The organism is Draconibacterium orientale (assembly GCF_900111425.1).
GTDB classification, from domain to species: Bacteria; Bacteroidota; Bacteroidia; order Bacteroidales; family Prolixibacteraceae; genus Draconibacterium; species Draconibacterium orientale.
In genome coordinates this window covers 1-57,671 of record NZ_FOHT01000003.1, presented here as the reverse complement: position 1 = coordinate 57,671, position 57,671 = coordinate 1, and the positions used below count along the sequence as shown (strand labels likewise).

Annotated in this window: 39 protein-coding genes and 1 tRNA gene (1 of these 40 running past the window's edge); 26 read left to right on the top strand and 14 right to left on the bottom strand. The window is 42.7% G+C overall.

The window, feature by feature from the left end; all coding sequences use genetic code 11:
* On the bottom strand, nt 1–1,204 hold the 5' portion of the coding sequence (locus BMW53_RS03000) for a tetratricopeptide repeat-containing sensor histidine kinase (RefSeq protein ID WP_038557156.1). Its footprint begins 881 nt before the window's first position; the window shows 1,204 of its 2,085 coding nt (coding positions 1–1,204); the start codon lies at nt 1,202–1,204; its stop codon lies off the left edge, out of view.
* Nucleotides 1,205–1,426: 222 nt separating this feature from the next.
* Here BMW53_RS03000 and BMW53_RS02995 point away from each other — a divergent pair, with 222 nt between their 5' ends.
* The gene (locus BMW53_RS02995) at nt 1,427–2,863 is read left to right on the top strand and encodes an MltF family protein (RefSeq protein WP_038557154.1); all 1,437 of its coding nucleotides are present in this window, start codon (nt 1,427–1,429) and stop codon (nt 2,861–2,863) included.
* 471 nt (nt 2,864–3,334) lie between these two features.
* Here the strand turns inward: BMW53_RS02995 and fbaA are convergent, their stop codons facing one another.
* On the bottom strand, nt 3,335–4,411 hold the full coding sequence (fbaA, locus tag BMW53_RS02990) for a class II fructose-bisphosphate aldolase (protein WP_038557151.1): 1,077 nt from the start codon (nt 4,409–4,411) through the stop codon (nt 3,335–3,337).
* 250 nt (nt 4,412–4,661) lie between these two features.
* Here fbaA and BMW53_RS02985 point away from each other — a divergent pair, with 250 nt between their 5' ends.
* Nucleotides 4,662–5,657, top strand: coding sequence for a class II fructose-bisphosphate aldolase (locus BMW53_RS02985; protein ID WP_038557148.1), 996 nt, complete (start codon nt 4,662–4,664; stop codon nt 5,655–5,657).
* 421 nt (nt 5,658–6,078) lie between these two features.
* Entirely contained in the window at nt 6,079–9,330 is a 3,252-nt protein-coding gene (locus tag BMW53_RS02980; protein ID WP_139178010.1) for a ligand-binding sensor domain-containing protein, read from the top strand.
* Between the two features lie 92 nt (nt 9,331–9,422).
* Here BMW53_RS02980 and hcp read toward each other — a convergent pair whose 3' ends face one another.
* Both hcp and BMW53_RS02970 read right to left on the bottom strand, forming a co-directional pair.
* A complete protein-coding gene (gene hcp, locus BMW53_RS02975) occupies nt 9,423–11,075 on the bottom strand; it encodes a hydroxylamine reductase (RefSeq protein WP_038557144.1) in 1,653 nt (550 codons plus the stop codon).
* 88 nt (nt 11,076–11,163) lie between these two features.
* Complete coding sequence (locus tag BMW53_RS02970) at nt 11,164–12,045, bottom strand: ATP-binding protein (RefSeq protein WP_038557136.1); 882 nt, start codon at nt 12,043–12,045, stop codon at nt 11,164–11,166.
* 78 nt (nt 12,046–12,123) lie between these two features.
* Here BMW53_RS02970 and BMW53_RS02965 point away from each other — a divergent pair, with 78 nt between their 5' ends.
* The 10 genes from BMW53_RS02965 (at nt 12,124) to efp (ending at nt 24,422) form a co-directional block, all read left to right on the top strand.
* Complete coding sequence (locus BMW53_RS02965; RefSeq protein ID WP_038557134.1) at nt 12,124–12,801, top strand: Crp/Fnr family transcriptional regulator; 678 nt, start codon at nt 12,124–12,126, stop codon at nt 12,799–12,801.
* Nucleotides 12,794–13,531: a peptidoglycan editing factor PgeF gene (pgeF, locus tag BMW53_RS02960; RefSeq protein ID WP_038557133.1), complete on the top strand. Its 738-nt coding sequence runs from the start codon at nt 12,794–12,796 to the stop codon at nt 13,529–13,531. Before BMW53_RS02965 ends, pgeF begins: the two co-directional genes overlap by 8 nt.
* 66 nt (nt 13,532–13,597) lie before the next feature.
* The gene (locus BMW53_RS02955; protein WP_038557131.1) at nt 13,598–14,503 is read left to right on the top strand and encodes a PorP/SprF family type IX secretion system membrane protein; all 906 of its coding nucleotides are present in this window, start codon (nt 13,598–13,600) and stop codon (nt 14,501–14,503) included.
* 466 nt (nt 14,504–14,969) lie between these two features.
* Entirely contained in the window at nt 14,970–18,047 is a 3,078-nt protein-coding gene (locus BMW53_RS02945; protein WP_038557127.1) for a glycosyltransferase family 117 protein, read from the top strand.
* Between the two features lie 28 nt (nt 18,048–18,075).
* Complete coding sequence (gene purD / locus BMW53_RS02940) at nt 18,076–19,344, top strand: phosphoribosylamine--glycine ligase (protein WP_038557126.1); 1,269 nt, start codon at nt 18,076–18,078, stop codon at nt 19,342–19,344.
* 98 nt (nt 19,345–19,442) lie between these two features.
* A complete protein-coding gene (locus BMW53_RS02935; protein ID WP_038557125.1) occupies nt 19,443–20,438 on the top strand; it encodes a DUF6427 family protein in 996 nt (331 codons plus the stop codon).
* On the top strand, nt 20,438–22,087 hold the full coding sequence (locus tag BMW53_RS02930) for a carbamoyltransferase C-terminal domain-containing protein (protein ID WP_038557123.1): 1,650 nt from the start codon (nt 20,438–20,440) through the stop codon (nt 22,085–22,087). The genes BMW53_RS02935 and BMW53_RS02930 overlap by 1 nt, the downstream gene beginning before the upstream one ends.
* A 227-nt stretch (nt 22,088–22,314) precedes the next feature.
* Entirely contained in the window at nt 22,315–23,028 is a 714-nt protein-coding gene (tsaB, locus tag BMW53_RS02925; RefSeq protein ID WP_038557121.1) for a tRNA (adenosine(37)-N6)-threonylcarbamoyltransferase complex dimerization subunit type 1 TsaB, read from the top strand.
* A complete protein-coding gene (locus BMW53_RS02920; RefSeq protein WP_038557119.1) occupies nt 23,025–23,759 on the top strand; it encodes a DUF3108 domain-containing protein in 735 nt (244 codons plus the stop codon). Before tsaB ends, BMW53_RS02920 begins: the two co-directional genes overlap by 4 nt.
* Nucleotides 23,760–23,852: 93 nt before the next feature.
* On the top strand, nt 23,853–24,422 hold the full coding sequence (gene efp, locus BMW53_RS02915; RefSeq protein ID WP_038557117.1) for an elongation factor P: 570 nt from the start codon (nt 23,853–23,855) through the stop codon (nt 24,420–24,422).
* Between the two features lie 651 nt (nt 24,423–25,073).
* On the opposite strand, the gene BMW53_RS02910 is transcribed toward efp, so the two are convergent.
* The 5 genes from BMW53_RS02910 to gldA all read right to left on the bottom strand — a co-directional run bounded on the left by BMW53_RS02910 (nt 25,074) and on the right by gldA (nt 29,634).
* On the bottom strand, nt 25,074–25,871 hold the full coding sequence (locus tag BMW53_RS02910; protein WP_038557115.1) for a cation efflux transmembrane domain-containing protein: 798 nt from the start codon (nt 25,869–25,871) through the stop codon (nt 25,074–25,076).
* 127 nt (nt 25,872–25,998) lie between these two features.
* Nucleotides 25,999–26,071 (bottom strand) — tRNA-Met (locus tag BMW53_RS02905).
* A 153-nt stretch (nt 26,072–26,224) separates the two neighbouring features.
* Entirely contained in the window at nt 26,225–27,478 is a 1,254-nt protein-coding gene (metK, locus tag BMW53_RS02900; protein ID WP_038564200.1) for a methionine adenosyltransferase, read from the bottom strand.
* A 222-nt stretch (nt 27,479–27,700) separates the two neighbouring features.
* Nucleotides 27,701–28,708, bottom strand: a complete 1,008-nt coding sequence (locus BMW53_RS02895) for a glycosyltransferase family 2 protein (RefSeq protein WP_051567695.1) — start codon at nt 28,706–28,708, stop codon at nt 27,701–27,703.
* An 11-nt stretch (nt 28,709–28,719) separates the two neighbouring features.
* Nucleotides 28,720–29,634 carry a gliding motility-associated ABC transporter ATP-binding subunit GldA gene (gldA, locus tag BMW53_RS02890; RefSeq protein WP_038557113.1) on the bottom strand — a complete coding sequence of 305 codons (915 nt, stop codon included), beginning with the start codon at nt 29,632–29,634 and terminating at the stop codon, nt 28,720–28,722.
* A gap of 87 nt (nt 29,635–29,721) precedes the next feature.
* Here gldA and ispG point away from each other — a divergent pair, with 87 nt between their 5' ends.
* The 4 genes from ispG to BMW53_RS02870 all read left to right on the top strand — a co-directional run bounded on the left by ispG (nt 29,722) and on the right by BMW53_RS02870 (nt 36,614).
* Nucleotides 29,722–31,581, top strand: coding sequence for a (E)-4-hydroxy-3-methylbut-2-enyl-diphosphate synthase (gene ispG, locus BMW53_RS02885; protein WP_051567694.1), 1,860 nt, complete (start codon nt 29,722–29,724; stop codon nt 31,579–31,581).
* Nucleotides 31,582–32,905: 1,324 nt separating this feature from the next.
* Entirely contained in the window at nt 32,906–33,493 is a 588-nt protein-coding gene (locus BMW53_RS02880) for a flavin reductase family protein (protein ID WP_038557111.1), read from the top strand.
* A gap of 331 nt (nt 33,494–33,824) precedes the next feature.
* The gene (locus tag BMW53_RS02875) at nt 33,825–35,915 is read left to right on the top strand and encodes a M3 family metallopeptidase (protein WP_139178009.1); all 2,091 of its coding nucleotides are present in this window, start codon (nt 33,825–33,827) and stop codon (nt 35,913–35,915) included.
* A gap of 192 nt (nt 35,916–36,107) precedes the next feature.
* On the top strand, nt 36,108–36,614 hold the full coding sequence (locus tag BMW53_RS02870) for a hypothetical protein (RefSeq protein WP_038557109.1): 507 nt from the start codon (nt 36,108–36,110) through the stop codon (nt 36,612–36,614).
* A gap of 71 nt (nt 36,615–36,685) precedes the next feature.
* On the opposite strand, the gene BMW53_RS02865 is transcribed toward BMW53_RS02870, so the two are convergent.
* Nucleotides 36,686–39,064, bottom strand: coding sequence for a transglycosylase domain-containing protein (locus BMW53_RS02865; protein ID WP_038557107.1), 2,379 nt, complete (start codon nt 39,062–39,064; stop codon nt 36,686–36,688).
* 214 nt (nt 39,065–39,278) lie between these two features.
* Between BMW53_RS02865 and topA the strand changes: the two genes are divergently transcribed.
* From topA to porK (BMW53_RS02825), 8 genes are all read left to right on the top strand, one after another.
* A complete protein-coding gene (gene topA, locus BMW53_RS02860; protein ID WP_038557105.1) occupies nt 39,279–41,612 on the top strand; it encodes a type I DNA topoisomerase in 2,334 nt (777 codons plus the stop codon).
* 51 nt (nt 41,613–41,663) lie between these two features.
* Nucleotides 41,664–42,815 (top strand): arginase family protein, encoded by a 1,152-nt coding sequence (locus BMW53_RS02855; RefSeq protein WP_038557103.1) that lies wholly within the window; start codon nt 41,664–41,666, stop codon nt 42,813–42,815.
* 117 nt (nt 42,816–42,932) lie between these two features.
* On the top strand, nt 42,933–43,877 hold the full coding sequence (locus BMW53_RS02850; RefSeq protein ID WP_074780195.1) for a PorP/SprF family type IX secretion system membrane protein: 945 nt from the start codon (nt 42,933–42,935) through the stop codon (nt 43,875–43,877).
* Nucleotides 43,878–43,988: 111 nt separating this feature from the next.
* Nucleotides 43,989–45,335 carry a T9SS ring complex lipoprotein PorK/GldK gene (gene porK, locus BMW53_RS02845; RefSeq protein ID WP_038557101.1) on the top strand — a complete coding sequence of 449 codons (1,347 nt, stop codon included), beginning with the start codon at nt 43,989–43,991 and terminating at the stop codon, nt 45,333–45,335.
* 29 nt (nt 45,336–45,364) lie between these two features.
* On the top strand, nt 45,365–46,273 hold the full coding sequence (gene porL, locus BMW53_RS02840) for a type IX secretion system motor protein PorL/GldL (RefSeq protein WP_051567692.1): 909 nt from the start codon (nt 45,365–45,367) through the stop codon (nt 46,271–46,273).
* A gap of 11 nt (nt 46,274–46,284) precedes the next feature.
* A complete protein-coding gene (gene porM, locus BMW53_RS02835; RefSeq protein ID WP_081804792.1) occupies nt 46,285–47,892 on the top strand; it encodes a type IX secretion system motor protein PorM/GldM in 1,608 nt (535 codons plus the stop codon).
* A 6-nt stretch (nt 47,893–47,898) separates the two neighbouring features.
* Nucleotides 47,899–48,750: a type IX secretion system ring subunit PorN/GldN gene (gene porN / locus BMW53_RS02830; protein WP_038557097.1), complete on the top strand. Its 852-nt coding sequence runs from the start codon at nt 47,899–47,901 to the stop codon at nt 48,748–48,750.
* A 105-nt stretch (nt 48,751–48,855) separates the two neighbouring features.
* The gene (porK, locus tag BMW53_RS02825) at nt 48,856–50,217 is read left to right on the top strand and encodes a T9SS ring complex lipoprotein PorK/GldK (RefSeq protein ID WP_051567690.1); all 1,362 of its coding nucleotides are present in this window, start codon (nt 48,856–48,858) and stop codon (nt 50,215–50,217) included.
* 34 nt (nt 50,218–50,251) lie between these two features.
* Here porK (BMW53_RS02825) and BMW53_RS02820 read toward each other — a convergent pair whose 3' ends face one another.
* Nucleotides 50,252–52,090: a TonB-dependent receptor gene (locus BMW53_RS02820; RefSeq protein WP_038557095.1), complete on the bottom strand. Its 1,839-nt coding sequence runs from the start codon at nt 52,088–52,090 to the stop codon at nt 50,252–50,254.
* Between the two features lie 59 nt (nt 52,091–52,149).
* Nucleotides 52,150–52,551 (bottom strand): nickel-responsive transcriptional regulator NikR, encoded by a 402-nt coding sequence (gene nikR, locus BMW53_RS02815; protein ID WP_038557093.1) that lies wholly within the window; start codon nt 52,549–52,551, stop codon nt 52,150–52,152.
* A gap of 116 nt (nt 52,552–52,667) precedes the next feature.
* Here nikR and BMW53_RS02810 point away from each other — a divergent pair, with 116 nt between their 5' ends.
* Entirely contained in the window at nt 52,668–53,072 is a 405-nt protein-coding gene (locus tag BMW53_RS02810; protein ID WP_038557091.1) for an OsmC family protein, read from the top strand.
* Between the two features lie 2 nt (nt 53,073–53,074).
* Here BMW53_RS02810 and BMW53_RS02805 read toward each other — a convergent pair whose 3' ends face one another.
* Nucleotides 53,075–55,003 carry a M1 family metallopeptidase gene (locus tag BMW53_RS02805; RefSeq protein ID WP_038557089.1) on the bottom strand — a complete coding sequence of 643 codons (1,929 nt, stop codon included), beginning with the start codon at nt 55,001–55,003 and terminating at the stop codon, nt 53,075–53,077.
* A gap of 88 nt (nt 55,004–55,091) precedes the next feature.
* On the bottom strand, nt 55,092–57,671 hold a 2,580-nt coding region (locus BMW53_RS02800), incomplete at its 5' end, for a T9SS type A sorting domain-containing protein (RefSeq protein WP_139178008.1).

Here is a 57,671-nt window from a genome sequence, read left to right as displayed (position 1 = left end):
TAAATTCTTCGCTTTCGTTTTTTGCTGAAGTCAACTGCTGTTCGAGCAGGATTTTATTTCTTTCGGCCTTGCTGGCTTCGTCGGCTTCAAAATTACTTAAAGCCTGTATTATTTCGTCGGGCTTTAGCATTTCATAAGCTTCCCGGGCTTTGGTCTGCATTTCATAAGCTTGCTGGTATTGCTGTAATCCCGCATGAGCTTCGCTCAATTCGTTGTAGTAATCTGAAAGGTAATCGTACTTTTCCTGCTCAATACTTAAGTTAATGGCTTTGTTGTAAAGGCGAATAGCATTTTTAAATTCTTGTTTCTTAAGATAATAACGGCCAAGAAAATTATAGATGTCAACAGTGAATTTATTCGGTCTGTTTTTTGAATTCAGCTCAATTACCCGGTCGATGTATTCTTTTGCTGTATGTAATTCTCCTACTTCAATGTAGTAAGCTATAAATCCAAGGGTTACCAGAATCTCGCCCTGGTTATTGTTAATTTGTGGTAACAGTTTTAGTGCTTCATTTAATTGTAAAAGTGCTTCTTCGTTTTGTTTTAGTTTTAGCAGGTTGTATGCCAGTGCGATGTGGTTGAAACACTGGTTGTCTATATTTCCTGTTAATGTGTCAACCTCAAATGCTTTTTCGTAATAACGAAAACTGCTCCGGTATTCTCTAAGGTATTCATAATACGAGGCGATGTTGGAATAGACTACGGAAAGGCCATAAGTTTTGTTTGCCTCTTCGCAAATATTTTTTGCTTTAATCATGTAATTGAGTGCCTGTACCTGATCTTTACCATAAGAATGTAGTACGCCAAGGTTGAGGTAGCACGCAATTAATGAAAGCGAATCTTTAGTCTCGGTAAATATCGTAATGGCTTGTTCGAGGTTGGAAATGGCAGGAAGCCAGTCGCCTGTTTGATCGTACACGTAGCTGATTAGAAAAAGTGCTGTTCCTTCGCCGTATTTGTAGTTTATTTTTTGCGAAAGCTCCAGTGCTTTTTCCGCATATGAAATAGAACTGTCGGGATTGATATTTTCGTATAAACTGGACAGATGAATGTAAATATCGACAATCTTCTCTGCGTCTGTTTCTGTATTAACAGCGGCTTTTAGCGAATCAATTTTAGGTGTTTCCTTCCCAAAAACAGTTGGTACCCCAATGATACAAGCAAAGAGTACGCTCAGTATTATATGGTTTGTTCGAATTTTCATAGGCATGCACAGCTGTACAAATATAATTAAATCAACTATATACCTTAAGCATTTAAAGGCTTGTGGACAAAATTTAATTTATTTCTTTATGTTATATAACTGCTTTTGAAACTTGTAGTAGTAAGGTAAATAACATCCGGCGAAAAAACTGATAAATTTCATATTTCTAATTCTTTTTATACCTTGCCGGCGTACGATCAGAGATTATAAACCGTAAAATGTATGGTAAAACATTATTTTGGTATTATTTGCATCGTCTTGCTTTTTATAGTGACTGCATGCTCCTCAAACAAAAAACCTAAAGACAAAAAGAAAGCGTTGCGCTCAGCTATTAATCGCGATTTGCCCGAAATTTTAGACGATGGGGTGTTGAATGTTGTAACCACTTACAGCAGTACCAGTTATTTTTTGTACCGGGGGCAACCCATGGGCTACGAGTATGAGCTGTTGAAGCGTTTCGCCGAACACATTGGGGTTGATTACAAACTGGAGGTGTCGAACGATTTTGATACCATGTACGAAATGCTGATGAGCGGAAAAATAGACCTTATTGCGCACGGATTAACCATTACCGGGAAACGTAAGGAATTAGTGCAGTTTTCCGACTATTTGTACCTTACGCACCAGGTGCTGGTGCAAAAAAAGCCCGATAACTGGCGAAAAATGAAATGGAGCGCTGTGCAAAATTCGTTGATACACGATGCCATTGAGCTGATAGGCGATACGGTTTCGGTGCGCGCCAACTCGTCGTATTTAAACCGGGTAGAAAACCTGATGGACGAGATGGGTGGTAAAATTTATGTTGATACGCTGCCCGGCGACTTATCGACCGATAAAATTATTGAAATGGTATCGAACGGCGAAATTAAGTACACTTTTGCCGATAATAATATTGCCAGTATTAATGCATCGTATTACCCCAATCTTGATATTCGTGTGCCCGTTAGTTTTTCGCAACGTATGGCCTGGGCGCTTCGGCCTAACTCGGAAGAGTTGCTGACAGAGCTGAACAGTTGGATCGATTCGATGAAAAACGGGGCAACCTACTACGTTATTTATAACAAGTACTTTAAAAACGAACGTTCGTTCAGGATGCGCGAAAACAGTGTTTTCTACAGTATAAATCATAACCGGATAAGTGAATACGACGATTTAATACAATCTTATGCCGACACAATAGGCTGGGACTGGCGGTTAATGGCATCGATGATATACCAGGAATCCAGGTTTAATCCCGTGTCTGAATCGTGGGCCGGAGCAAAGGGATTGATGCAAATGATGCCGCAAACTGCTGAACGTTATGGCGTAGAGGACAGAACCGATCCGGAAGATAACCTTGAAGGTGCCACCAAAGTGTTACAGGTTTTGTGGGACCGTTTTATTGATATTCCTGACTCGGTGCAGCGCATAAAATTTACGATGGCCGCCTATAACTGTGGTTACAGCCATGTGCTTGATGCCCGAACACTGGCCGAAGAGGAAGGAATTGACAGTTACCGCTGGGACGAATGTGTTGAGGAGTCGATGTTAAAACTAAGCTACCCCGAGAATTACAATAAACCGTTTATAAAATATGGTTATGTACGCGGAATAGAACCCGTGAGTTATGTGAAACAGATTTTTAGCCGCTACGAGCATTACACGCAGTTGCTGGAATAAAACATTCATGATTCCCGTGTATCACCAACAGGAATGAAAGTAAAGTCTGTTAACAGCATTTCATAAAAATGGCCAGATTACAAGGCGCACATAACGATTGTGCGTTGAACAGCTTACTGATTGCGCCTTTAAATTACCTCACATCAACCCCGGGTTTCACCCGAGGTTAGTCAGATTTTATCCCTTCGGGATGTTGAACTGAAATACAAAGTTAAGACGAGCTTATTGATCTGCAATGTCGTAATTGCAAGTTTTTATGACGCTGGAAGCGTCTAATGTGAGTAACCCGGTGCGTAGCGCCGGGAAGCAATGACCAAAGCGAAATCGTCCGGCGAAGAAAGCAGATCGAAGCCAGATGGTTCTCCCGGACGAAACTCAAACGGCAATACACATTTAATGATGGGGACTTTCAGAAAAAAAACCGTTCCCCAAACGAGAAACGGTTTTTACTATTTATATCGAAAATTGTTCTTACTGAACGTCGATAGCATTCAAATCTTCAAAAGCCTGTTTCAAACGGGCAATCATTGATTCTTCTGCTTTGCGTAACCAAACACGTGGATCGTAGAATTTTTTGTTTGGTTTTTCGTCACCTTCAGGGTTACCAATTTGTCCTTGCAGGTAATCGCGGTTTGCTGCTTCAAAAGCACGAACGCCATCCCAGTATGCCCACTGAGTATCAGTATCGATGTTCATTTTAACCACACCATACGAAATAGCTTCGCGAATTTCTTCGTGTGATGAACCTGATCCACCATGGAATACAAAGTTTACTGGTTTTTCCTCAGTTCCCAATTTCTCCTGGATGTATTTCTGTGAGTTATCCAGAATTTTCGGAGTAAGTTTAACGTTACCTGGTTTGTACACACCGTGCACGTTACCAAACGATGCCGCAATGGTGAAGTTCGGCGATACTTTGCTCAACTCTTCGTAAGCATAGCAAACTTCTTCCGGTTGTGTATATAATTTCGATGCATCAACATCGCTGTTGTCAACACCATCTTCTTCACCACCGGTAATACCCAGCTCAATTTCCAGAGTCATACCCATTTTCGACATGCGCTCCAGGTATTTTTTGCTGATTTCGATGTTCTCTTCAATTGGCTCTTCACTGAGGTCGAGCATGTGCGAGCTGAACAATGGCTTACCTGTTTCGGCGAAGTGTTTTTCGCTGGCATCCAACAAACCGTCAATCCAAGGCAACAATTTTTTTGCTGCGTGGTCGGTGTGAAGGATTACACGTACACCGTAAGCTTCAGCTAAAGTGTGAATGTGTTTTGCACCGGCAACAGCTCCTAAAACAGCTGCTTCCTGGCCTTCAAGTTTTAACCCTTTACCGGCGTTAAAAACAGCACCACCGTTCGAAAACTGAATCATAACAGGAGCGTTTACCTGTTTGGCAGCTTCCATAATTGCATTAACTGATGAAGAACCAACAACGTTTACTGCCGGCATGGCAAATTGTTTAGCTTTGGCTTCTTCGAAAATAAATTGTACGTCGGCACCGGTAACAACTCCCGGTTTAACGTTTTCGGCTATTTTTCCCATAATTAAATCGTTTTACTTTTATATCAAAATAGAATAAGAACACAAAATTACGATTTGAGTTTAGGTTAAACAATTTTTCCTTGTTAATGATCGTGAAAACCGGACAAAATTATCTGAAAATTAACGCTGTAACTTTATTTGATTTAACGTTAAATGTGGCTTCGGGTAGTTAGCGAAACCTCTTCAATCACTGTTTTTTAATTACTTTCACGGCGCAAAAAATTAAAAACCAAAGATTAATTCGAATAAAATGGCAGTAAGTTACAAAGACTTAGGCTTAACGAACACAAAAGAAATGTTCGCAAAAGCAGTTGAAGGCGGATATGCTATTCCGGCCTACAACTTTAATAACCTTGAGCAAATGCAGGCAATTCTTCAGGCTTGTGTTGAAACAAAATCGCCTGTAATTCTTCAGGTATCATCGGGTGCACGTAAATATGCCAACGCTACTTTGTTGCGTAACATGGCGCGTGGTGCTGTTGAGTATGTAAAAGAACTGGGTTGCGAAATTCCAATCGTTCTTCACCTCGATCATGGCGATACTTTTGAATTGTGTAAAGATTGTATCGATAACGGTTTCTCTTCAGTAATGATCGATGGTTCGCACCATTCGTACGAAGAAAACATTGCTTTAACTAAAAAAGTGGTTGAATACGCACACGCACACGGCGTAACTGTTGAAGGCGAACTGGGTGTTTTAGCAGGTGTTGAAGACGATGTAGTTGCTGAAGAGTCAACTTACACAAGACCAGAAGAGGTTGAGGATTTTGTAAAACGTACAGGTGTTGACTCGCTGGCGATTTCAATTGGTACTTCTCACGGAGCACACAAATTTACTCCTGAGCAGTGTACTAAAAACGAAGACGGCGTTTTGGTTCCTCCTCCATTGAAATTCGAAATTCTGGAAGAAATTGAAAAACGTATTCCTGGTTTCCCAATCGTGCTTCACGGTTCTTCTTCTGTTCCAATGGATCAGGTGGAAATTATTAATGCAAACGGTGGCGATTTAAAAGCTGCTGTTGGTATTCCTGAAGAGCAATTGCGTAAAGCGGCTGCATCTGCGGTATGTAAAATTAACATCGACTCTGACGGTCGTTTGGCAATGACTGCAGCTATCCGCAAAACAATGAATGAAAATCCGGCAGAATTCGATCCACGTAAATACTTAGGACCTGCCCGCGATTCATTAAAAGAATTGTACAAACACAAAAACGAGAACGTTTTGGGTTCGGCAGGAAAAGCTTAAGAAAGTAATTCAATTATATAGAAAAGGACGGTGCATTCACGGTCCTTTTTTTATACATCCCTGAATGGTAAATTGCAGTTACTATTTTCTTTTGGCGACCATCTTTGGTTAACTCCCTAAAAAAAAAATTGCCCAAAACCCCATACCTGGTTAAGCCAGAATTCCAAATTGAGGCAATAGCAAAAAGGCGTGTAAAGAATTTTACGCTTCTTGAAGGTCGCTATACAGGAGCTTTCTGTTGCTAAAAACTAACATTTTGCTGTTTTTTACGATAAATAAGTTGATAAAATACATTGTTGGTAGAAATATATTTCATAAGTTTGGTTTCTCGAAATCCCTGAGACATAATAGGTCGTGAATTCTTTCTCAAATATTATATACGTCCTTGTAAAAGTAAAAGTAGTGGCTCAAAATTGATTTTGTGAGTTATATAATGATTGTAAAACAAGGATATATAGGTGTTCTCGCTATTCTTCTGATCTTTTCGATTCAGACCAATCGGGTATTTGCACAACCCGAATTTCTTCCAGTAAATCATTTCGGAACCAATGAAGGCTTGTCGTCATCATCGGTTACAAGTATTGCCCAGGATCACAAAGGATTTATGTGGATAGGCACCCGAAAGGGCCTTAATCGTTTTGATGGTTACCATTTTAAAACTTACCGACAAGATGAAAAGGAAATGGAAGAAAATGCCATGCCTGATAATCTGATTCTATCTCTGAGCATCGACGATGATAACAATTTGTACGTGGGAGCAAATTCGGGCTTAAGTTTTTATGATCCGACACGGGATAAATTGCACAGTTTTAAATACGATTCAACTTCCTGTTTATACAATCTTCCCATTCAGGCACGAGCCATTCAAGTGGACGAAGGTGGCTCGGTTTACATTGCCAGTTCCAACGGGATCTTCTATTTCAATCCACAGAAAAATACCGTTGAGCATATAACTAATTTAGGTGTTTCTGTTATTGACGATGTGTTTCTTGCCTCCGACGGACGGCTTTGGTTTGGTTCGGGTAACGGACTTGCAGTATTAAACACTGAAACAAAAGAAATTGAGCGGGTAGTAAAAGGTATTGATGGCGAAGATTATTCGGCTGTAAGAATTGACGAAATTATCGAAGATCAGTTGGGGATAATTTGGGCTGCCACTTACACGAAGGGGCTTTTTGCGGTGGTGCAGAACAATAATGGAGAGAATAGGCTAAAAAACTTCAGGCACAATCCCAATAATCCGGGCTCAATTTCAGCAAACCGCCTGTTAAGCCTTGTTGTTGATAAGAACAATAATATCTGGATGGGAGCCGAGAACGATGGTATTTATTGTCTTAACAAAAACAGGCAACACTTTAAACATTATCTGTCGGCCAAATCCGACCCGCTGGTTGCCAAAACGTATTCGGGCGAAAGTCTTTTTATCGATAGCGGTAACAATTTGTGGATAGGAACTTATGCTAACGGAATACAGATAGCTCCTGAAAATGGGGAGGCTATTGTGTCGTACAGTAGGTTTAAAGGAGGAAACCAAAGCAATACCAACAATATGGTTAGTGCTTTTTTTGAGCTTAACGACAGTACAATTGCATTGACTACAGATGGGGGCGGAGTGAATCTGATGAATAAAAAGACCGGCTTTTTTACCAGCCTGAATACTGCAAATTCCGACCTGCCCAACGATTATCTGTTGTCGATATTAGACGATGAGGCTGGCCATTACTGGTTAGCATCCTGGGGATCGGGGCTGGTGCGTTACGATGTGCACCGAGAGGTGTTTTCTTCGATTAATACTTCCAATTCATCAATTCCCGACAATAACCTGTTTCACCTTTGCCGGGGCAACCATTCCGACTTGTTAATTGCCACATTTAGTTCGGGGCTTGCAAGGTATTTCCCTAAAGAAAATGAATGGGAGATTTTTAATATCGAAAACAGCGATTTGCCGTCGAATAATGTAAACGTAATTTGCCGGGCTGACGATGAATCCTTTTTTATTGGAACCAACTCGGGTTTGGTAAGGTACTTCCCCGAAAACAATACGTTTGCCGGTTTGCCGGTTAATCAACAAATGCAGGCGCTGAGTACTGCTCATGTTTATGATATTTTGGTTGAAAGCCCAACTTCGGTGTGGGTGGGAAGCTTGTCGGGTTTATATCATTTTAACCCGAAAACCGAAGATGCCCGCATTTTTACAGTAAATAATGGTTTGCCCAACAATACGATAAATGCTATTTTAAAAGATACCAGCGGAGTGCTGTGGCTGTCAACGTCGGAAGGCTTGTGTCGTTACAATAATAAGCAAGATGAATTTGATTGTTATTACAGCGAAGACGGTCTTCAGAGCAATGAATTCAGGCCACGAAGTAAGCTGATCGATTCGGCTGGCAATTTGTATTTTGGAGGAATAAATGGCTTTAGCGTAATCAATCCCGGAAAGATGAAAAAGAATGATCATGTGCCGGTTGTAAAATTGACAGAGCTGGAGATTTTTAATAAAGTGGTTCATCCGAACGAACCCGGATCGCCGCTTCAAAGAGTGATCTCAGAGGTTGAAGAGATTAAGATTCCTGAAAAACAATCGGTATTAACGTTTCATTTTAGTGTTTTGGATTATACCAGACCCGCAAAAAATCAACATGCCTACATGCTCGAGCGTTTCCATAGTGATTGGATTTATTGTGGAACGCGGAACCAGGCAACTTACACCAACCTCGATCCCGGAACCTATACTTTGCGGGTAAAAGGTGCCAACGGCGATGGCATCTGGAACGAAGAAGGAATTGCGCTAAAGATTACAATTGTGCCTCCGTGGTGGAAAAGTTGGTGGTTTATGTTAATTCTGCTTATAACTTTTGTTAGTATTTACTGGCTGGTTAACCACATGCGCATCAAATCGCTCGAGCAGCAAAAACACAAACTTGAAAGGGCTGTGGCGGAACGAACCAATGAACTTGCCGAAATAAATGCCACCAAGGATAAATTGTTTTCGGTTATTGCCCACGATCTTCGGAACCCGTTTAACGTCATTCTTGGCTACACCGATGTGTTAATCGAGGGGTACCAAAAATTCGACAAGCAAATGATGGAGCAGATTCTCGAAAACCTGAAAACAGCCGGAGACGGTGCCTTTACTTTGCTCGAGAACCTGTTGAACTGGTCGAGGTCGCAGCGGGGAGTCATCGAGTTTTCCCCAAAATCAATTCTACTCGCTGATTTTATTGCTGTGGTCCTTTTCGAAATTGAGGCAGTAGCCAAGAAAAAAGGAGTTGCAATTGAAAACCGGATTCAGAATAAATCAATAGAGGTGTATGCCGACTATAATATGCTTTTGCTCATCTTTAGAAACTTGCTTACCAATGCCGTAAAATTCAGCAATACCGGCAGTTCGGTTTATATTGTAAATGGTGAATCAGATGATCGTTTTATTACGATGGGAATTCGTGATGAAGGTGTAGGAATGGAGCCCGATAAAATGAAGTATTTATTTAAGGCAGAAAAACAGGAAACAAGGCCGGGAACCAAAGGCGAAAAAGGCAGCGGACTGGGTTTGATGCTTTGCAAAGAGTTTATTGAAAGGCATAACGGTAAGATTTGGGTGGAAAGTTCGTTGGACAAAGGTTCTGTTTTTTGGTTTACCATGCCGCTAAACGAAAAAGTTTTGGGTAAATAAAAATGGCACCCGCCGTAGCAGGTACCATTGTAAAACCTTCAACTAAATTGTCCCTCAATTTAAGGTTTTTCCCTCTCTCTCTTCAACTTCTACTATGCTGACATAAACATTTCAAGGTCTTTTTCCACTTCGGTAATACCCCCGATTCCAAAGTTTTCAACCAATACATTGGCTACGTTTGGCGAAAGGAATGCCGGAAGTGTTGGCCCTAAGTGAATATTTTTTACGCCTAAGCTTAGCAATGCTAGCAATACGATTACTGCTTTTTGCTCGTACCAGGCAATGTTGTAGGCAATTGGCAGTTCGTTAATATCGTTCAGCTCAAATACCTCTTTCAGTTTTAAAGCAATAACTGCCAGCGAATACGAGTCGTTACATTGTCCGGCATCAATTACGCGTGGAATACCACCGATGTCGCCCAAAGGCAGTTTGTTGTAGCGGTATTTTGCACAACCTGCGGTAAGAATTACGGTATCTTGTGGTAATTGCTCAGCAAATTCTGTGTAGTAGTCGCGGCTTTTCATTCGTCCGTCGCAACCGGCCATTACAAAGAATTTTTTAATGGCACCCGATTTTACGGCATCAACAATTTTGTCGGCCAAAGCAAAAACCTGTGCGTGTGCAAATCCACCAACGATTTCGCCGGTTTCAATTTCCTGCGGTGCTGCACATTTTTTCGCGTGCTCGATAATGGCGCTGAAATCTTTCATTTTACCATTTTCACGATCCGGAATGTGAATGGCTCCCTCAAGTCCTGATGCGCCGGTAGTATAAATACGGTCGGTGTAAGTTGCCGATTCTTTTGGCGGAACAATACAGTTGGTTGTAAACAGAATTGGGCCGTTAAAACTTTCGAATTCGGTATTTTGTTTCCACCACGCATTTCCGTAGTTACCCACCAGGTGGTCGTATTTTTTGAAAGCAGGATAGTAATGAGCCGGCAACATTTCGCTGTGGGTATACACATCAACGCCGGTTCCTTCGGTCTGTTTCAGTAATTCTTCCATGTCTTTCATATCGTGACCTGAAATCAGGATTGCCGGATTATTACGTACCCCAATATTTACTTTTGTAGCTTCCGGATTTCCGTAAGAACCAGTGTTGGCAGCATCCAGTAATGCCATTACGTCAACACCGAATTTTCCGGTTTCCAATGTTAGTGCCACCAACTCGTCAATACTTAAATCTTCGGTAGTGGCTACCAGTGCACGTTGCATAAACGCAAAAATCTCATCTTTTTGGCTTCCCAGGTTGTAGGCGTGTTCAGCATAAGCTGCCAATCCTTTTACGCCGTAAATAATCAACTCGCGCAACGAACGGATATCCTCGTTTTCGGTACTCAGTACACCAACTTCTTCGGCTTTGGCTTCAAATTCTTCGGTGGTATTTCCTGTCCATGTTGCAATGGCCGGAAGTTCTGCAGGTAAAGCTACGCCTGCTTCTTTGCTTAAAACGTGTAATTCGTTTCTTAACTGCAATGCTTTGATGATACGTTTGGTGAATACCGCCGCATCGAAATTGGCATTGGTAATGGTGCTGAACAAACCATCGAAAACGATTTTGTCCACTTTTTTAGGGTTGGCGCCCACAGCTCTTAATTTCTCGTTGTACCAGCAAATTCCTTTCAAAACATACAGTAAAGTGTCTTGTAAATTCGCTACATCGCTGGTTTTTCCGCAGACTCCTGCAATTGTACAGCCGGTTCCTTTGGCTGCTTCCTGACATTGAAAACAAAACATGCTCATTTTTTCTATTTTTTTAGTTTGTTATTACTTTTTCCTTAATGTTTAGGGCTTTGGGTTTATTACAACTTCATTGGATCTTTATAGTAGCTTATACCCACTCTTCACTTAATACATCGCCCTTAATTCCTATCACAACTTCTTTCACGGGTACCTTCCGCGATGCCATTTGAGTGGCCATTTTCACCATTTGCGACAATCCTCCGCAACATGGAACCTCCATAATTACAACGGTTATTGTGTTTACTCTCGATTCGTCAATAAGTTTCACCAGTTTCTGCACATAGATATCTGTTCCCTGGTCGAGTTTTGGACAGGCAATAACCATTTTCCGTCCTTTAATAAAGTCGTTATGGAAATTGCCGTACGCAAAACCGGCGCAATCGGCAGCTACCAAAAGATCGGCACCCTGGAAATAGCTGGCTGCCGGGTTAATCAAATGCATTTGCACCGGCCACTGGGTAAGCTCCGATGGTACTTCTGCAGCCGGAGCGGCCATTTTTAAACCACCTGCATCAAAAGCCATTGGTGCCGAGCCCGGACATCCGCCGGTAGCGCAACCACCACCCGAAGTCTGCTCTTCTCTGGCTCCGTGCAACAATTCGTGTACTTCGCTGATCTCGAAAGGCATGGCCTCGTGATTGGCTTTTATAAAACCCAATGCCTGCTGTAAATAGCCGGTTTCGTTATGATCCTGCAAATGTTTTAAATGCGCAAACATCGTGGCTTTTCCTTGTTTTACCATCTGAGAAATGGTTGCAATTTCATCGTAAGCATCGGCTTCGCGCTTTTCAATGGTAATCGCTCCTTCCGGGCAATGACCAATACAAGCTCCCAATCCGTCGCACATTAATTCGCTTATCAACCGCGCTTTACCGTCAATAATTTGCAAAGCACCTTCGTGGCAGTTCGGAACGCAGTTGCCGCATCCGTTGCATAAATCGTCGTCAATTTTAATTATCTCTCGTATCATTTTTCTTGTTCTTTTCTCTAAGTTTACGCAACAAAAGTAGGTCGCCGGTGTTAGGCAAAATGTATCAATTGTTACAAAATGATAGATTATTCAGTTCTTGTTAAAAGTCCGTTGTTTCATGGTATTCCGGATGAGGAGTGCAGGGCGTTATTCTCAAAAATCCATTACCAGGTTCGCAAATTCGAAAAAGATGCAATTGTGGTGCAGGGAGGCGAGGAAGTTACCAACCTGTTTGTTGTACTTTCCGGAAGTGTGCGTGGGGAGATGATCGACTACTCGGGAAAAACAGTGAAAATAGAAGACATTGAAGCGCCGCGCCCTCTGGCAGCTGCCTTTTTGTTTGGTAAAGAGAATAAATTTCCGGTTACGGTAACTGCCAATAAAAAGGCGGAGTTGCTGGCAATTCCCGTTGTTGAGTTCCTGAAACTATTACAAATGAATACACGTTTGTTGCGTAACTATTTGAACAGTATTTCAACACGGGCGCAGTTTCTATCGCAAAAACTTCATTTTCTGAGTTTTAAAACCATTAAAGAAAAGGTTGCACATTTTCTGCTTCAACAGGCGGGCGATTTATATCATTCGTTCGAGCTAAAAAATACACAACAACAACTGGCCGAAATGTTTGGAGTTACCCGGCCATCGTTGGCACGTGTACTTGGCGACATGCAAAACGAAGGGCTGATAAAAATTGAGAAGAAAACCGTTACCCTGCTTGATAAGGAGGAATTAAACAGCTTATTAAAAAATGGATAGAAACCGGAATTTGATCCGCTACGATATATTTCAACCGTTTACGAATATCTGTGCTTTTACCACCACCAAAAAAACTTTGCCGGTTGAACGGGTGCGCTACAGCAATGTGCCCGAAAATAAGGAAAAGCTGGCTGAGGCACTGGCTCTGGAAGTGGGGCAAATGGTTTACTCTGATCAAACGCACAGCAATTCCGTAGCTGATATTCGGGAGGTGCCGAATGCAGTTATTGCGGAAACCGATGCTTTGGTTACCAACCAGTCCGGGCTGTGTTTGTGTGTACAAACGGCCGATTGTGTTCCGGTGTTGCTGTTCGACCCGGAAGCGAAAGTTGTTGCAGCCGTTCATGCCGGGTGGCGCGGTACCGTTGGTGGAATAGTTGAAAAGGCGATTGTGAAAATGAAAGCGAATTATGGAGCTTCTGCTGATAATATAGTGGCTGCCATTGGCCCGTCGATAAGTCCCGAAATTTACGAAGTGGGTGATGAGGTGGTTGCTGCCGCCCGAAAATCGATTCCCAATGTTGAAACCACCCTGCACAAAAACGGTACAGGCAACTTTCATTTTAACCTTTGGGAAGCCAACCGGCAGTTGTTGTTAAAAAACGGGGTGCCGACACAAAATATCGAGGTGCTCGGAGCGTGTTCGTTTTCCGAAGCTGAAAAGTATTATTCGGCACGGCGCGAAGGGGTGGATACCGGGCGTATGGTGTCGGGTATAATGATTTTGTAACCTCACCGGAATAATTATTAACAAAAAAATATATATTTACTCCTCAAATAGTAATATTAATCCAAAATGAATACTCAAAACACTGGTTTATTCCCCAAAACAATTCTTATCCTTTTAATCGTTTTTCTTTCTCTTCATCAAAAAAGCAGCGCCCAGGAAGGGGCTTATTGGATGGGGTTATCATTCCAAAACCCGGCGGCAATTTCTACTCCATCAGATTGGATTTATGGATCTTTTTCTCATCTGGCTTATGATTTCGGAGACTTTGGGAAGGAATCCTATAATTTGTTTACTGCTTCGTTCGATTATAAAATCTCACAAAAAGCCGGAACCATAGGGCTCGATTTTTACCATACAAAGCTCGGTCTCGAAACAGCTGATCTGGTGAAAGTAAATTATGCCTATGACTTCAATGTTTTTGACGCTGCCATTTTAAGTTTCGGAATTTCGGGCGGTACCACATTTTACAAGAATGCCTTGTCTGAATATGTTTCTCTTGATCCCAATGATCCATTATTTGAAAACCCTTTGGATGAGCATTACAAAACATTTAATGGAAACATGGGGGTTTTTATTTATTCGGAAAGGTTAAGCGCAGGATTAAGCGTAACTGTTCAGGAACAAATTTCCGGTGAAGATAATTTGTCGATTGATATTCCTGCGGTTTTTACCGGAGTTTTTTCTTATAAAATTGTTGATGCGCAGAACTTTGCGTTCATTCCAAATCTTATGGTCGACTATTCCGATAAAGACTATGTGTTTATGCCTGGAATTTTTGCAGAATACAAAAAAACATTCTGGGCCGGTTATCAGAATTTTGATTTCGAGGATTTCCATTCACTCATGTTGGGGGTAGACTTTAAACAAAAATTCCGACTTGGGTATAGCTATAGTTTTAATGATTTCCTGAAAAGTAAAATACTGAATACTCACGAATTTGTACTCGGATACCGCCTTAACGCTAAAAGCTGAGTTCGAGAAATAAGTTTTATGCTTTTACAATTCTTGTCGGCCACATATATGTAAAATCGTATCAAGCTGTAGTTGGAAGGGCACATTTGGGCAAAAATGTGCATCCTTCCGCAAGGATAAGACCCTGTTTTTCAAAAAAAGTGCCCTCTTCCGCATGCAGAAGACCCCGAATCTCCAAAAATATGCCTGCTTCCAACTGCGGAAGCTCCCGAATTTTCAAGAAAATGACCTCTTCCGCATGCAGAAGACCATGTATTTTTGAAAAAATGCCCTCTTCTAATTGCAGAAGCATACAAATTGGCGCCAATATGCTCCCTTTTGCACTTGTTTCAACAGGGCTGTAATCGCCAATTTCTCGTTAATAAATTTTAATTATAATATACTGATCTCTGAGTTTTCAGCAAAAGCCTTATCTTCGCAACTATTAAAAATTTCGAACATTTACGCTTTCAGAAATCACTTGAAAATGAAGCAATACAGATTGTTTAATATCGTCTTTGGCTGGGTTAGTTTTTTAATTGCAGCCATTGTTTATTTAATGACCATTGAACCCACTGTAAGTTTTTGGGACTGTGGCGAATTTATTACAACAGCATTTAAATTTGAGGTGGGTCACCCGCCGGGAGCACCGATTTTTATGATCGTTGGCCGGTTCTTCACGCTGTTTGCCGGCCCTGAAGGAGCAGCCAGAATGGTGAACGTGCTTTCAGCTCTGGCCAGTGCCGGAACAATTATGTTCCTGTTTTGGACCATCACCCACCTGGCAAAAAAAATAATGGTAAAAACCGAAGAGGTTTCGTTGGGGCAAACCATTTCGATTTGCGCAGCTGGTTTGGTGGGAGCGCTGGCTTACACGTTTTCTGATACTTTCTGGTTTTCGGCTGTTGAAGGCGAAGTTTACGCCAGTTCGTCGTTGTTAACGGCGGTGGTATTCTGGGCCATTTTAAAATGGGAAAACGTTGCCGACGAAAAATATGCCAACCGCTGGCTGATATTTATTGCTTACATAATTGGCCTGTCAATTGGGGTTCACCTATTGAACCTGCTGGCAATTCCGGCTATTGTTTTTGTTTATTATTTCAGAAAATATGAAGTAACCCGCAACGGAATTATCTGGGCTTTGGTAGCCTCGGTAGTGTTGCTGGGCGCAATAATGTACGGTATTATTCCTGGTTTTGTGACCATTGCATCGTGGTTCGAACTGATGTTTGTTAACGGCTTTGGTTTGCCTTATCACTCGGGCGTTTTCTTTTATGTTGTGCTGGTAATTGCAGCTCTTGCGTTTGGTATTTACTACACGCATAAAAAACAAAAAGTAGTTTGGAACACCGTGTTGCTGGGTGTTGCCGTAATTTTAATTGGTTACTCATCGTTCGCCATAATTATTATTCGTTCATCGGCTCAACCGCCAATGGATCAGAACAGTCCGAACGATACTTTCTCGCTGTTGGGCTACCTCAACCGCGAACAATACGGATCGCGTCCGTTGTTTAGTGGGCAGTACTACAATTCGCCCTACAAAGTGGGCGATCGTTTTACCGAAGGCAGCCCCGTTTATTCGCAAATCGACGGAAAATATGAAATAACCTACCACCGTTTTAATCCGAATTACGACGAGAGATTTACCACTGTTTTCCCGCGAATGTGGAGCAATATGGATCCGCAACACGAACAGGATTACCAACAGTGGGCGCAAATAAAAGGTACACGTATTCAGTTCCGAAACGATCGTGGCGAGGTGGAAACCATAGTCAAACCAACCATGGGCGAGAACCTGCGCTTTTTCTTTCGTTACCAGATGAATCACATGTACTGGCGCTACTTTATGTGGAACTTTGTGGGGCGCCAAAACGATATTCAGGGACACGGAGATATACTTTACGGAAACTGGCTGAGCGGTATAAAATTTATTGACGAGGCACGTTTGGGCAACCAGGATAATTTACCGGCTGAACTGGCCAATAACAAAGCCCGAAACACCTATTTCTTCCTGCCCTTATTGCTCGGATTGCTTGGTATATTTTTCCAGTATAACCGCGGAAAAGAGGGAAAAAAAGGACTTTGGGTAGTATTCCTGTTGTTTGTATTAACCGGTTTGGCCATTGTAATTTATCTGAATCAGTATCCGCACCAGCCGCGCGAACGCGATTATGCTTATGCCGGTTCGTTCTATGCTTTTGCAATCTGGATTGGTTTGGGAGTGCTGGCCATTTCCGAAACATTGAAAAAATACATTCCGGAAACACTGGCCGGAGGAATTGCCGGACTGGTAACGCTGATTTTGGTTCCCGGAATTATGGGGGCGCAAAACTGGGACGACCACGATCGATCGGGACGATATACTGCCCGCGATTTTGGTGCCAATTACCTGAAAACGTGCGAGCCCAATGCGGTAATTTTTACCAACGGCGATAACGATACTTTCCCGCTGTGGTACAACCAGGAGGTGGAAGGTGTACGAACCGATGTTCGGGTGTGTAACCTAAGCTACTTGCAAACCGACTGGTATATCGATCAGATGCGCCGCCAGGCTTACGATTCGGAGCCGATTGATTTTACGCTGAAACCCGATCAGTACCTGTTGGGAACCCGCGATGCGGTTTATTTGCTCGACGATTCACGCATAAAACGCGATTACATTGGATTAAAAGAAGGGATTGATTTTATTGCCAACGATAGTCCGGCCACCAAATTGCAGCAGGCCGACAATGCTGCTTATCTTCCGAAAAAGAAACTACACTTTAAAGTAGATAAGGAAGCAGTAATCAGAAATAAAGTGGTTGAACCAGAGGATTATGACAAAATTGTTGACGAGATCGTTATCGATTTGTCGGGAAAAAGCATGCTATCGAAAGACGAAATGATGGTGCTTGATATGCTGGCAACCAATAACTGGGAACGCCCTATTTACTGGTCGATTACCGTTGGCCGCAGCAAATACCTGAATCTTAGCGATTATTTCCAGGTGGAAGGTTTTGCCTATCGTTTGGTGCCGATAAAAACGCAGAGTAATCCGCAGCAATTGCAGTTTGGCCGGGTGAATACATCTGTGATGTACGATAACCTGATGAACAACTTTAAGTGGGGTAACATGAACGATCCTGAGGTTTACCTCGACGAAACCAATACCCGCATGATGACCAACATCCGGAACAGTTTTAACCGTCTGGCATCGGCATTGGTTGAGGAAGGTAAAAAGGATTCGGCCATTGCAGTTATCGACCGGTGCAACGAGTTGTTGCCAAACAGCATTATTCCTTACGAATATTTCGCACTGGAACTGGCCAACAGTTATGTCCGGGCCGGTGCAAACGATAAAGGTCTTGAAATGGTTGAAACTGCGTATGGCGTATTCAACGACGAACTGACTTATTATTTCTCGTTACAGCCGAAGTTTATGGCCGGTATTGTTGAAGAGATTCAACGCAAACTGTTCTATATGCAGCAGTTGCAGCGTACGGCTGCAAATGCGGGTAACAGCGAATTGGCAGAGCAAATTGGCGGTAATCTGCAAAGCTATTTCGAACGATATGGCAACATGTAAATAGTAAAAAATTAAAAGCAACATACTGATGAACATTTTGATTGTAGGCTCGGGAGGAAGAGAGCACGCTTTGGGATGGAAAATTAAACAAAGCGAAAAAGTAGATAATTTGTTTTTTGCACCGGGAAATGCCGGAACAGCTGAATTGGGAACCAACCTGGATGCAGGTGTTTCCGATTTTCAAAAAATAAAAACACTAGTGCTCGAAAACAACATCGACTTGATGCTTGTTGGCCCCGAAGTGCCTTTGGTTGAAGGATTGCACGATTTCTTTGCTGCCGATCCTGAACTGGCATCGGTAAAAGTTGTTGGCCCGAAAAAAGCCGGTGCCGAACTGGAAGGAAGTAAGGATTTTGCCAAAGCTTTTATGGATCGCCATGCTATTCCTACAGCAAAATATTTTACGGTAACTGCCGATAACCTGGAAAAGGGAGTTGAATTCCTGGGCACCATGAAAGCCCCGTACGTGCTGAAAGCCGATGGTTTGGCTGCCGGGAAAGGGGTGTTGATCATCGACGCGCTGGAAGAGGCCCAAAGCGCGCTGAAAGAAATGCTCGACGGGCAGTTTGGCGAAGCCAGCAGCAAAGTGGTAATCGAAGAGTTTCTGAGCGGCGTGGAAGTTTCGGTTTTTGTAATTACCGATGGAAAAGACTATAAAATTCTTCCCGAAGCAAAAGATTATAAACGAATTGGTGAAGGCGATACCGGATTAAATACCGGCGGAATGGGAGCCATTACACCGGTGCCGTTTGCCGATGCGGTGTTCATGGAAAAAGTAGAAAAACAAATTATAGAGCCTACGGTTTCTGGCTTGGCGAAAGATGGAATCGACTACTGCGGTTTTATCTTCTTCGGACTGATAAATGTAAACAACGAGCCCTATGTAATCGAATACAACGTACGCATGGGCGACCCGGAAACCGAAGCGGTTATGTTGCGTGTAAAATCTGATTTTGTGGAGTTGCTCGATGGAGCTGCCACCGGTACTCTTGGCGAGAAAGAAATTGAATTCGACGATCGTGCTGCCGTTACTGTAATGTTGGTTTCGGGCGGATATCCGGGAGATTACGAAAAAGGAAAAGTGATTACCGGAACTGAAAAGGTAACTGACAGTCTTGTTTTTCATGCAGGAACAAAACAAGCCGGCGATGATGTGGTAACAGCCGGAGGCCGTGTGATCGCGGTAAGTTCGTACGGAACGGATAGGAACGATGCACTGGCTAAGTCGTTTAAAAACGCTGCACATATCGAATTCGAAGGAAAATATTACCGCAAAGACCTGGGATTCGATCTGTAATCCCATCGCTTAAAAAAGACTCCGTACTTTAGCTGTTTTTGCCTGAGGGCCAAAGTCCGGAGTTATCTATATTCTGAAGTGTTGAGAAGCAAAACGGCATGATATTAAAAAAGTTAAAGTCGAACAGTTCGGTAAGTTTGTTCCTGGTGCCTTTGGTAACAATGGCACTATGGGTGAAGAGTTTGCTGCATCCGTTTGCTTATAACTATTTCCCGGGCGAAGACCAAAACATACTATATGACTTTATTTATCATCTGGTTAACGACAAAGCGCTGGTGCAGGTTATCTCCGGGATTGTTATGGTCGTATTGCTGGCCTATTCCATACAATTGGTAAACGACCGGTACATGTTCATACGCATAAAAAGCAAATTGCCGGCTTTGCTGTTTGTGGTTATTGTAGGTGGCTTTGTGCCCATGCATACCTTGCATCCGGTATATTTTGGCGCTTTATTTACGCTGATTGCGATTTACCGGCTGTTTGGCATTTTCGATACGAAAAAGGCCTATTCTTCCACTTTCGATGTTGGGTTTTTGTTGGGAATAGGGGCCCTTTTCTACCTTGATGTTGCGGTGCTCATTCCTGCGTTTATCGTTGGTATAGCCTTGTTGGGCCGCGAAGTGGGGTGGCGCGAATTTACTACCTTGCTCCTTGGATTTTTTCTTCCATTTGTTTTTTCTGCAGCCTATGCCGTGTTAACCGACAGCTGGCTGGAGGTGATCAATATGATGAAAGAAAGTACTGTTACGCCCGTTAATCATTTTAAATCAAATACGCCCTTGCAGGTTTACCTGGTGGCCCTAATCTTGTTTACCATTGCCGGAAGTATTGGAATGTTTGGTCAATACGATACAAAAAAGATCAGCTCGCGAAAATACTTTACGGTGTTTTTCTGGATTTTTATCTTTTCGCTGGCCGGTTTTGCTTTAAACCCCGTAACCTCGCAGGAAATGCTGGTTATTACCGCAATTCCCGTAACCTACCTTATTGCTAACTATTTTGTGTTTATGAAAAGCCGCTTTTGGAGCGAGTTGCTTTTTATTCTTTTAGTGCTTATCGTTGTTTCTATGCAATTCTCTTTCGATTTATTTTGATGAATAAGAATAAACCCACTTTAGCGATTTATGGTATTCAGGATCGGTTTGATTATGAACACCCGTTTTATGTGCACGACCATAATATGGCTTTCATGCAAAACGGAAAAGTGGAGTGGTTTCTGCAGCAGGAAAGGATTTCGCGCCGCAAACGAGATAATTCGTTGCATATTCATCTGAAATCGATTTTAAAAGAAAAGAAACTGCTGGGCAAAGATTACGACCTTGTTTTTGTTGATAATGTGGTGGGGCGCACTTTTTTGCTGCAAAGTGGCGAAGTGCGTTTTGAAGCGCCGTTAAATACCGGATTAGCTACCGGTTTAGAAAAAGGAAAATGCTGGTGGTTTGGCGAAGAAAAAGAAGCATGGGTGTTAAACCACGAGTTGGCGCACATGTTTTCGAGCCTGCCTTTTTATGGAAACCTGCAAGATAACAGTCTGCTGGTACATTTTGATGGCGGTGCCAGTTTAAGCAATTTTTCGGCCGCTGCGTACAAAAACAATCAACTGGACTGGCTGGAATATCATTGGGATTTAAAACCCTACTCAACGCTGTTTAATGCCAATGCGCTGGTGTTTGCTATAATCGGGGCAAAGCTGCCCGAACAAAATGCCGTTCCCGGAAAATTTATGGGATTTTCGGGACTCGGAAATTACCGCCCTGAACTGGGCGACTGGCTGAAAAGCAACCATTTCTTTCAGGATATTTGGGGAAAAACATCGGTGTTTTTCGAGGCTGCCAAAAACAACTGGGGTGTTGAGCTAAAATCGTTTAATCAGAAAGATCCTTTTATTCAGGATGTGGCCGCAACACTGCAGGAACTTTTTGTTCAGGAAGTATTAAGGAAACTAAAAGATTTACAGGAAAAAACCGGAGCTGAAAACCTTTACTATACCGGCGGATCGGCATTAAATATTGTAGGCAATACACGCATTGTAAACAGCGGAATTTTCAGGCAGGTTTTTATTCCGCCATGCACCGAAGACTCGGGGCTGGCATTAGGCGCAGCAGCTTTTGCCGAGTGGAAAAAGCACGGAAAAGTGGAGGAAAACACCGCTTATTTAAACAACTGGGGAATTGAAGATTATAAAGCTGATTTTTCAGCGCAAATCATAAGCCAGGTGGCCGAACAACTCGCTGCTAAAAAGCTGATCGGCATTTGCAATAACTTTGGCGAAGCCGGGCCGCGTGCTTTGGGAAATCGCAGTATTTTGGCATTTGCCGGTTCGAAAGAATTGTCGAAAAAACTGAGCATGGAGAAGAAAGGCCGCGAATGGTATCGTCCGTTGGCACCGGTGGCTTTGGAGCAAAACGTAAAATACTTTACCGGCCAAAGCACAGTCCATCCGCTATCGAAATTTATGTTGCTCGATTTTGCTGTTCTGCCCGAAAAACAACAGGAAATAGCCGGAGCTATTCACGCCGACGGAACCGCACGCTTTCAGTCTGTTTCAAAACAATCGGACAACCCGTTCTTGTTTGCTTTACTCCAGCAACTGGATAAAAAACACGGCATAAAAGCACTTATAAATACCTCGTTTAACGCAGGTGGCGAGCCCATCGTTCATACCGAAGCGGATGCGCTGCAATCGGCCGGAAAAATGCAACTCGATGGTTTGGTTTTAAACGGAAAGTTTGTTCAGCTTTAATACCGATTTAACAACAAAATGTCGCATATTTTAGCTCAGTAACATAAAACCATAATGCCTTCGCTGATTTTCAATTCACTTTGTTCAATCTGCTCCTTTGTTGTATTATCGGCATTAACTCCCGAAAAAATTTCGGGACAGGCTATTGTAAACATTTTATTGCCATGCGGCATTTAAAAGTACAATTGGTATAACTATTTTTGCAGAAGTTTGTTAAAACGTTTCATATGGCACTAATTTTAAATATCGAAACATCAACCGAAGTTTGTTCGGTTTCATTGGCAGAAAACGGTAAAACTCTTTACCTAAAAGAGAGTACCGAGGGATTAAATCACTCGAGGTTACTTACCGTTTTTATTGAAGATCTTTTTCGCGAGAACAATTTCGATATTCATAAAATTGATGCGGTAGCAGTGAGTAAAGGGCCGGGGTCGTACACCGGTTTGCGTATTGGTGTGTCGGTGGCAAAAGGCTTGTGCTACGGATTGGGTAAGCCGCTTATTGGTATTGGTTCGATTGAAGCAATGGGGCATTACGTGGCCGAAAATGTAGGCGAATTTTACGCGGAAGGAGAAGGGGAGGAACTGCTGTTTTGCCCGATGATTGACGCCCGCCGTATGGAGGTTTATACTGCCCTGTTCGAAATCGGAGGAAAGGCAGTAAACGAAGTTACCGCTGAAATTATTGATGAAAACTCTTTTGCAAATCATCTTCAAACAAAAAAAATAATGTTTTTTGGTAATGGTGCCGATAAGTGCCGCGAAAAAATAACACACCCAAATGCCTTGTTCAACGGGCCCGATAAAACAACGGCACGATTTATGCAAAATCTGGCAGAAATGAAGTACAACAAAAAGGAATTTGAAGACGTTGCTTATTTCGAGCCTTTTTATTTAAAGGATTTTGTTGCAACCATTCCAAAAAACAAAGTATTAAAATGAACAAATTATTCTCCATACTGATCGTTTTCTTTCTGGCAACACAAACAACAAGTGCCGAGGATGTTTCGATAAAATTTAACCTGAAATTTAGTTTCGTAAAAGGTGGCGAAGCCGAAATGACAATCAGTGATACGGTTTTTAACGACCGGCCCGCCATTCATTACCACGTAATGGGAAAAACAACGGGGGTAGCCAATAAGCTATATGGCGTTTACGATATTTACGAAACCTACGTTGATGCCGAAACCCGCCTGCCGGTTAAAACAATCCGGAATGTAAAAGAAGGAAGCTATCGTCGTTATACGGAAACACTTTTTTACCACGATGTTGATTCGATAAACAGCAGCCGCAGCGGCTGGCGTGCCGTTCCCGATGATCTGCTCGACCTGGTTTCGGTGTTCTTTTATTTTGTGCACAAAAATCCGTTCGAGAATCTTCAGCCCGGCGATGCAGTTGTTTACCCAACTATTAATGCCGACAAAATATCAGACGTATCGATACAATATTTGCGAGACGAAAAGATTAAAACCGATGTTGGAGAAGTGGAATGCCACGTGTTAACACCCTCGGTACGGAAAGGAAAAGTACTTGAAAAGTCGGACGGAGTGCGGTTTTACCTGGCAAAAGATAAAAAGATACCGGTTTACATTGAGTTCGACATGCGGGTGGGTTCGCTTAAAGCCGTTATAAAACATTATAAAATTAATGGTGTAGAACAAAGTTTAAAGTAGATTTTCGGCTTTTGAGTAAAAGCGTTTTGAAATGCTTGATTTTTAACGGATTTAATTATTTTTGCAGCGCATATAAAAAGAAATTAATTTATCATGGCTTCTACAGCAGATTTTAAAAACGGAATGTGTTTTATGTTCAAAGGTGACATTTACACCATTGTATCATTCCTTCACGTAAAACCGGGTAAAGGTCCCGCTTTCGTTCGTACAAAACTTAAAAATGTAAAAACCGGAAGGGTAATTGAAAATACATTTAACTCAGGTGTAAAAGTTGATGATGTTCGTGTTGAACGTCGTCCTTACCAGTTCCTGTATCGCGATGATATGGGATTAAATGTAATGAATACTGAAACTTACGAGCAGATTTCCATTCCTGAATCGATGGTTGAAAACAACGATCTGATGAAAGAGGGACAGGTAATTGAAATTCAGTTTCATGCCGAAGAAGAATTGCCGTTAACAGCAGAAATGCCCGACAAAGTTGAGTTAACAGTAACCCAGACAATTGTGGGCGAAAAAGGTAACACTGCCAGCTCAACAGCCTTAAAACCGGCAACTGTTGAAACAGGTGCTGAAGTAATGGTTCCCATGTTTATTAACGAAGGCGACGTTATTCGCGTAAGCACTGCCGACCGCTCGTACAGCGAGCGTGTAAAACAGTAAACATATTTACGCTAAAATAGATAAGCGGGCGCTGGATTTCCAGGGCCCGCTTTTTCGTTGGGGTGCCCACAAAACGGCCAACTGTTTACCGCTATTGGATTTGATTCGGGTTTGCCCGACACGGCAGCGGCAAAAAACGAAAAAGCCCGATTAAACGAAGCGGCGGTTGCGCACAATAAAACGTTTTGGTCGCTGCACCATCAGGTAGCGAATCCGTAAGGCCGTCAAATTCCACGAACAGTGAATCCCTGTTGCTGTACAAAATAATATCATGCGAGTTGTATTTATACAGTTACTCGCACGGCAATAATATGTGCAGGGACGAGTGAAAATGTAAAAATGAATATAGCCATACACCAGGCGAAGTGGTTTGCGACAGCGGAGTCCATCGGCTACTTGTGATGGAGCACAAGGTTTAATCATTCCGTGAACGTTAAACAGCTATTAGCGACTTCTTGTTGCCCCCGATTAAACGAATGGAGAGAAACAACTTTATGCCCATTTAACTCGTATAACAAATGCTACATGGCAAAGGCTTTGTGGGCATTTTTTTCATAGTAAACCCTGTTTGGTTAGGGAGAGTGTTCCGGCCCTGTAAGAGGCCGGGATACTTTTATTAGGTACTCTTCCCCGGTTCTGTTTATAAGCCCATTATTTCCCAAGTTGTAGTATTCGTATCGCACCTCTCACAACAATCAGAAATACGATGGATCCGATTATTAAATCGGGGTATTTCGATTGTGTAAGCAATACCAATACACCGGCCAAAATTACGCCGCTGTTAATAATTACATCGTTCGAGGTAAATATCATACTGGCTTTCATGTGTGCTTCCTTACTTTTCGATTTTTGGAGTAGCAGCAAACAAATAGCGTTGGCAATCAATGCCAAAACCGAAATGCCGATCATTATGCGGTAATCGGGCATGGCTTCAAACTGAATAAAACGCCTCACCACTTCAATAATGCCCAGTAGTGCAAGTGTAAGCTGAAAGTAACCACTTAGGCGTGCAACTTTCTTCTTTCTTATAACAGTTGAACCAACGGCCCAAAGACTGAGTCCATAAACAAACGAATCGGCGAGCATATCAAGCGAGTCGGCAACCAGGCCCATTGATCGGGAAATCAAACCGGTAGTCATTTCAATAACGAAAAAACCAAAATTGATTAAAAGTACCGACCAAAGTAATTTCGACTGCACATCTGAACTTTCCGTTGAAAACTCGTTTTCGTCGACTTCGTTGGTAGTCGAAAGTTTAGCGCCAAAATTCAGTGATTCTAAACGCGACAGAATTTCCTCATTTTCTTCGGAGTGAAAAACCGTAAGCTTACGGTTTTCAATGTCGAACTCCAGTTTTTTTATGGCTTGAATTCCATCCAGTTTCATCCGAATCATATTCTCTTCGGAAGGACAGTCCATTTTTGCGATATGGTATTCTGATTTAAGCATGACGCGCAGAACAGTTTCTTGTTCATCAATGTAACAATTAAATGGCTAATTGTTCAAACCGGGGCTGGTTTTGAAATAATTTGCGAATAAAAAAAGCCAGAAGAAAAATTCCTCTGGCTTGTCTAAGTAGCGGGAGCAGGACTCGAACCTACGACCTTTGGGTTATGAGCCCAACGAGCTACCAACTGCTCCATCCCGCAATATATCTTTATTTCTGTTGAAATGTCTTCTTGAACGCGGGTGCAAATATAATACCTTTTTTTTAAACTGCAACTTCCTGCAAAAAAAATAAATAAAAAAAAGGACGGCACAAGTACCGTCCTTCTGGCGTATATTAATACTCACCCTCGGAATCAGAGTCCGAAAGTCTCTTTAATCGTGTCAACATAATCGAGCTTTTCCCAGGTAAATAGTTCCAGTTCTTTGGTAACTTTTCCACTGTATGGCGACTCGAACGTTTTTGTAATCGTTCTTGGTTCGCGGCCCATGTGGCCATAAGCAGCCGACTCCAGATAAATCGGGTTACGCAGTTTCAGGCGTTCTTCAATAGCTGCCGGGCGAAGATCGAAAATAGCTTTTACTTTTTCCGCAATTTCTCCGTCGGAGATACTAACATTCGAACGGCCGTAAGTATTTACAAAAACGCCCACCGGCTGAGCAACACCAATAGCATAGGCAAGCTGTACCAAAATCTCGTCGGCAACACCAGCGGCTACCAGATTTTTGGCAATGTGGCGCGATGCATAAGCGCCCGAGCGGTCAACTTTCGATGGATCTTTTCCTGAGAAAGCACCACCACCATGGGCGCCGCGTCCACCGTAAGTGTCAACAATAATTTTTCGTCCGGTTAACCCGGTATCGCCGTGTGGCCCCCCAATAACAAATTTGCCGGTCGGGTTTACGTGGTAAATAATGTCGTTGCCAAATAAGGCCTGCACCTCTTCCGACAATTGCGCTTTTACGCGTGGAATAAGAATGTTAATCACATCCTCCTTAATTTTGGCCAGCATGGGCTCGTCGGCATCAAACTCGTCGTGTTGTGTCGATACTACAATGGTATGCACTTTAACCGGCTCGTTCGAGTCGTTGTACTCAACAGTTACCTGCGACTTTGAATCGGGGCGCAAATACGTCATCACTTTTCCTTCGCGGCGGATAACTGCCAGTTCCTGCAATATTTTGTGCGACAGGTCGAGTGTCAAAGGCATGTAATTCTCGGTGTCTTTACAGGCGTATCCAAACATCATTCCCTGGTCGCCCGCACCTTGTTCCGTTTTTTCTTCCCGGTCAACACCGCGGTTAATGTCGTCGCTTTGTTCGTGAATGGCTGTTAAAACACCACACGAATCGCCATCGAAACGATAGGCCGCTTTGGTGTAGCCAATTTGGTTAATAACGTTTCGGGTAATTTCCTGCACGTCAACATAGGCCTGCGATTTTACCTCGCCGGCAACAACAACCTGCCCCGTTGTAACCAGGGTCTCAATAGCTACTTTCGAGTTGGCATCAAAAGCCAGAATCTGGTCGAGTAATGCGTCCGAAATCTGGTCGGCTACCTTATCCGGATGGCCTTCCGATACTGATTCGCTTGTAAATAAATAATTCATAAAATCCCTTTTTTTTTGGCTGAAGTTAATCAGCACATTAAACATTAATTTTAAAACTGCGGGATATTCGATTGATAGTGAAAAATGCGATTGTTTTAGCGTTTTTTTCATGTGGTTGCAATCAATCTCAAATCTTTCCACGTAGCGGGAACAAAGGTAATAGGTTTATTTTGAATAAAAAAGAACTTGTTTAAAATTGTTCTTAATAAGGAAGAAGGGAAGTTAGCCCATCAACAAAAAATCGTTCCCTTCCACATAATTCCGTTCCTGTAAAAACTCCCTGATTTTCTTTCCTGCTCCCGTATTGGTTACCACCGACACAATAAACAGTTGCCCGGGTTGGGGAAGGTCTTTGTAGAACAGGGCATCGGGTATTGTTTTTTTGATGTCGATATAACCCTCAATATTTAGCTCCTGTTCTTGAAGAAAAGTACTTCGTTGGCGGGTTTTACGACCGGCTCCCCAAATCCAAATGGTGGGGTGAAACGGATTGTGTTGCTCCGACCACTGTTTAAAATAAAAGGCTTTGGTTTGAAAAAAAGCTTCGGTGGAATAACGCTCATCAGTGCGGGTTAGCCGGGTGGAGTAGTCGTGCCAATCCAGCAACTTTTCGGGCAGTTTCGCCATTTTGGCTCCGTTGCTCAGGTAGCGTAATTGCATTTCGTAGTCTTCGGGAAAATTGCCGTCGCGGCAGCCACCATATTTCTCAAATAACTGCCGACGAAAAAATATGGTCGGGTTAATTACCGGAATCTCAATAAACTGTTTCAGTTCAATTTCTTCAGGTGTATGAAACGAGTTTGCCCAGTCAACAAATCGCCGGAAGCCTTCGTTTTCTGCGATGTGGGGAACGTATTCAACTTCGCTGCCCAAAAAATCAATTGACGGATTTTCCTCGAGGTAGTTGTATTGTTTCTCGAGTTTTTCAGGATGAGCCACATCATCACCATCCATACGGGAAATGAACCGGCCACGGGCATTTTTCAATCCGCAGTTCATGGCATTGGCGACTCCAGCTTTACTTTCGTTTAAAATATGAATGCGCCGATCGGCTTTGGAGAGTGTTTTGGCAATTTGCAGACTTGCATCGGTGGAGTTATTATTGATCAGCAGTAATTCAAAATCCCGAAAAGTTTGATCCCAAATGCTCTTTATCGCTGCTTTTAATGTTTTTTCAGCATTAAAAAAGGGGAGTACAACTGAAAGCTCTGGTTTTGTCTCACTACTCATTACTAAAATTCTCAGGTCTGATTACGGGTTAGCTGATGGAAAACGTTCTCGAGGTTTTGTTGCTTTTCAAAAAGGGTAAGCAGCGTGAGTTTATTGGCTACGGCAAATTGAAAAATATTTTGCCGGATGTCGGCTTCAGCTCCGGCTTCAATTTCCCAGCCCAATTCATTCTGAGCAACGCTGTTTACGCTGGGGATTTGTAAAAGCTGATCTTCCGAAACATTTTCTTTAAAACCGGCAATCACAACCTGGTTTTGAATGTTGATTCCGGCTTTTACATCCGAAATATTACCGTCGGCAACTATTTTCCCCTTGTTGATGATCAGCACGCGGTTGCACACAGCTTCCACCTCCTGCATAATGTGCGACGAAAGAATTACGGTTTTCTCTTTGCTGATTTGGCGAATCAATGCACGAATTTCTTCCAGCTGGTTCGGATCGAGACCGGTTGTTGGTTCATCCAGAATCAATATCGAAGGATCGTGAATTAAAGCCTGCGCCAACCCCACACGCTGGCGGTAACCTTTCGACAGGGCACGTATTTTTTTGTGCTGCTCAATGCCCAGGCCCGTGAGCTCGATCATTTCAGCAATGCGTTGTTTTTTATTTTTCAGGTGGTAAAAACCGGCGGTTATCTCCAAAAATTCCTTCACATAAAGGTCGGTGTAAAGCGGATTGTGCTCGGATAAATAACCAATTTGCTTCTTGTATTCGAGGTTTTGCCCCGAAATCTTTTGCCCGTCAATTAAAATATCACCTTCATCTTGCGGAAGATAACCGGTAATAATTTTCATGGTAGTCGATTTTCCTGCTCCGTTCGGCCCCAGAAAACCAACCAGTTCGCCTTTGTTTACCGAGAAACTAATCGAGTCGAGTGCTTTTTGTTTCCCAAACAATTTAGTGATATTCCTTGTTTCAACATTCATATCAGAGAATCCGAAACAAAAATAGAGGATTCTTTTTATTTTAGAAGCATTACTTTAAATTTGCAGTTCAGCTTAACAGATTAATAGATGAAGGATCGTAATTTCAACTATATTAAAGATTTAACCCGCTATCAACGTCAAGAAACAGTAGAAGTAAACATTGGAGGAGTTCCCGTTGGTAGTAATCAGCCTATCCGAATTCAAACAATGACCGATACCAACACAACGGATACCGATGCTACAATTGAGCAGATTATCCGCGTGGTTAAGGCCGGTGCCGACTATGTTCGTGTAACCGTAAAAGGGATGTCGGATGCCGAAAGCCTTAAGGTGATTAAGAAGGAACTGGTTGACAGAGGGTACAACACACCGTTAATTGCTGATATACATTTCAATCCGAAACTGGCAGAAGTTGCTGCTCAGTACGTATCGAAAGTGCGTATCAATCCGGGAAATTTCTATGATAAACGGGCGCAATTCAAAAATAAAATATATACCGACGTAGAATATAATCAGGAGCTTGCTCTTATTGAAAAGCAGTTTGTTCCGTTTATAAAAATGCTGAAAGAAACCAAAACCGCTATGCGGATTGGGGCCAACCACGGATCGCTTTCCGACAGGGTTATGAGCCGCTATGGCGATACACCGGCCGGAATTGCCGAATCGGTGATGGAATTTCTGCGCATTTGTAAAAAGGAAGATTTTAACAACGTTGTGGTGTCGATAAAGTCGAGCAATACACGTGTAATGGTTTATACCGTTCGTTTGCTGAACTTTAAAATGCGCCTCGAGGACATGAAATTCCCGATTCATTTGGGCGTTACCGAGGCCGGCGAAGGCGAAGACGGACGTATAAAATCGGCCGTTGGAGTGGGAGCTTTACTAAGCGACGGAATAGGCGACACCGTGCGCATTTCGTTAACCGAAGCGCCGTTAAACGAAATTCCGGTGGCTTTAAAACTGGTGAATCATTTTAAACGCTACCAGAATCACGAGCCAATTTCGGCACCAATGATCGCACAAACCAATCCGTTTGAATACGAGCGCCGCGATACCCGCCCGGTATTGAACATGGGAGGACAGGAACTTCCGGTGGTAATTGCCGATTTGGGCGACAGAACCCTGCGCGAAATGATTCCAATCCGCGGGAAACTGGTTCCTGATTACTTTATCTCGGGAAATAAAATTCTTGATATCAAAGGCGAAGAATATCCGGTAATTACGCTTGAGGAGTACTTGTTTGAAAGTACTCGCTGGGGACGAATGAAATTTATTCGTACCAACAAAGCCGAATTCGACCGGTTTATGGATATGCACCCGGAAATTATCATGAAACTGAAGCAGACCCGGAAAACGGTATTGATTCTGGAAAGTTACAACGCGAACCCGATGGCCGAGTTAAGGGCATTCTTTATGTCGCTTGAAACGCACATTTGGAAGGTGCCGGTTATCCTTTACCGCCGCTACAACGAAAGCCGTTTGGATGATCTTCAGATCACTGCTTCGGCCGATCTGGGAGGTTTACTGATTGACGGTTATGGCGATGGAATTTGCCTGTCGAACGACAACGAAAATATTACGTTCACCGAATTGAAAGACTTGAGTTTTGGCATACTGCAGGCCAGTCGCATGCGTGTTACCAAAACCGAGTTTGTATCGTGCCCCGGTTGCGGAAGAACCCTGTTTAATTTGCAGGAAACCACCCGTGCCGTAAAAGCACATTTTAAACATCTCGACCACTTGAAAATTGGTATTATGGGCTGCGTGGTAAACGGACCCGGTGAGATGGGCGATGTGGATTATGGTTTTGTGGGCGCCGGAAATAACAAGGTAAACCTGTACAAAGGCCTGAAACCCATAAAACGCCACATTCCGTACGAAAATGCAGTGGAAGAACTGGAACAGCTCATTCGCGAAAATGGCGACTGGAAAGATCCTGAAGATTAATGTTTACATTTAGAATATGAAGAAGGATTTGCTCTTTTATAGAGTGGATCCTTTTTTTATTGCTGAAAGTCCAATAAAGTAAACAGCTCCCCTCGTTTGAAACTACGGTGTACGCACAACTATTCTAAGGGGCCTGCTTTGCAATCGACTTTCTAATATGCGGCGCAAGGTAGGGTTGTATTTCAAAAACCGGTAGCAGTTGCGCCTTTGTCATTTTTTCTTCTATCCCCGGGGCTGCGCTCCCTGCGGGTGCTTCTTCCGGGCTATTGATTACGCACCCTTGGTGCTTAAAGCCCCGAAGTGGGCGACAGGCAATAGCCCGGTGCGAGTGGCTGAGTTTACGAAGACACAACGCGCCGGGTAAAAGATCGATAAAAAATCGTTCGGCGTTTAAAATTGATTAGAATTGGTCAGCTTGTTCCGAACGAAAAATCGTTGCAGAATCATTTGAAGTTGCAATCGGGCCGGAGGATTCAGATTACTTCTCCCGACTCGTTTCACTCCTCGCGATCGTAATGACAGCGAAGGGTGTGAAGTCAGGGCAGCGGACAACAAACAATCGTGCCGGGGCGAATCATGTCATTGTCCGCTGCCGGCAATACTCAATAAACCGGGTCTTTGCGAGGGAGGAACGACCGACGCAATCTTGCCAATCCCCCTTCGCCAACTAAGGTGTACACACAACTATTCTAAGGGGCCTGCTTTACAATCGACTTTCTAATATGTGGTGCAAGGTAGGGTTGTATTTCAAAAACCGGTAGCAGTTGCGCCTTTGTCATTTTTTTCTTCTATTCCCGGGGCTGCGCTCCCTGCGGGTGCTTCCCCCGGGCTATTGATTACGCACCCTTGGTGCTTAAAGCCCCGAAGCGGGCGACAGGCAATAGCCCGGTGCGAGTGGCTGAGTTTACGAAGACACAACGCGCCGGGTAAAAGATCGATAAAAAATCGTTCGGCGTTTAAATTTGATTAGAATTGGTCAGCTTGTTCCGAACGAAAAATCGTTGCAGAATCATTTGAAAATGGGAATATTTAAGTTGTGTGTACACCGTAGTTGTTAGAAACGAGGGGCAGAAGGGCAACGTCAACTTGACGACGGCCCACCTGTTGGTCGGGGAAGCAACGTCATCTTGACGATGGCCCACCTGTGCGTCGGTGAAGCAATGTCAACTTGACGATGGCCCACCTGTTGGTCGGTGAAGCAACGTCATCTTGACGAAGGTCCACCCATCGGTCGGAGAGGCTTCGTCATCTTGACGATTGGCCGGGTATCACCTTCGCCTTGTATTTACTATCTTTGAGCCTGAACTTGATAAAAGAGAAGAAAATGGCACGAACGTACTGGAAACCCGGAACAATGATTTATCCCTTACCAGCAGTAATGGTAAGTTGTGGCGAAAATCCTGAAGAATACAATATTATAACCATCGCCTGGACCGGCACCATAAACAGCGATCCGCCCATGTGTTACATTTCGGTTCGTCCGGGGCGGCATTCGTACGAAATAATTAAGCGCACCGGCGAATTTGTGATTAACCTCACCACCGAAAAACTGGCCAAAGCCACCGACTGGTGTGGCTGTCGCTCGGGGCGCAAATACAACAAGTGGGAAGAAATGAACCTCACGCCCGCACCCGCCAAAATGGTGAAAGCACCCATTATCGAAGAGTCGCCGGTAAACATCGAGTGCCGCGTAAAAGATATTGTTGAACTGGGCTCGCACCACATGTTTGTTGCCGAGGTGCTCAGCGTTTCGGTCGATGATACCTACCTGAACGACAAGCAGGCTTTTAGTTTCTCGAAAGCCAATCCTTTGGTGTACAGCCACGGCCACTATTTCGGAATGGGAAAACGTATTGGTAAGTTTGGCTGGTCGGTCGAAAAAAAGAAGACCAAAAAGAAACGAAAAAAGTAACATCAACCTTATTCCGAGAAATAACCTTAGTAGTAACGAATGTTGCTGGTGCAAAACCTTATTAACCTTATTGAATGAGAAAACTATTGTTAAAGAAATAAGGTTTGGGATATTGTTTCAATCTGATTTCTACTAAGGTTGAGATTGAAGAAATAAGGTTTTCCGATAGTAATACGGGTGCAATATAATCAGGGCTTTGATAAAAAACGGAGGCGTGTCGTACACCCTCATGAATGAAATAAATCATTCTTTTTAAACAATTTCAGCTCTTTTTTTGTAATCCTTTAAACTTTCTGAATACTAGTCAGAAAAATACATAATTGTGAGAAAAATGAAGAGTATCTATTTATTAGCAGTAATTTTTTTAATGAATTTAGGAATGGTAACAGCACAAACAAATCCATTACTTGGCGATTTTAATACACCGCACGATGCGGCACCTTTCGATAAGATTAAGAACGAGCATTTTATGCCGGCTTTCGAGGAAGGAATAAAACTGGGCAAGGCCGAGGTGGAGAAAATCAAGAATAATCAGGAGGCACCAACCTTCGAAAACACAATCGTTGCTTTAGACGAGGTTGGCCGCTTGCTGGCACGCACATCGGGTATCTTTTTTAACCTGCTAAGCTCGGAAACCAACGACGAATTGCAAAGTATTGCGCAAGAGGTTTCGCCTATGCTTACTGCTTTTCAGAACGATATTTCGTTAGATCCCGTGCTTTTCGAGCGCGTGAAAGCCGTGTATAATAAAAAAGACGAGCTGGATTTAAGCACCGAGCAACAAACACTTCTGGAGAACAACTACATTGGTTTTGTACGCAGCGGAGCCAATTTGTCGGATGCTGATAAAGAAAAGTTTCGCCAGTACAGCACCGAGCTGTCGAAATTAAGCCTCGATTTTAGTGAGAACGTACTAAAAGAAACTAATAAGTACGAGCTCAATATTACCGACAAAAGTAAGTTGGCCGGTATGCCCGAAGGCGCTTTGGAAGCCGCTGCCGGAAAGGCAAAAGAGAAAGATCAGGAAGGCTGGACATTCGATATTTCGATGCCAAGCTACCTGCCTGTTATGCAATATGCCGATAACCGCGAGTTGCGTAAAGAATTGTACATGGCATACGGCTCGAAATCGTTTAAAGGCGATGAGCTCGACAACCAGGAAAACGTAAAACGTATTGCTGAGTTGCGTCTGGAAATGGCAAAACTGCTAGGCTATAAGAACTATGCCGACTACGTACTGGAGCGCCGAATGGCCATGAATGCCGACGGGGTTTACGGTTTACTTAACGATTTGTATGAGGCATCGTACAAAGTGGCAAAAGAAGAAAAAGCAGAGATTGAAGCCTATGCCCATAAGAATGGTTTGGAAGGCGATTTAATGCCCTGGGACTGGAGCTACTACAGCGAAAAAGTGAAGGTGGAAAAATTCGACCTGAACGACGAAATGCTTAAACCGTACTTTGAATTAAGCAGCGTAATCGATGGTGTTTTCGGACTGGCAACCGAGCTTTTTGGCGTAACTTTTAAGGAGAACAAAGACATTCCGGTATATAACGACGAGGTAACTGCCTACGAAGTGTTCGATGCCGACGGTACTTTCCTTTCGGTATTTTACACCGATTTTCACCCGCGCCCCGGAAAACGTGGCGGTGCCTGGATGAACGATTTTAAAGGCCAGTGGATGGACAATGGCGTTGATTCGCGTCCGCACGTAACCATCGTTATGAACTTTACCCGCCCAACTTCAACCAAACCGGCGCTGTTAACTTTCAGCGAAGTGGAAACGTTTATGCACGAATTTGGCCACGCGCTGCACGGAATGCTGGCAAAATCTACCTATTCAAGCCTGTCGGGAACCAATGTTTACCGCGACTTTGTTGAGCTGCCATCGCAAATCATGGAAAACTGGGCAGTTGAAAAAGACTTCCTCGATCGTTTTGCCAAACATTACGAAACCGGCGAACCAATTCCTGCCGAACTGGTGCAGAAAATTGTTGACTCGCAAAATTACCTTGCCGGTTACCTTTCAGTTCGCCAGTTAAGCTTTGGTTATTTAGATATGGCCTGGCATACGCTTGAAAAGCCTTTTGATGGAGATGTGAAAGACTTTGAAGAAAATGCATGGAAGAAAGTGCAGATCTTCCCGGCTATCGACGGTGTTTGTATGAGCACGCAATTCGGGCACCTGTTTGCCGGTGGTTACGCAGCTGGATATTACAGTTACAAATGGGCCGAAGTACTGGATGCCGATGCATTCAGCGTGTTTAAAGAAAAAGGCCTGTTTAACAAAGATGTGGCGGCTTCGTTCCGTACAAACATTCTGGAAAAAGGTGGCACCGAGCACCCGATGACGCTTTACAAACGTTTCCGCGGCCAAGAGCCAAAGGTTGACGCACTGCTAAAACGCAGCGGATTATTGTAAAAGTACTGAAGCGTGATGGTCTCACTCGAAGTGAGGCTATCGCTACATAATATAGAAAATGGCATCTCGTAAGGAGGTGCCATTTTTTATGCATTTTATTGAACTACAAATGATGCTCAGTAACAGAAAATTATAGTTATGATAAAAAATTGAAATTTATATCTTTATGGATATCATTAACCAATACAAACGATGAAAGCCAAAAACAAACAAATGCACCGCGGCCTTACACAAACAGAACGAAAGAATTTGAGAAATCAATGTAAAATGGGATTGATTTTATCGTTGCTGGTATTTGTTTTTACAACAATTGTTGGAGTAACGATTTACGCCTTATTCTTCGACTCGAATCCCAATGGATTGAATCTAAAAATAGCAGGATTAATTGCAATAGGAACATTGAGTTCTTCAGTGCTGCTTAACTTTCTGATATGTAATAAATACTACCGCGACTTGCAATTCAATGAAAAAGTTCAGGTGGTAAAAACCCTGGTGAACAAATCAAAGTCAACTATTTATCACGCCTCTGCGCTGGGCAGCAATATGTCTAAGGCTTATAATGAAAAGTTTGAGTTCGTTGTTGATGGTATAAACTTTAACGTTGATAAAGAATTGTTTGAGCGTTGTACCGAGGGCGATCAATTGATTTTTAACTATGCGCCGAAAAGCGAATACCTGTTGAGTATTGAAAAAAAGTAACTGAAATGTAAAAAGTAAGTAAGTGAGTAGTCATACCCTCACTCAGAGTGAGAGCATGACTAAGTATCTATCTAAAAGAAGTCGTCGAATTCTTCCGGAGTCGAATTCTTTTTCTCCAGTTCATCGCAATCGAGGTTGATGTTAAAGTTGGCAGGACGTTTAAATTCCATTTCCTCTTCCTTGTAACCGATGGATTCGTCGGCCAATACTTTCTTATAAAAGTAACCCCAGATTGGCAGTGCCATATTGGCTCCCTGTCCGGATGCAATGGTTCTAAAGTGAATGCTTCGTAAATCGGCACCGGTCCATACACCGGCAGTAAGTTTTGGTGTTGTGCCAATAAACCAACCATCAGAGTGGTTCTGTGTAGTTCCTGTTTTTCCGGCAATTGGCATGCTAAAGCTTCCGTAGTCGGTGGTTACCCTGTCGCGAAACAGGTTCGAAAAGCGTAAACGAATTCCGGTTCCTTCGTCGATTACTCCCTGTAAAAGGTTCAGCATCAGGTAAGCAGTTTGTTCATCGATGGCCTCGTGGCGTTCGGGAACAAAACGTGCGATAACATTGCCGTGTCGGTCTTCAATTTTTGTTACAAAATAAGGCTTAATAAACACGCCCAGGTTCGAGAAGGTGTTAAACGCACCAACCATTTCGTAAAGTGTAACATCCGAAACACCAAGGAACATCGAGTTTACCGGGTCGATGGGGCTGTAAATGCCCATGTGTTTCATTACGTCAACCACTGCCTGCGGATTGTATTGTTTGAGTACCCATGCCGAAATGCGGTTTTTCGAGTTGGCCAGTCCCCATTTTAAGGTTACCATTTGTCCGTCCATTTCCGGATCAACATCGGCATCTTTTGGCTCGTAAATGCTACCGTCCCATTGAATAAACTGCTGACTAACGTACGGAACTTTCGTACACGGTGTAAGTCCGTTTTGCATGGCCAGTGTATATAAAAATGGTTTAACCGTAGATCCGATCTGGCGTTTTCCACCTTTTACCATGTCGTACATAAAATGCTGGTAATTGGGGCCGCCAACGTAGGCTTTTACTTTCCCCGATTCGGTATCCATGGCCATAAACGACGAGCGGAAAAACTTCAGGTAATATTTGATCGAATCCATTGGAGTCATCAAAGTATCCACTGCGCCACTCCATTTAAAAACGGTCATATCAACAGGTTTATTAAATTCCTTCTTAATTTCCTTGAAACTTTTTCCTGCCTGATTCGACAAACGGTAGCGTTCGCTTTTTCTTATTTCCCTGTCCAGTAAGTCATCTACTTCTTTCGCGCTCATGTTGTTGGCAAAGGGCGGATTGCTTAAATCCGACAAACTTTCGTCGAATAAAGGTTGCAGGTCGTAGCGTAAATGTTGTTCAACGGCTTGCACTGCATATTTTTGCATGCGCGAATCGAGTGTGGTGTATATTTTTAATCCGTCGGCATAAATATCGTAGGGTTCTCCATCGGGTTTGGTGTTTTTGTTGCACCAGCCAAACAGCGGGTTGTTTTCCCATTCGTCCAGGTCTTCAATATATTTTTGCTCTTGCCACGAGGCATAATTCTCGCGTTCCGGTTTTTTGGCGGTAAGTGTAAGGCGCAGGTATTCGCGGAAATAAGGTGCCGGGCCGAGTTTGTAATCCACTTTTTTATATTCCAAATCGAGCGGCATTTGTTTGGCCGAATCGGCAACTTCGGATGTAATGTAGCCGTATTTTTCCATCTGGCTCAGCACCACATTCCGGCGTTGCAGCACCATTTCGGGGCGGCGAACCGGGTTAAAAAGCGACGAGTTTTTGGCCATTCCCACCAACATGGCCGCCTGGTGAAGTTTTAGCGAATCGGGTTGGGTATTAAAATAAACATCGGCTGCCGAACGAATTCCAACTGCGTTGTTCAGGTAGTCGTACTTGTTCAGGTACATTAAAATAATCTCTTCCTTGGTGTAACTGCGCTCCAGTTTTACGGCAATAACCCACTCTTTAAATTTTCGCAATACCAGCTCCGTGCTGCTGGTGAATCTGTCGCGCGGAAAAAGCATTTTTGCCAGCTGCTGGCTTAAGGTACTTCCACCTCCCGAGCTGGTGTCGCCGGTAACAATTCCTTTAAATACGCGAATCAGTCCACGAAAATCAATTCCCGAATGATCGTAAAAACGAACATCTTCTGTTGCCACCAGGGCATTTATTAAATGTGGTGGTAAATTCTCGAAATTTACGTAAGTGCGGTTCTCCTGGTTAAAATATTTATCAATGGTTGGTCCGTCTTCAAAATAGATTTCCGACGCCAGGATATTTTGTGGATTTTCCAGGTCCTCAAAGCTTGGCATAAAACCCAGTTTCCCCTTGGCTATCAGAAAGAAAAGAAGAAAAACGGAAACGATTCCCAAGGCAATAATCGACCAGAAAATAATAATGTATTTTTTAAAGCTTTTTTTTGTTTCGCTCATGAATTTCGCTCATTTTAATGTGGCAACAAATATATACGATTCTGTTATGGGAACCACCTAAATAACGCCCTGAAATTGGAGAATATTTTATTTTTTAAAAAATAAAATCGTCATTTTCAATTAAATAGAAAATGAAAAAATAGCGCATTAAATTTTGAACTTAGCTCATCATTTTCTTTAATTTGCAGAATTTTTAGAACGGATTAGAACGAATATGCACAAAAACCTGGTTATAGTCGAGTCCCCTGCAAAGGCGAAAACAATTGAAGGATTTCTTGGTGATGGCTACGTGGTAACCTCAAGTATGGGGCACGTTAGAGACTTGGAAAAGAAAGACTTCGGGATTGATATTGAGAATAATTATCAGCCCAGATACAAAGTTTCTTCGGATAAGAAGAAGATAGTAACAGAACTGAAAAAGTTAGCGAAGGAGGCCGAAACGGTTTGGCTCGCTTCCGATGAGGACCGCGAGGGAGAAGCTATAGCCTGGCACCTGAAAGAGGTATTGAAGCTGAAAGATGATAAAATAAAACGAATCGTTTTTCACGAAATTACCAAGGATGCCATTACACGTGCGGTTAAAAATCCGCGCGATATTGACCAGCATTTGGTAAATGCGCAGCAGGCCCGCCGTGTGTTAGATCGTATTGTGGGGTTCGAGGTGTCGCCGGTTTTATGGAAAAAGGTAAAACCATCGTTAAGTGCCGGTCGTGTGCAGTCGGTAGCGGTTCGCCTGATTGTTGAGCGCGAACGCGAAATCCGCGATTTTAAATCGGAAACCTGGTTTCGTGTAAACGGATACTTCCTGGTGTCCGACGAAAATGGAAATACCACCGAATTAAAAGCCGAACTTTCAAAACGTTTTAAAACCCGCGATGAGGCCAACGCTTTCCTCGAAAAGTGCAAAACCGCGGAATTTAAAGTAAGCGATGTGGTGAAAAAACCGGGTAAACGATCGCCGGCACAACCATTTACTACCTCAACATTACAACAGGAGGCCAGTAGAAAGCTGGGATTCTCGGTATCACAAACCATGGCCGTTGCACAGCGTTTGTATGAAAGTGGTAAAATTACCTATATGCGTACCGACTCGGTAAATCTGTCGGGACTGGCATTAAATACTTCGAAACAAAAAATCACTGAGCTTCATGGCGAGAATTATGTGAAGATCAGGAAATTTAAAACCAAAGCAAAAGGTGCACAGGAAGCGCACGAGGCCATTCGTCCAACTTATATGGAGAACCAAACGGTGGCCGGATCTTCGCAGGAGCAGCGTTTGTACGAATTGATCTGGAAACGTACCATCGCTTCGCAAATGGCCGATGCTATTTTAGAGCGCACCAATGTTACCATCGATGTGTCGAATGCTGCGGAGAAATTTCAGGCAACCGGCGAGGTGATTGTTTTTGACGGTTTTCTGAAAGTTTATATTGAGTCAACCGACGATGAAAATGCCAACGCAAATGGACAAACGCTAATTCCGCCGGTGCATGTGAACGATCCGCTTGAGATGACGTCTGTTGTATCAACCCAGCGTTTTTCACAACGTCCGCCACGATTTACCGAAGCCTCGCTGGTAAAACGCCTGGAGGAGTTGGGAATTGGTCGTCCGTCAACTTACGCGCCAACCATTACAACGGTTCAAAACCGAAATTATGTGGTAAAAGAGGAACGCCCTGGTGTAGAACGCAGCTATACTGTTCTTACTTTGGAGAACGGAGAAATTAAAGAGGAAGAAAAGACCGAGATCACCGGTGCTGAGAAAAATAAACTGTTCCCAACCGACATTGGTATTGTGGTTAACGATTTTCTGATGGACAATTTTGATCAGATTATGGACTACAATTTTACCGCAGATGTGGAGAAGGAATTTGATGATATTGCCGACGGAAAGATGGTTTGGAATGAAATGATTGATAAGTTTTATCAGCCGTTTCATGGCAAAGTAGAACACGCCCTTGAAAATGCCGAGCGTTCGAAAGGAGAACGTATTTTGGGTATCGATCCGAAAACCGGCAAAGAGGTATCGGTTAAGATTGGCCGTTTTGGTCCTTTGGCTCAACTGGGTGAAGCATCGCAGGAAGAAGGAGCTGAAAAGCCACAGTTTTCAAGCTTACGTACCGGTCAGCATATCGAAACAATTACCCTGGAAGAAGCACTCGACCTGTTTAAATTGCCACGCGAATTAGGCGAATACGAAGGCAAAAAGGTAACTGTTGCCATCGGTCGTTTTGGACCGTATGTGCGCCACGACAATAAATTTGTTTCGCTCGGAAAAGAAGACGATCCGTATTCGGTGCAGCTCGACAGAGCCATTGAATTGATTGAAGCAAAACGTGAAAAAGACCGGAAAGCTGTTATTAAAATATTTGAAGAAGATGCAGAACTCCAGGTACTTAACGGCCGATGGGGGCCTTACATAAAGCATGGTAAGAAAAATTATAAAATACCAAAAACGACTAAGGCCGAGGAGCTAAGTTTTGAAGATTGTATGAAGATCATCGAGACGGCTCCGGAACCTAAAAGCCGGCGCGGTAGAAAAAAATAAAGAATAAAGGCAGGTGATTTAATCATTTGCCTTTATTTTTAAAGCAAAAAAATGAATCTGTTTCCCTACTTCGATGCGGTTGATTTTTCGCAGTATGTTGATGAGGTGCCTTTCGCCTGGAAATATTCGATGGGTGCCACCATTGAAAAGAACACCGTTAAATTGCAGGAAGGCCGTTTGAAAAACATTGAGCTGGCTATTGTTGGTGTTCCCTTTAACAGTGAACATGATGATTTTAAACGAACAGCGACACCCGATAAATTGCGTAAAGCATTTTACGGTTTGGCCGGCGTTGGGAAACTCAATATTATCGATCTGGGCAACCTGAAAGCGTCAACCAGCCACAAAGGGAATTACCTGGCGTTACGCGATGTGGTGGATTACCTGAGCGAACTGGATATTGTTACCATTGTATTTGGCGGAAGCCAGGATTACAGCTACGGCATTTGTCAGGCTTTCCGGTCGAATCCGTTTTTTTCGTTTAGTGCCATCGATGCCTTTTTGGATGTGAAAAAAGGTGTGGAGTCGCTAAGTTCAACAAACTACTTGTCGCAGGTTTTTAAAGCCTTGCCCGATCTGTTTCAGTTTAATTTGCTGGCCTATCAAAGTCATTTTGTGCCCGATATTTATTTCGAAAAAACCAAAGGTATTGGAGCGCATCTGCGACTGGGGAAACTTCGTGATAATATTGCCGATGCCGAGCCGGTTCTTCGAAACAGCGACTTTTTAACCTTCGATATGGCTGCTTTAAAGTGCTCGGAAGCACCGAATAGCCTCAATCTCCCGAATGGTTTATATGCCGACGAAGCTTGCCAGTTAATGAAGTACGCCGGAGCAAGTAACCGAATGAAAGTATTTGGCTTGTTCGGGTTAAATATCGGTGAGGAGCCGGAAGAATTGTCGTTGAATCTGGCAGCACAGCTGGTATGGTATTTTGTGCGGGGCTACCTGATTCGGGACAAACGAAAACCGGAGCAGGGCGATGGTTTCTCGGTTTACAGTGTTGAAATACCCGAGCTTTCTGCACCGCTTGTATTTTACAAAAACGACACTACCGGGCAATGGTGGGTACAAGTGCAGGCCCTAAACAACGAAACCAGATATTTTGCCTGTTCAGAAAAAGATTACGAAGTGGCCAGTGGCAACGAAATACCTGAGCTTTGGTTGAAATATGTTCAAAAAACCGACGAAATAGCAAAATAATAGCTCTTAATAACCGTTCTTTGCATACCTTGTTAACAGTTGATTGTTACAAACAACTGAAAATTGTTTCTTTGCTGCAGCAGAGAAAAGGCTAAATTGCCCTATGAAAAGAGAAGTATGAGAAAGGCTGTATCTTTTTTATTTGTTATAATGTCGGTTACACTAGTTACGTACGGTCAGCAAGATCCTCAGTACACCAACAATATGTTTTACAAATTAGGTGTAAACCCGGGGTATGCAGGTGCCGAAAACACAATTAGCGGCATTTTACTCAATCGTTATCAGTGGGCGGGATTCGAAGGAGCTCCGAAAACACTGGTTTTTAGTGTTGATGCAGCAATTAATGCTTTAGGTTCTGCCGGTGGAATTGGAATAAATGTAATTAGCGATGAGCAAGGATTTTACCGCAATACATGGGTGAATTTTAATTATTCATATAAAGTAACAACCGCATTGGGAACGCTGGGGCTGGGTATCTCACCCGGAATTTATAATTTCAATATCAATCCGGAGTGGGAAGTGCCGCAAGGAGATATGTTTACGCAGCCTGAATCAGATCCATCGGTACCAAATGAAGAGTCAAGCCAGATTACTTTCGATGTAGGTTTTGGTGCGTACTTGTACACCAATAAATATTACGCCGGATTTTCGGTAACGCATATCAACCAGGGAGAAGTAAAGTACGACGATGTAGCGGTTGATTTTCTCACGCGTCACTATTATTTAACTGGCGGATACAATATTAAGCTATCCGATCCGTTATTTGAGGTGCGGCCGTCGTTCTTGCTGAAATCCGACTTGGCTTCGTGGCAAATGGACTTGAATGCAAACGTGGTTTATAACGATAAATTCTGGGGAGGAATATCCTACAGAGTTCAGGACGCGGTAGCTTTACTTATGGGAATGGAACTGTTTAACGGAATGCGAATAGGATATTCGTTCGATTTGGTAACGTCTGCACTAAAAAGTAACGGCTTTGCTTCGAATGAATTTTTTGTAAGTTATTCGCTTGATTTAGAGAGAAATCGTAATCAGAAATACAAGAGTATTAGATTTTTGTAAAATATGTTTAGTGAGAATACGAATAGGAACAGAATTTAATATTTTATTATTTCATTGTTTCTACTTATTTTTAGCAACTAATCAGAGCTCGTAAAGTATAAAAGACACATTATGAAAAAACTACTTTCTATTGCAACCTTGTTCTTGATTGCACTTAGTTTTGCCGGCTGCTTTGGTGGTGGCGGGGGAGGAAACGGAGAGCTAACAGGAGTAGAAAGAAGGCAGCGATTTAAAGAAACCCAGCCCCTGGGAATGGTATATGTTCGCAGAGGAAGTTTCAATATTGGGCCTAGCGATGAGGACGCAAGTAGGGCAGGTGTTCCAACAAAAACGGTATCGCAAGAACCCTTTTGGATGGACGACACCGAAATTACCAATAACGAATACCGACAGTTTGTAGAATGGGTAAAAGAATCGATGGCACGTCAAATGCTAGGCGACCAGTATCCTGAATTCATGATTACTGAAGACAGGAGAGGGAATATTATCGATCCTCCACAAATCAACTGGGACGAGAAAATTGACTGGGAAGACCCTGATATGCAAATGGCAATGGAAGATCTTTACTTGCCTGAAAACGAGCGTTTCTTTGGTAAAAAAGAAATAGATACCCGTAAACTGGTTTACGAATACTGGTGGGTTGACCTGGATCAGGCAGCCAAAAGAAGTAACAGTTATAACTACGAAACACAACGCTACGAAGGTAATGTGTACAACGAGGAAGGCGATTTGGTTCCTATCGAGAACCGTTCTTCGTTTATGATGCAGGATCAGGTTCATGTCTATCCTGATACGCTTTGCTGGATCAGAGACTTTACCTATTCGTACAACGAGCCCTTGGCAACACGTTATTTCTGGCATCCCGGATTCGACGACTATCCTGTTGTAGGTGTAACCTGGAAACAGGTAAATGCATTCTGTAACTGGCGCACAAAAATTCAGTCGGATTACCTGTCGGAAAGAGGAGAACCAACATTAATGGCTTACCGTTTGCCAACCGAAGTGGAGTGGGAATACGCTGCCCGTGGTGGTAAAGATTTCTCGATGTACCCTTGGGGAGGTTATTATACCCGCGATGAGGATGGTGTATTTTTAGCCAACTTTAAGCCACTTCGCGGAAACTATGTGGAAGATGGCTCGATTGCAACCATAAAAGTAGGAAGTTACGATCCGAATGAATACGGATTATACGATATGGCCGGTAACGTAGCTGAATGGACAAGCACCGCATACGACGAAGCCGGTTACAATTATTTCAGTGATTTAAACCCAACTTTTACATACAATGCCCGCAAGGATGATCCCGCTGTAATGAAACGTAAAGTGATCAGAGGAGGTTCGTGGAAAGATATCTCACAATTTGTGCAGGTTTCTGCACGTAATTACGAATATCAGGATACGACTAAATCGTACGTTGGTTTCCGATGCGTTCGCTCTACATTTGGCGAAGAATTTTAGTAATTAAACAAAACTTTATACCAAACGATATGAATCTGGGAGAACTTTTTAAAACTAAGCGCTGGAAAACATTCATGGGGTATGTTTATGGATGGGGGGCAGCAGTCGTTATGGTTGGTGCCTTGTTCAAACTTGAACACTGGAAAGGCTCCAGCGAGTTACTAACCGTAGGTTTGCTTACAGAGGCATTTATTTTTTTCCTCTCAGCATTCGAGCCTCCAATCAGTATTCCTGAGTGGGATAAGGTGTATCCTGAATTAAACGAAGACTATGAGCTTGAGGAAGTAAAAGAGTTAAGAACCACCAATAAAAGTACTGGTTTGGAAACAATTTTTGGCAGCTCAGAGCTTACTCCGGAACTGATGGACCGTGTTGGAAAAGGATTAGCCGAATTAAGTAACACCGCCAAGGGAATAAGCGACATATCTTCGGCTACACTTGCTACCGATATGTACGTTAAAAACCTGGGGTCGGCTTCCGAGTCGATGAATTCTTTTGCTCAAATTAACAACAAGGCAAACGAATCAATCAATAGCTCGGTAGATACCTTACTCGATTCATACTCGGTTGCAGCCACAAAACTTTCTGAAACCGGAAAAAATCTTTCTGTCGTTTATCAAAAATCATCCGATATTATTTCGGGTGAATTGGAGAATATTGGAAGCAGTTCAAAACAATATTCGGGGAACCTGGAAAGACTAAATAAAAATTTAGATAGCCTGAACAGCAATTTCGAAAACCAACTGAAAGAAACTCAGGGGCAATTTAAAGCCAACCAAAAGTTTAACCAGGATCTGGCAGAAATGAACAGCATCCTGACCTCTTCGGTTGATGAATTGAAAAAGTATAAAGAAAATGCTGAATCACTCAATAAAAACCTGGAAGCCTTAAATACCATTTATGGCAACATGTTGGGTGCAATGAGCTATAAAAAATAAAGTCCTGGCTTATGGGTGCAAAGTATTGTCCGGAAACACCGAGGCAAAAAATGATAAATCTGATGTACATTGTACTTACCGCAATGTTGGCACTTAACGTTGCGGCTGAGGTACTTGAAGCGTTTCGTGTGGTTGACAGTAGTTTGCTGCAAACGCTCGAGGCAGTGGACATGCAGAATGCACAGATCTATTCATCGTTTGAGCAAGCTTATATCGAAAATCCAACCAAAGTTCAGGAATGGAAAGATAAAGCAGATCAACTACAGAATAAATCGGAAGAAATAATAAACTACGTTGGGGCATTAAAAGACGAAGTTGTTGCTTACTCCGGCGAAAAACCGGTAAATGAAGATAACCCGATGTATGAAGAAGGTTATTATCATACAAAACTAGATGGATCGGTTGTGGAGGTTGCTAAGAAAGATGATATGAACGGCCCGTCGGAATTACTGATTACCCAGAAAAGAGCAAACGATCTTAAAAACGCCGTTATCGAATATCGTGAGTTTCTTTCTTCATTGGTAAACGAGGATGACAATGAACTACGCGAGCTGATTAAAAGCGAGCTTAAAACTGCAGATCCGGATAAAGGTTCGAAAGGAGAAGGTAACTATAAAACATGGGAATCGGAGCACTTTGAAGATAAGCCTTTAATTGCGGTAATGACCTTGCTTTCAAAAATTCAGATTGATGTTAAAAACTCTGAAGCATCAGTAGCAAAATATTTGTATGCTGAAATTGATGAAGGCTCATTTAAATTTAACCGTTTGGGAGCCCGCGTTATTGCCAATTCGAATGTAGTACTGATGGGCGACGAATATAAAGCTGAAGTTTTTCTAGCTGCAGAAGATACTACACAACAACCTGTTATCCTTATCAATGGAAATGAGGTTGAAGTTAAAGATGGTAAGGCAACCTATATCGGGAATACCAGCCAGGCAGGAAAGTTTACCTGGAGCGGTTTAATAAAATACAAAACGCCGGGAGGTATTATTAAAAGCTATCCGTTTGAGCAGGAATACCAGGTGTCGGAGCCAACAGTAACCATGTCGGCTACCAAAATGAACGTGTTCTACAAAGGTCTGAAAAACCCGTTTGATGTGGGGGGCGGAGCTATTCCGAATGAAGATCTCGAAGTTCAAATGACCAATGGTAAGGTTTCAAAACAAGGCGAAGCGTATGTTGTTGAACCGACTGACTTAGATGAAATGGGGCGTAATACTAAAGTTAGTGTTTACGCAACAATTAACGGAAGCCGACGTTTGATTGGTACAACCGAATGGCGTGTAAAACGTGTTCCCGATCCGGTAGCACAAATTAATGGTCAGTCGGGCGGCGAAATTCGTAAAGAGGTTTTACAGATACAGGATGGTGTTTTAGCTGTACTTGAGGATTTCGATTTTGAATTTGGTTACAGAGTTACCCAGTTTACAATGGAAACAACAAGCGGAGGATACACCAACCGTTATCCGGCCAGTTCGAATCGTTTTACGACTGAACAAAAAAATGCGCTGAGAAATGTAAATGTAAATAGTATAGTTTATATCGGAGATATTAAGGCTGTTGGAGATGACGGAACAACAAGGGATCTCGACCCAATATCATTCAAAATAAAATAGGTAGTTATGAAGAAGATAGTTGTTTATATAGGAATAGTTGTTTTTGCGTTAGGCATTATGCATAAAAGTGCCGATGCCCAAATTGTAAACGGAGCCTATAAACAAAACGATATTTACGAGAAAAAACCAATGCCATTGGTTCCGGTTCGCGAAGCTGATGTTTTCTGGCAGAAGACCTTGTGGCGTGTTATCGATTTACGCGAGAAAATGAATATTCCGCTTTATTATCCGACAATACCCATTGCCGACCGTAGTAACCTGATCTCGTTACTGCTTAAGGGAATTGAAAGTGGTCAGATTACGCCGTACGATGCACAGGCCGATGATGATTTTAAAATCCCGATGAGCTTTGCACAGGTAAAAGCAAGGTTTGGTGCGGAAGCCCGTACTGAGGAGAAAATTGACTTTGATACCGGTGAACGGACACAAGTTCAGGTTCAGGGCGAAATTCGCCCAACCGAAATCAAACAATACATGCTTAAAGAACAATGGTATTTTGATAAGCAAACATCAACCTTAAACGTGCGTATTCTTGGTATCTGCCCAATTCGCGAATACATGCGCGAAGGCGATACATCAGGACAACCACAGCGGCAAAAAGTATTTTGGATTTATTATCCTGAAGCACGTCCGTTGTTGGCAACCAACGTGGTTCAAAATCCGTACAACGAAGCTCGTCAGCAATCGTTCGACGACCTGTTTATAAAACGTATGTTTAACAGTTATATCGTGCAGGAATCGAATATTTACAACAATCGCGAAATCAGTTCATACCTGGTAGGTAAAGATGCGATGTTGGAATCAAAACGAATTGAAGACGAGATTTTCAACTACGAACAAGATCTTTGGGAATATTAATGCGTTAACCAGCATAAAAAAAGCCTTATGTTGTCATAAGGCTTTTTTTTGAAACAATTTTAAAACTGATAAGGCGTTTAGAAATGTAGCATCCAATAGTAATTGATGAGAAAAGCCATAACATACTTGTTTATACTGGCGCTTTTGTTTGCCTCGTGCAGGAACGAAAGCAACAAATACCTAAAATTGGGTAAAGGAACAAGTGAAAAATGGTTTGAACCTACACCCTACGGAATGGTTTATGTGCCAAGAGGTGCCTACAACCTCGGGCCAAATGATGATCAGTTATACGCCATAACACAAAACCGGACTGTGTCATCAGAGGCCTTCTGGATTGACGATACTGAAATTACCAACGATGAGTATCGGCAGTTTGTATATTGGGTACGCGATAAAAAAGCACGCGAACTTCTTGGGCAAACTTATACCGATTTCCTGATAACTGAAGATAAATACGGTGCCCCGTTGGAAGAACCCAAAATAAACTGGGACGAACGAATTGAATGGGACGACCCGGAATATCAAATGGCCATGGAAGAATTGTATGTTCCGGAATATGAGCGTTTTGGCTATAAAAAGGAAATTGATACGCGTAAATTGGTTTACGAATATTACTGGGTTGACTATAAACAAGCCGCAAAGCGCAGCAATGCGTACAATTACGAAACGCAACGTTATGAAGGTTCTGTTGTAAACTCAGATGGCGAGGTGGTGCCGATTGAAAACCGTAGCTCATTTTTGATGCATGAATCGGTGCCTGTTTATCCCGACACCTTATGTTGGATACGGGATTTTGCTTACACCTACAATGAACCATTTACAATTAAATATTTTTCGCACGTTGGATTCGATGATTATCCGGTTGTTGGAGTAACCTGGAACCAGGCACGGGCATTTTGTAACTGGCGTAATAATTTAAGAGATTTTGCCTTCAGTCATTCAGCAGAAGCGCCGGCACATGAATACCGCCTGCCAACCGAAAGTGAATGGGAGATTGCGGCGCGGGGAGGTATGCACAATACGATGTACCCCTGGGGAAGTTATTATACCCGAAATGTAAGCGGGTGTTTTGTGGCCAATTTTAAGCCGTTGCGTGGAAACTATGTGGCCGATAGTCCCACTACCACAACAACTATGAAAGTGGGGCTATTCGATCCAAACCCGTATGGCGTTTACGACATGGCCGGTAATGTGGCCGAATGGACTTCAACAGCTTTTTTTGAAGCCGGCTACGAGGCTATCGATGATTATAATCCGGAAATTCAGTACAATGCCCGGCCCGACGATCCGGCCGTAATGAAACGAAAGGTTGTACGCGGAGGATCGTGGAAAGACATTGCTTATTTCATACAGTCGGGTACACGTAGCTTTGAGTACCAGGACACCGCAAAATCGTATATCGGCTTCCGTTGCGTTAGAACTTCTTTCCGCGACGATTTAGGTGGCGGTCGCAGTATTCAGGAATAAAATCTGACTCTACGATTTTTCTCAAATTCTCTTTTCAGAACATTAAACTCAACCCGCCAAATACGGTAATTTCAGGCATAGTATAATAACGGTTAACCGCATAATTCGTACTCAACAGGTTTTCTGCACTAACATAAAGTTTTACATTCTTCGTCAGACTGTAGCTGGCCTTGGCATTTAATAAAGAATAGCTTTCCTGGTTGGTAACCGGCGTTGGGTCGTTATCCAGTCCCGAAATGTGTTGCATATTGGCCACCAGCAGCAGTTTCTTTATGCGGTATGATGCATTGACGAAAAGGTGATGTTCGGGCGTGGCATAAACCGGATTTTTCATGTTGATATAACTGTATGTTGCATTCAATGTGAGTTGTTTTGTTGGCGATGCATCCAGCGAGAACTCGATTCCTTTATTCGAAACTTCCCCGGTATTCTGATAGCCGTTTGGCTGGCCCGTATTAACAATCAGATTGTCGCCTTTCACCAAAAAGGCCGTAAGTTCTACCTGCATTCTACGATCGAAAAAGGCCTGTATGATGCCTGTTTCGTAATTCCAGATCGATTCCGGGTTGAGGTTGGGATTTGGTCCCCACATAAACAGTTCGCGCATTGTAGGGCTTCTAAAGCCTTTTGAAATGGTTCCTTTCCATGTAGTGGAGGGCGAAAATGAATTGGAAAAACCTATGGATGGAATCCAAACTGAACCATACTCGCTGTGGTTATGGTAACGAAGACCGGCGTTGATAATTAGTTTTTCGCCAATACTTTGTTGCGAAAACAGGTAGGCACCAATTTCGGTAATGGTGGTGTCGGCAAAGGTGAGCCCCTTTCCGCCCATGGCTAAGGTATTTTCAGCTTCTCCTCCGTAATTCATCAGGTCAAGTCCGGCGGTAAGGTTGTTGCCCGTAAAAAGTTGAAAGGTTTCGTACAGGTTTAATCCGTAGTTATGGTCGTTGGAGTGGAAGCCATCAGTAATTTCATGCTCGCCAAAATTGTAGAAAAGCTTTAGTGCACCCGAGGCTTTCTCGAAGTTATTGCGTAGTGATAACGATCCGTAACCACGCAAAATATCTATTGTTTCTCCGGGTGATGCATTAAGGGTATCAGGTCCCGGATCAGAAGCATCAAAAGCAGCTACACTAAAATCGGCTGAAGCATTAAAATGGTCACTGATCTGGTAACCCAGTTTCACATATCCGTTGGTTATTTTGAAATCAGAATTAGGGCGGTGGCCATCGGTCTGATCGTGATTTGCTGAAATAAATACACTGAATTTATCCTTTTTGAAACCCACAGATCCCATGTATTTCTGTGTGTTGTACGATCCGTATGAAATGCGGGCATTGCCATTAAAACCTTCCGTATCCTGTTTTTTTGTGATAATGTTGATTACCCCTCCCATAGCATTCGATCCGTAAAGAATCGATGCAGGTCCGCGAATTACCTCCACGCGTTCAACATCTGAAGCTACATATGAATCGGGAAGTGGATGCCCCATAATTCCCATGAACTGGGGGTGACCGTCAATTAGCATTAAAACGCCGGTGGTTGGACTGCCACCAATTCCGCGAATTGAAATCTGGCCTGCCGATCCGGCTGCAACACCAAAACCGGTTACACCACGCTCGGTAACAAATAATCCCGGCACGCGGCCATTTAAAATCGGTAGTATTGCCGACTCGTCGCTTTCCTCAATTTGAGTGCGGTTAACAACCGAAACGGCCATCGGAACGTTGTTGCGGTTTACCTGAACCTGTGTTCCGGTAACCACCACTTCGTTAATTTTAATGGTGTCGTTGGTTTCATAGTGCATTTGTGCACTGGCAATTCCTTGGGTGATGAGTAGGATGAAAAAACTGAAGATAAATATTCGCATTATAATAATTAATTGTGTTACGTATTAATGTAATCGTGTTACTATTTGGTCAAAATTTTTTATTCGGCTTTGCTCATCACCAATTTTCCGTGCTGGATTCCTTTCAAGCTGATGAGCTGCTCTGAGATTTCTGTTAGTTTTCGAGAGGGACCTTTAACAGCAATAATTTCCATGTAATTTAATTCGTTTAAATAAAAGCCCTGCGACGAAAGAATAAACTCCTTGTGTTCGTATTGAATTTCTGCCGATTTCTTTAGTATATCTTTTTTCTCGTGGTTGAAAACGATGATAACGGCTCCGGCCACAATGTTATCGCATTTCCACTTTTCCTCCACTAAATTCTTCTCGATAAGGTGACGAATAGCGCGCGAACGATTGGCAAAAGCATTGTCCTCAACGTATTTGTCGAGTGCCTCAAGCAATTCTTCATCTAACGAAACGCCAAATCGGGAAACGGCCATGGTAATACTAATTTTAATATTCGTAACACGAATGTATGAAAATAGAACGAATCAACGGCAGTAAAATCAGGATTGTTCAAAATGCTTTATCTTTAAGCGAAACAAAATAACTTCATATGACTACGATAAAAACCATTTACCTGGGCGAATTACGCACCGAAAATGAGCACCTGCAATCAGGTAATAAAGTAATAACCGATGCGCCGACTGACAATCGTGGAAAAGGAGAGTATTTCTCGCCCACCGATCTGTTGGCAACGGCTTTGGGTAGTTGTATAATGACGATTATGGGAATAAAAGCCCGCGATAACGGAATTGATATTGAAGGAACACAGGTTGATGTTACCAAAATAATGGCTTCCGATCCGCGACGTGTGGCAGAAGTGGTTGTGGAATTTACTTTTCCGGCAAAGAATTATACCAACGAAGAAAAGCAGCTGGTTGAAAGTGTTGCCGGTGTTAGTCCGGTGCCGTTAAGTTTACACCCTGATTTGGTTCAAACCATCAAGTTTAACTGGTAGATTTAGTGTTTGATAAAACGGCCTTGAAAAGTTCCGCCGGCCAGTTCGGCTTTTACCAGGTAAATTCCTGGGGCAAGGTCGGAGATATTTATTTTATCCGGTTGTACGGAGAAATGTTTTACTTCCGCGCCGTTCATCTCAAAAATACGGATGCCGGTGATTTCTTTCGACGAAGGAATTCGTAAACTGATTTCAGTGGTAGCCGGATTAGGGAAAATTGCGATGGTTTGAGTTTTGAGTTCTGCCGGAACACCAACGATTTCCTGCGTTGCAGAAATCAGCCAAAGATCAGGATCGATTACCGCTTCGGCAACATGGAATCCGCTGTTTACCAAAAATTGTTGCTGATTGCTGGTGTGATTCAGTCTTACATCAAGCGAATCCGTTCGGCCGGCATTGTATAAACGCACTGGCACAGGCATTTCGAAAAAGTCAACCGATTCGTGCGTTGTGGATTGACTCAGTGTTATCAAGGTTTTTTCTTCGTCTCCCGGTTTAAAACTGGCAGTATAAATCGGGTATCCTTCACCATAAAGCCAGTCATTAAAGAACTCAGTCAGGCTGGTATTGGCTACCTGTTCAAAATGGTTTATTACATATTCCGAGCGGGCAAAACCATTGGCAACTGCCGGGTCGGTGAAATAATTTTTAAGGCCCTGAAAAAAGGCGTCATCACCAATCACCCAACGTAGCATGTGCAGCAAATAGCCGCCTTTTGCGTACGATAAACGGCTGCTAAAAATGCGGGCAACTGATGTAGTATCATTGACATAAACAGAGCCATCGGGTTCTTCTTTCACCTGGTCGGAATACACTTGTTTCCACACCGGCCACCAGTCGGTTTCGATGTTTTCGTACGACAGTCCTGTTAAGTAGGTAGCAAAACCTTCGTTCAGCCAAATATCCTGCCACGAACCCAGCGTTATATAATTGCCAAACCATTGATGGGCCAGCTCGTGGGCAATTAGTCCGTAGCCAAAATTCCCCATAAAACTCATGGTTTGATGCTCCATGCCGCCTCCCCAGCCAAATTGCGCATGGCCATATTTTTCAGCAGCAAAAGGATAATCTCCAACCAGATTTTGGTACAGTTGTATAATTTCGGCAGTTACCGGAGTTTTGCCTTTTGCATCTTCAAGATCCTCAGGATAAACGTAATTCAGAATTTCAATGGAGTCGCCATTTTCCGTTTCCAGATAATCGGAATAGCGCTCATAATCCGTAACGGCAATAGCAACCAGGTAGGTGGCAATAGCAAAACGGTGTTTCCAGTGCATGGTTCTGGTAGTGTTGTTCAATTGTTCAGAAACCAATATGCCGTTACTTGCTGTTTTATACTTTTCCGGTGTGGTTACAATCACATCAATCGAGTCGATTTTATCGGCCAGCGATTGTTTGCAGGGCCACCATTCCCTGGCGCCGTATGGTTGGGAGAGTGTCCATAAAACCGGTGTAAATTCGGTTCCGTGGCTGCTGGTTTCAAAAGAGCCTAATCCTGATTTGGGTGGAATTCCATGGTAATAAATCGAAGCAGAATCAAGCTGATTGAGCAAAAGTGGTTCTGGCAAATCAATTTCAACTTTATTATTCTGGTGGGTGAAGGGGGCGCTATGGTCTCCAACAAAAACAGAGTCGACAGTTAACGAATCGGAAAGATCAAATTCGATCGTGTTCAGCAACGCTGTTTTACTTTTAAAATGGGTGCTTACTTTCCCGGAAATGTAGCGTACTGCCGGATCGACCTGCCACACCATACGTTGATATACAAAGTCGGTGAGGTAATAGTTTTGGCTTTCAATAAAGGATGATTTCAGCCGAAAACTCCGGCTTTCTTCCAATGCAATTTTGTCTGAAATGAACAGTTTATTTTCCTGAGCAATAGCATTTAGGCCGAAAAAAAGAAAAAGAAGGATATTGGCGCATCGTATCATTGCTTAAAGGTATAAAAAACTGAATTGAATTTTGTAAGGCAGCAAAAAGGCGAATCTCCGAAGAAACCCGCCTTTAAATGGATCGGCTTTACTTTTTATCAAGAATCAATTTCCTGACGATCCGTTGTTCGTTTATTTTTAGTATTACGAGGTATGACCCGCTAATATGCCTGGATAAATCGAAAACTATCCGTTCATTGCTCTGATATCTTTTGTAAAGTATTTGACCTCCCAAAATGTCGGTTACCAGTAATTCGATTTCTCCTGTTGGCGGATTAGTAAAATCAATGTTTACAGTTCCTTTACTTGGATTAGGATACAATTTAATTTCAAACTTATTACGATCCAGTTTATCAATGCCAACTACTGACATAACACAAATTTCGAATGTATCAGTAACGGTTTCTCCGGCGGGGTCGCTTGTTTCAACAATGATATTAAAACACCCTGTATCAGCAGATGAAGGAGTAAAGATCAGGTTATAAATATCCTCGTTTTCTGATTCAGTTATCCAGTCAGGAAATGCTTCATTTTCCATGGATGAAGCGTATGCTAAACTGTTGTCGTCAATGTCACTAAAAATATTTCCATCCAGCTTGTTTATAGAAACAGTTAATGTATCTCCCGTATCCATTAACTGGTCTTCCATGGCATGAATAAGCGTTGGAGGATCGTTTACAGTATTTACAGTAATTGTAAAACTTTCAGTGGTTATATTTCCGAGCGTATCTGTTACTTCGACAACAATAATGTCAGTTCCGCTTTGATCTGGTATCAAAACAATATCAAGTATTGCTACAGTATCTAATGGAAAGTATTTTACCGAAAGTTTTTCAACTAGGTTGGTATTGGAACCAGTGGCTTCTATACTTACTTTCCTTGTTTCGCACTTATTCCCTCCCGAAATACCGCTTAAGGTAATGCTTACCGAATCATCTTCGTTTATGGTTAAATCAGGTATTTCGTTAATTGTTGGAGGAGAAATTCCAATATTCACCGAAATTGTTGTTTGGCAACTTGCCTCATTCCCTGCAGTATCACTTACCGTAACCTTAACGGTGTTCTCTCCTAAATGCTCGCAAGAAAAAACAGAAGTTGAAACCTGAATATCAAGGTCTTCATATGCACTTACATTGTCAGTCGTCTCCTGTGTAATGGCTTTTTTATCAGCTTCTGTTAAAGTATATGTGCCATCTGTCAGTAATTCAACATTAATTGCATTACAGATAACTACCGGAGGAATATTATCCTCAACCAGTAGATGAAGAGTGATAATGCTGTCGCAGCCAAAGGCAGTAAACAATGAATTGGTGTAGTCCCCGCTTTCGTATAACGGTTGATCCCCAAAAATATAGGGCAGCTCAGTTTGTTTAACGCTTTCATTTAGTTTGATATTGTAGCTTTTATGAATCCAAAGATCCAGTGCAACCACGCTGTCGCAACTACTTGCCGAAGTAAAGGTTTCGGTATAAGTGCCAGAAGAAATAAGCAATTGGCTGCCAAAGACATAAGGCAATTCGCTTTCGCAAACAGAATCCTTTAAGTTTACAGAAAATTCAGGATGCACAACCAGGTCTAAAGTAATAATACTGTCGCAGCCTTCAACCGTTTTCAGCGTTTCTTTATACTGTCCGGGCGCTGAAATTGACTGGCTTCCGAAAATATAAGGCAATTCGCTTTCGCATACAGAATCCTTTAAGTTTACAGAAAATTCAGGATGCACAACCAGGTCTAAAGTAATAATACTGTCGCAGCCTTCAACCGTTTTCAGCGTTTCTTTATACTGTCCGGGCGCTGAAATTGACTGGCTTCCGAAAATATAAGGCAATTCGCTTTCGCATACAGAATCCTTTAAGTTTACGGAGAATTCAGGATGCACAACCAGGTCTAAAGTAATAATACTGTCGCAGCCTTCAACCGTTTTCAGCGTTTCTTTATACTGTCCGGGTGCTGAAATTGACTGGCTTCCGAAAATATAAGGCAATTCGCTTTCGCATACAGAATTCTTTAAGTTTACGGAAAATTCAGGATGCACAACCAGGTCTAAAGTAATAATGCTGTCGCAGCCTTCAACCGTTTTCAGCGTTTCTTTATACTGTCCGGGCGCTGAAATTGACTGGCTTCCGAAAATATAAGGCAATTCGCTTTCGCAAACAGAATCCTTTAAGTTTACGGAAAATTCAGGATGCACAACCAGGTCTAAAGTAATAATGCTGTCGCAGCCTTCAACCGTTTTCAGCGTTTCTTTATACTGTCCGGGCGCTGAAATTGACTGGCTTCCGAAAATATAAGGCAATTCGCTTTCGCAAACAGAATCCTTTAAGTTTACGGAAAATTCAGGATGCACAACCAGGTCTAAAGTAATAATGCTGTCGCAGCCTTCAACCGTTTTCAGCGTTTCTTTATACTGTCCGGGTGCTGAAATTGACTGGCTTCCGAAAATATAAGGCAATTCGCTTTCGCATACAGAATCCTTTAAGTTTACGGAAAATTCAGGATGCACAACCAGGTCTAAAGTAATAATGCTGTCGCAGCCTTCAACCGTTTTCAGCGTTTCTTTATACTGTCCGGGTGCTGAAATTGACTGGCTTCCGAAAATATAAGGCAATTCGCTTTCGCATACAGAATCCTTTAAGTTTACGGAGAATTCAGGATGCACAACCAGGTC

Bases quoted from the DNA above. Each gene is read 5' to 3' on its own strand.
- purD (WP_038557126.1), top strand. From the start codon at position 18,076: ATGAACATTTTGATTGTAGGCTCGGGAGGAAGAGAGCACGCTTTGGGA.
- BMW53_RS02895 (WP_051567695.1), bottom strand. From the start codon at position 28,708: ATGAGTAGTGAGACAAAACCAGAGCTTTCAGTTGTACTCCCCTTTTTT.
- hcp (WP_038557144.1), bottom strand. From the start codon at position 11,075: ATGAGCATGTTTTGTTTTCAATGTCAGGAAGCAGCCAAAGGAACCGGC.
- BMW53_RS02935 (WP_038557125.1), top strand. From the start codon at position 19,443: ATGATATTAAAAAAGTTAAAGTCGAACAGTTCGGTAAGTTTGTTCCTG.
- BMW53_RS02855 (WP_038557103.1), top strand. From the start codon at position 41,664: ATGAATCTGTTTCCCTACTTCGATGCGGTTGATTTTTCGCAGTATGTT.
- fbaA (WP_038557151.1), bottom strand. From the start codon at position 4,411: ATGGGAAAAATAGCCGAAAACGTTAAACCGGGAGTTGTTACCGGTGCC.
- porK (WP_051567690.1), top strand. From the start codon at position 48,856: ATGAGAAAAGCCATAACATACTTGTTTATACTGGCGCTTTTGTTTGCC.
- BMW53_RS02850 (WP_074780195.1), top strand. From the start codon at position 42,933: ATGAGAAAGGCTGTATCTTTTTTATTTGTTATAATGTCGGTTACACTA.
- topA (WP_038557105.1), top strand. From the start codon at position 39,279: ATGCACAAAAACCTGGTTATAGTCGAGTCCCCTGCAAAGGCGAAAACA.
- efp (WP_038557117.1), top strand. From the start codon at position 23,853: ATGGCTTCTACAGCAGATTTTAAAAACGGAATGTGTTTTATGTTCAAA.
- tsaB (WP_038557121.1), top strand. From the start codon at position 22,315: ATGGCACTAATTTTAAATATCGAAACATCAACCGAAGTTTGTTCGGTT.
- porK (WP_038557101.1), top strand. From the start codon at position 43,989: ATGAAAAAACTACTTTCTATTGCAACCTTGTTCTTGATTGCACTTAGT.
- ispG (WP_051567694.1), top strand. From the start codon at position 29,722: ATGAAGGATCGTAATTTCAACTATATTAAAGATTTAACCCGCTATCAA.
- metK (WP_038564200.1), bottom strand. From the start codon at position 27,478: ATGAATTATTTATTTACAAGCGAATCAGTATCGGAAGGCCATCCGGAT.
- BMW53_RS02820 (WP_038557095.1), bottom strand. From the start codon at position 52,090: ATGCGAATATTTATCTTCAGTTTTTTCATCCTACTCATCACCCAAGGA.
- pgeF (WP_038557133.1), top strand. From the start codon at position 12,794: ATGGATAGAAACCGGAATTTGATCCGCTACGATATATTTCAACCGTTT.
- BMW53_RS02810 (WP_038557091.1), top strand. From the start codon at position 52,668: ATGACTACGATAAAAACCATTTACCTGGGCGAATTACGCACCGAAAAT.
- BMW53_RS02985 (WP_038557148.1), top strand. From the start codon at position 4,662: ATGGCAGTAAGTTACAAAGACTTAGGCTTAACGAACACAAAAGAAATG.
- BMW53_RS02805 (WP_038557089.1), bottom strand. From the start codon at position 55,003: ATGATACGATGCGCCAATATCCTTCTTTTTCTTTTTTTCGGCCTAAAT.
- porL (WP_051567692.1), top strand. From the start codon at position 45,365: ATGAATCTGGGAGAACTTTTTAAAACTAAGCGCTGGAAAACATTCATG.
- BMW53_RS02955 (WP_038557131.1), top strand. From the start codon at position 13,598: ATGAATACTCAAAACACTGGTTTATTCCCCAAAACAATTCTTATCCTT.
- BMW53_RS02870 (WP_038557109.1), top strand. From the start codon at position 36,108: ATGAAAGCCAAAAACAAACAAATGCACCGCGGCCTTACACAAACAGAA.
- BMW53_RS02965 (WP_038557134.1), top strand. From the start codon at position 12,124: ATGATAGATTATTCAGTTCTTGTTAAAAGTCCGTTGTTTCATGGTATT.
- BMW53_RS02910 (WP_038557115.1), bottom strand. From the start codon at position 25,871: ATGCTTAAATCAGAATACCATATCGCAAAAATGGACTGTCCTTCCGAA.
- BMW53_RS02880 (WP_038557111.1), top strand. From the start codon at position 32,906: ATGGCACGAACGTACTGGAAACCCGGAACAATGATTTATCCCTTACCA.
- BMW53_RS02970 (WP_038557136.1), bottom strand. From the start codon at position 12,045: ATGATACGAGAGATAATTAAAATTGACGACGATTTATGCAACGGATGC.
- gldA (WP_038557113.1), bottom strand. From the start codon at position 29,634: ATGAATGTTGAAACAAGGAATATCACTAAATTGTTTGGGAAACAAAAA.
- BMW53_RS02995 (WP_038557154.1), top strand. From the start codon at position 1,427: ATGGTAAAACATTATTTTGGTATTATTTGCATCGTCTTGCTTTTTATA.
- BMW53_RS02945 (WP_038557127.1), top strand. From the start codon at position 14,970: ATGAAGCAATACAGATTGTTTAATATCGTCTTTGGCTGGGTTAGTTTT.
- nikR (WP_038557093.1), bottom strand. From the start codon at position 52,551: ATGGCCGTTTCCCGATTTGGCGTTTCGTTAGATGAAGAATTGCTTGAG.
- BMW53_RS02930 (WP_038557123.1), top strand. From the start codon at position 20,438: ATGAATAAGAATAAACCCACTTTAGCGATTTATGGTATTCAGGATCGG.
- BMW53_RS02920 (WP_038557119.1), top strand. From the start codon at position 23,025: ATGAACAAATTATTCTCCATACTGATCGTTTTCTTTCTGGCAACACAA.
- porN (WP_038557097.1), top strand. From the start codon at position 47,899: ATGAAGAAGATAGTTGTTTATATAGGAATAGTTGTTTTTGCGTTAGGC.
- BMW53_RS02875 (WP_139178009.1), top strand. From the start codon at position 33,825: ATGAAGAGTATCTATTTATTAGCAGTAATTTTTTTAATGAATTTAGGA.
- porM (WP_081804792.1), top strand. From the start codon at position 46,285: ATGGGTGCAAAGTATTGTCCGGAAACACCGAGGCAAAAAATGATAAAT.
- BMW53_RS02865 (WP_038557107.1), bottom strand. From the start codon at position 39,064: ATGAGCGAAACAAAAAAAAGCTTTAAAAAATACATTATTATTTTCTGG.